The sequence below is a fragment of the Actinoplanes sp. TBRC 11911 genome (assembly GCF_012933445.1).
Lineage (GTDB): Bacteria > Actinomycetota > Actinomycetes > Mycobacteriales > Micromonosporaceae > Actinoplanes.
In genome coordinates this window covers 224,184-281,854 of the sequence record NZ_JABBNC010000007.1, presented here as the reverse complement: position 1 = coordinate 281,854, position 57,671 = coordinate 224,184, and the positions used below count along the sequence as shown (strand labels likewise).

Genomic DNA, 57,671 nt, shown 5'->3' with positions numbered 1-57,671 from the left:
ACCGCCCGGGCGAAGGGTCTGCGGGAGAGATCGGTCATCGGCAAGCACGCACTGCGGTCCGGCCTGACCCCGATCGTCACGATCTTCGGTCTGGACCTGGGTGCGCTGCTCGGCGGCGCGATCCTGACCGAGAACGTCTTCAACCTGCGTGGCCTTGGTTACCAGGCACTCACCGCGATCCGTGGCAACGATCTGCCGGTTATCTTGGGTGTCACGCTGATCGCGGCGTTCTTCATCGTCGCCGCGAACTTCGTCGTCGACCTGGTGTACGGCGTCATCGATCCGCGCGTGCGGCTGGCCTGAGAGGAAGAGTCACGTGTCCATCGGCACCCCGGCCTCACGACCGTTCCTCGAAGTGAAGGATCTGACGATCCGGTTCGAGACCGACGACGGCATCGTCCAGGCGGTCACCGAGTCCTCGTTCACGCTGGAGAAGGGCAAGACCCTCGGCATCGTGGGCGAGTCCGGCTCCGGCAAGAGCGTCACCTCGCTCGGCATCCTCGGCCTGCACCGCACCCGGAGCAACGCCAAGGTCAGCGGCGAGATCTGGCTGGAAGACCAGGAACTCGTCACCGCGACGGACGAGGACGTCCGCAAGCTGCGCGGCGGCAAGATGTCGATGATCTTCCAGGATCCGCTGAGCGCCATGCACCCGTACTTCACGGTCGGTTCGCAGATCGTCGAGGCGTACCGCGTGCACCACCCCGGTGTGAACAAGAAGGTCGCCCGGGAACGGGCGATCGACATGCTCGCCCGGGTCGGCATCCCGCAGCCGGAGCGGCGCTTCAACGACTACGCCCACCAGTTCTCCGGTGGTATGCGGCAGCGCGCGATGATCGCCATGGCGCTGGTCAACGACCCGGCGCTGCTCATCGCGGACGAGCCGACCACGGCGCTGGACGTCACCGTGCAGGCGCAGATCCTCGACCTGATCCGGGACCTGCAGGAGGAGTTCGGCTCCGCGGTCATCATGATCACCCATGACCTGGGCGTGGTGGCCGAGCTGGCCGACGACGTCCTGGTCATGTACGGCGGCAAGATCATTGAGAAGGGTCCCGCCGTCGACCTGTTCCAGGCGCCCGAACACCCGTACACCTGGGGTCTGCTGGGCTCGATGCCGCGCCTCGACCGTGAGGTGCGCGATCGCCTGAACCCGGTCAAGGGCTCACCGCCGAGCCTGATCAACCTGCCGAGCGGGTGCTCCTTCCACCCGCGTTGCCCGTTCGCGGAGCGCAACGGCGACAGGTGCTTCACCGAGATCCCCTTGCTTGGCGGGCCCCGGCACCCGGTTGCCTGCCACCTGCCGGAAGACGACCGTCCGCGGATCTTCCAGCAGGAAGTGCGACCCAACCTGTGAGCGGAAGTGACGGAAAGATGAGCGAGAACCTGCTCGAGGCGACCGGGGTGGAGAAGCACTTCCCGATCACGAAGGGCCTGTTCAAGCGGCAGATCGGCGCGGTGCGCGCGGTCGACGGCATCGACTTGAGCATCCGCACCGGCGAGACCCTGGGTCTGGTCGGTGAGTCCGGCTCCGGCAAGTCGACGGCCGGCCGCCTGTTCACCCGGATTCTGGAACCGACCGCCGGCACGATCACCTTCGAGGGCGAGGACATCTCGCACAAGTCGGTGACGCAGATGCGCCCGCTGCGCCGCGATGTCCAGATGATCTTCCAGGACCCGTACTCGTCGCTGAACCCGCGGCACACGGTCGGCGCGATCATCTCGGCGCCGCTGCAGATCCAGAACATCCCGACCCCGAACGGCGTCAAGAAGGCCGTTCAGGATCTGCTGGCGCTGGTGGGCCTGAACCCGGAGCACTACAACCGGTACCCGCACGAGTTCTCCGGCGGTCAGCGCCAGCGCATCGGGATCGCCCGGGCGCTCGCGCTGCGACCCAAGCTGATCATCGCCGACGAGCCGGTCTCCGCGCTCGACGTGTCGATCCAGGCGCAGGTCGTGAACCTCATGGAGGACCTGCAGCGCGAGTTCAACCTGACGTACCTGTTCATCGCGCACGACCTGTCCGTGGTGCGGCACATCTCGGACCGGGTCGCGGTCATGTACCTCGGCAAGATCGTCGAGGTGGCCGACCGGGACGACCTCTACAAGAACCCGCGTCACCCGTACACGGTGGCCTTGATGTCGGCAGTGCCGGTGCCCGACCCGGTGCGCCGGGACCGTGCCCAGCGTGAGCGGGTGCTGCTCACCGGTGACGTGCCGAGCCCGATCAACCCGCCGTCCGGTTGCCGGTTCCGCACCCGTTGCTGGAAGGCTCAGGAGATCTGCGCGACCGAAGAGCCGCCTCTGATCACCCGGCTGGACGACCCCGAGTCGCACCTGACGGCCTGCCACTTCCCGGTGGTGAACGACGAGACCGTCGCTGGTCGCCGCCCGGCCGCCACTCCCGCCTGATTTCCCGTACGCCTCGACTGCCGTCCCGCCGTGATCAGGGTGGGGCGGCGGCGGCGTTTTGGGGCGGACTGGTAACGCGGGTTGGCGCTGGTTGCACGGCCGGGCGTTTGAACCGGCAACGCGGGCCGGCACCGGTTACGCCGCTGGGCGGGCAAGTCGACAACGCCGTGTGCCGTTCGCGGCGCAAAGCCGGGTTCAACCTACGCTCTAATGTCGCTATAGTGGCTTTTGTAACCTTCGGCCTGGCCGATCTCGATGCCGGCCGCCCAATTTTCGAGACCTTGGAGAGTTAGGGCTCGAATATGGGCGTAAGTATCAAGGTCTCGAACCTGGGCGTCTTCTCGTCCTATGAAATGCTACCAATAGGGGCAAAACGTCCGTCCTGTTCGGACGATCGCTCACCATGTGGCCTTCGCTGACTGCATGGTGAGACATCGGCCAAAGTCGCGAAGCAGCACGCGCGGCGGCACATGTCAGCCATCCGGATTTCGCGAAATCAGCGCTGTAGGACCCGGCCCACCCCCACCCGGTTCTGGGTGGGGCCGAGTTGAGCACGGGGGTGTGACATTTTTGCGGGTTCGTCCACACGGGGCCGCATCGGCTGCGGCGCGGCGGGCGCAAGGACCAGGCGGCGCGCAGCGAACGGGAGCGCTAACCCTCCGGGCGGTTCAGGATGCCCAGGACGATCTGGTGTACGGCGGTGACGTCGCCAGCATCCCGCAATGCCGCCCGGCCGCCGGTCAGCGCGTACCACTCGGCGGCGTCCTTGTACTGAACGTGCAGCGTGACCTGGCCCGAGGCGTACTCGGAACGCAGTGTCAGATCGCCGGTGACGACGCCGACCTCGTCGGTCATCACCCCGCCCGGCCCCGCGGTGAAGTCGCTGATCATGTGCAGGCTCCCAGCATGTCGGAGAGTGCGGATTTCTCGGCGGTCGTGACGGTGAGCTTCCAGTGCGCCTTGACCGCGATCCAGTCCTCCGCATACTCGCACCAACTGGCCTTCGCCGGGGGCTTCCAGGTAGATGGGTCCTGATCGCCCTTCGACCGGTTGGAGCCGGCCGACACCGCCACGAGCTGCGGATCGTCGAGGTCGTTGGCGAAGTCGGAGCGCTTGTCGGTGGTCCACGCGGCGGCGCCGGACCGCCAGGCGTTGGCCAGCGGCACCATGTGGTCGATGTCGACCTTCGTCGGGGAGTCGAGCACCTTGCCGTCGTAGATGCTCTTCCATGTCCCGGCGACCACATTGCACCCGGACAGCTTCACCTTCGTGCCGTCCCGCTTGAGCACCGAGTCGCGGACGTCGCAATTCTCGCCGGTGCTGCGCCAATGCGGGAACTTCTCGCGGGTGTAGCCCTTCATGGACCCGGCCTTGGCCACCTGGAGACTGTCCAGCTGGGATTCCACCGAGGAACCGTCGCCCGGCGCGGGCGGCCCGGTGGCGATCGGGACCTGCTGGCAGGCGGTCAGCGTGAGGACGGCGGCGAGGAGCGGTGCGGCAAATCGGGGGAGGGGCACGCCTTCAGGGTAGGGCCGGCGTGCCCACTCCGCCCGTCGAGCTCAGCGCGCCCGGTTGATGGCGCTGGTCACTGCCTTGATGGAAGCGCTGACGATGTTCGCGTCGACGCCGACACCCCAGACCGTGATGTCTCCAACCTCGACTTCCACGTACGCCGCGGCCTGCGCGTCACCGCCGGAGGTCAGCGCGTGCTCCTGATAGTCCAGCACCCGCGCGTTGATCCCCAGTGGCTCGACGGCCTGCACGAACGCGTCGATCGGGCCGGTACCGACGCCGACCAGCGGACGGCGTACGCCCCGGTGGAAGATCTCGACGTCGATCTCCACCTTTCCGTCCACGGTGGCCGTGCTGTACGCCTCCACCTTGAAGGCCGTGGACATCTGGTGCTCCACCAGGTATTCGCCCGCGAAGATGTCCCACATCTCTTGCGGCGAGACCTCGCCGCCCTCTTCGTCAGTGTGGTGCTGCACCACGCCGGAGAACTCGATCTGCAGCCGGCGCGGCAGGTCGAGCTTGTGCTCCTCCTTCATGATGTACGCCACGCCGCCCTTGCCGGACTGCGAGTTGACCCGGATCACGGCCTCGTAGCTGCGGCCCAGGTCCTTCGGGTCGATCGGCAGGTACGGCACGCCCCAGGCGAACTTGTCGATCTCGACACCGGCGGCGTCCGCGTCGGCCTGCAGCGCGGCGAAGCCCTTCTTGATCGCGTCCTGGTGGGAGCCGGAGAAGGCGGTGTAGACCAGATCGCCCACGTACGGGTGACGCTCATGCACGGGCAGCTGGTTGCAGTACTCGACGGTCCGCTTGACCTCGTCGATGTCGGAGAAGTCGATCATCGGGTCGATGCCCTGCGAGAACAGGTTCATCCCGAGCGTGACCAGGTCGACGTTGCCGGTGCGCTCGCCGTTGCCGAACAGGCAGCCCTCGACCCGGTCGGCGCCGGCCAGCACGCCTAACTCGGCGGCCCCGACGGCGGTGCCCCGGTCGTTGTGCGGGTGCAGCGACAGCACCACGGAGTCGCGCCTAGGCAGATTGCGGTGCATCCACTCGATCGAGTCGGCGTACACGTTGGGGGTGGCCATCTCGACCGTCGCCGGCAGGTTGATGATCAGCGGCCGGTCCGGCGTCGGGTCGATGACGTCGATGACCGCCGAGCAGACCTCGAGCGCGTAGTCCAGCTCGGTTCCCGTGTACGACTCCGGCGAGTACTCGTAGAAGATCTGCGTGTCCGGGGTGTGGATCTCCGCGTACTTCTGGCAGAGCCGGGCCCCGCTGGTCGCGATGTCGGTGATGCCGTCCTTGTCCAGGCCGAACACGACCCGCCGCTGCAGCGTGGACGTCGAGTTGTAGAAGTGCACGATGGCGCGTTTGGCGCCGCGGATCGACTGGAACGTGCGGTCGATCAGGTGCTCCCGGCACTGGGTCAGCACCTGGATCGTCACGTCGTCGGGGATCAGATCGTGCTCGATGAGCTGGCGGATGAAGTCGAAGTCGGTCTGCGAGGCGGACGGGAAGCCGACCTCGATCTCCTTGTAGCCCATCTGCACCAGCAGCATGAACATGCGTTTCTTGCGCTCGGGCGACATCGGATCGATTAACGCCTGGTTGCCGTCGCGCAGGTCGACCGCACACCACCGAGGCGCTTTTTCGGTACGCCTCGCGGGCCATTGACGATCCGGCAGGTCGACCGGGAACTGCTGCTGATAGGGCGTGTAGCGCTGGAACGGCATGGCGCTCGGGCGCTGGCTTTCAAACGGGTTGACGCTAGACATGGGGAACTGCTCCAAGAATGACGAGGCGAAGAGGCGGCGCGCGTCAACTCCGCGACGAGGTGCCGGCCTGGGATGGGGCCTCGTCGCGGCAGCGAAGAAGGAGTACCTGCCACATGTCGGAATCACCCTACGTGATGCAACTGATCTCAGTCACTTTACGCCCGGATCGTGGGACCGCTGCAGCTCAGGCGGGTGACGGGGCGCCGGATCCCGCGCCGGTCGGTGCCGACGGCGGCTCGGGGCTCGCGGTCTCCATCGGGGCCTCGTCCACGACCTGGCCGGGCAACCCCACCGTCTTCGGCCCGGCCACCTGGTTGACCAGCTTCAGCACGCCGAACCCGACCCGGACCCCGGTCAGCACGCCGTCCGCGGCATAGCAGTAGATGCCGACGTCGACCGGGGCGTCCAGCGCCGCCGAGATCGAGTCGATCGAGTAGCAGTCGCCCTTGACCCCGGCCAGCGGCGCCACCTCGGTGACCGCGATGGCGGCCTGCCGATCGGTGAACACGTTCAGCGCGGGCTGAAAGAGCCGCTCGACGCTGGGGTCGTACTTCGCCGGCACCGGTTTGCCCGGGTTTGCCACCCGGACGCAGGCCGGCGTGATCGGGTTCGCCGCGGTTGCGACAGTGCACTGGTAGACGCCGGCCGGGGTGGAGACGATCGACTCGTCGGTGGTGCCGCCGAACGCGCCCTTGGCCACGTCCACCCGCCAGGTGCCGTCCGCGGCGATGGTGGCCACCACGTCACGCGGCGTGCCGGTGCCGTCATCCAGCGAATACAGCGCCGCGTACGACTTGTCCTGGGCTAGCGCGGCACGGGCCACCAGGTCGTTGCGGGCGTTGTCGTCGACCGCCGGTGGCGGGGCGGCGCTCGGTGAAGGTGCCGGCTGCGCCGCGTCGTCGCCGCACGCCGCGAGACCGCCGAGCAGCAGCAGGGCGGTCGCGATCACGAAGTGGGGACGCACCGAGACATTCTCGCCTCCTTCGGCCACAACGCCCGGTTCCGACGCGCTTGCGACGCCGGGCGTGTCGGAAAACCGGAATCTGGGATCGGCTGTCGGAGGGCGTTGCGTACGCGGCTAATGTGGTTCCGATTGTCCTGCCTCAGTAAGGATGGGTTTTCGCCGTGGCACTGGTGGTGCAGAAGTACGGTGGTTCGTCCGTCGCGACCGCCGAACGCATCAAGCGGGTCGCCGAGCGCATCGTCGCCGCTCGCAAGGCCGGGGACGACGTGGTCGTGGTGGTCTCCGCGATGGGCGACACGACCGATGAGCTGCTCGACCTGGCCAACCAGGTGAGCCCGTTGCCGCCCGGCCGCGAGCTGGACATGCTGCTGACCGCCGGCGAGCGCATCTCGATGGCGCTGCTCGCGATGGCGATCCACAACCTGGGGTACGAAGCACGGTCGTACACGGGATCGCAGGCCGGCGTGCTCACCACCTCGGTGCACGGTCGCGCCCGCATCATCGACGTGACCCCGGGCCGGCTGCGTTCCGCGCTGGACGAGGGCGCGATCGCGATCGTGGCCGGTTTCCAGGGCGTCTCGCAGGACACCAAGGACATCACCACGCTGGGCCGGGGCGGATCGGACACCACCGCGGTGGCGCTGGCGGCCGCGCTGCACGCCGACGTCTGCGAGATCTACACCGACGTGGACGGCGTCTTCACCGCCGACCCGCGGATCGTGCCGGACGCCCAGCACATCAAGAAGATCACGTACGAGGAGATGTTGGAGCTCGCCGCCGGCGGGGCGAAGGTGCTGATGTTGCGATGTGTGGAGTATGCGCGCCGCTTCGGGGTGCCGATCCACGTACGCTCGTCCTATTCACAGAAGCCAGGCACGCTGGTCACCGGATCGATGGAGGACCTTTCCGTGGAACAAGCGCTGATCACCGGGGTCGCTCACGACCGGAGCGAAGCCAAGATCACGATCGTCGGGGTCCCCGACGAGCCGGGCGCCGCGGGCAAGATCTTCAACACGGTCGCCACCGCCGAGATCAACATCGACATGATCGTGCAGAACGTGTCGACCGAGGGCACCGGCCGCACCGACATCTCCTTCACCTTGCCGAAGTCCGACGGCGCCACCGCGATGGCCGCCCTCGACAAGATCAAGGATCAGATCAAGTTCAAGAGCCTGCTCTTCGACGACCACGTCGGCAAGGTGTCGCTGATCGGCGCCGGCATGCGCTCGCACCCGGGGGTCGCCGCGTCCTTCTTCGCCTGCATCGGCGAGGCCGGCGTCAACATCGAGATGATCTCCACGTCCGAGATCCGGGTCTCGGTGGTCTGCCGCGACAGCGACCTCGACACCGCGGTCCGGGCGGTGCACGACCAGTTCGAGCTGGGTGGCGGCGAGCAGGCCGTGGTGTACGCGGGCACCGGCCGGTAACACATGGCCGAGCCCACGCTCGCCGTCGTCGGAGCCACCGGCTCCGTCGGCACCGTCATGCTCGAGCTGCTCTCGTCCCGGCGCAACGTCTGGGGCGAGATCCGGCTGATCGCCTCCGCGCGCTCGGCCGGCAAGCGGCTGAGCTGCCGGGGCGAGCAGCTCACCGTCCAGGAGATCACGCCGGAAGCGTTCGACGGCGTGGACGTGGCCATGTTCGACGTGCCCGACGACGTCTCGCTGGAGTGGGCGCCGGTCGCCACCGCGCACGGCGCCACCGTGGTGGACAATTCGGCCGCGTTCCGGATGGAGCCGGACGTGCCGCTGGTGGTGCCCGAGGTCAACCCGTCGGTGCTGAAGCACCGCCCGCGCGACATCGTCTCCAACGCCAACTGCACCACGATGGCGATGATCATGGCGATCGCGCCGCTGCACCACGAGTACGGGCTGCGCGAACTGGTCCTCGCGTCCTACCAGTCGGCCTCCGGCGCCGGTCAGCTGGGCGTGGACACGCTGCACGACCAGCTCACCAAGGTGGCCGGCGACCGGCTGCTCGGCTCCCGGCCCGGTAATGTGCGGCAGGCCGTCGGCGACGATCTCGGCCCGTTCAGCGCGCCGCTTGCCCTCAACGTGGTGCCCTGGTCCGGTGACCTGGAGCCGCTCGGCTGGTCCTCCGAAGAGCTCAAACTGCGCAACGAATCCCGCAAGATCCTCGGCCTTCCGGCGCTCAAGGTCTCCGCCACCTGCGTACGCGTCCCGGTCGTGACCGGCCACTCCATCGCCGTGCACGCGGTGTTCGGCTCCGAGGTGGACGCCGAGGGCGCCCGTCAGGTGCTGCGCAACGCGCCCGGGGTGATCCTGGTCGACGACCCGGAGTCGGGCGAGTTCCCGATGCCGATCGACGCGGTCGGCACCGATCCGTCCTGGGTGGGCCGCATCCGCCGGGCCATGGACGACCCGCGGGCGCTCGACCTGTTCGTCACCGGCGACAACCGGCGCAAGGGCGCCGCGCTGAACACGGTGCAGATCGCCGAGCTGATCGCGGCCGAGGGCTTGCCGGGCCGATGAGCGACACCGGCATCTGCGAATTGGTGATTACTGCGGGTGACCCGGAGTGGCTCGCCGAGTTCACCCGCCGCCTGGTCGAGGACCGGCTCGCCGCGTGCGGTCAGGAGATCGCGACGATCCGCTCGATCTACCGCTGGGACGGCGGTGTGCAGGACGATCCCGAGGCGCGGGTCGCCCTGCACACCCGACTGTCCCTGGTCGACCGGATCATCGAGCGGGCCAACGCCGAGCACGCGTACGAGGTGCCGTGCGTGATCGCTCTGCCGATCTTGGCAGGCAATCCGGCGTACGTGGAATGGGTGCTTGACCAAACCGCCTAGGCTGCCGCGTCGAGGTCGGCGCGCGTCAGCAGCGCCCGCAGCGTGATGCCCTCGGCGGCCAGCGCCTGGGCGCCGCCCTCCTGGCGGTCGATCACGCAGAGCGCGTGGTCCACGTGAGCACCCAGATTGCGCAGCTCGCCGGTGGAGATGACCACCTGGCCGCCCGAGGTGACCACGTCCTCGATCACCAGCACCCGCCGGCCGGCCACCTCGGCGCCCTCGGCCAGACGCGCGGTGCCGTACTGCTTGGCCTGCTTGCGGACGAACGCGGTGGGCAGCTTGGCGTGCCGGGCCAGCGCGGTCACCACCGCGATGCCGCCCATCTCCAGACCGGCCAGCACCTCGGTGCCCTCCGGGATCAGCACGGCCATCTGCTCGGCGAGCTGGTCGAGCAGCTCCGGGTCCGCCTCGAACTGGTACTTGTCGAAGTATTCGTTGGCGATCCGGCCGGAACGCAGGACGAACTCGCCGGTCAGGCGGCTCACGGCGCGGACCTGCCGCGCGAGGTCAGAGTCTGTCACAAGAAGCAAGCCTGACAGGCGCTGTTCGCGCACCCGACGGCACCCTCTCAGCAACCGGCTCACCATGCCGATCAGAGGATCATGCAGACCAACCCGCACCGATGGTTCGGCGGAGGTCGCAGCCGCGTGCCGGACTCCGCGAAGGCGGGTGCCGAGGCCGCGGCGGAGGCGATCGGCGGCCGTACGCCCAAGGCGGTCTTCGTGTTCTGCTCGGTGGCCCACGACCTTCCGGTGCTGCTCGCGGCCGTGCGCGCCGAGGCCGGCCGGGACGCGGTCATCGTCGGCACCACCACGATCGGTGAGCTGGCCGGCGACGGAGCCGGTGACGGCGGGGTGGTCATCTCGGCGCTCGGCGGGGACGGCTTCACCGTGCAGGCGCGCGCGGCCCACGTCGATCCGCACGATCCGCGCGCCGCCGGGGCCGCGGCAGCTTCCGCGCTGCACGGGATGCATGACGACAACCGGGTGCTGATCCTGCTCTGCGACGGGCTCGCGCCACGGCCGCACGAGATCGTTCGGGGCGCGTCCTCGTCGGTGGGAGCGACGATTCCGCTGGTCGGCGGCCTGAGCGGGGATGACCGCCAATTTGCGGAGACGTTTCAGTTCTACGGCGACGAGGTGCTCACCGGGTCGGTCGTGGGGGTCGCGCTCGGCTCGGACGGGCCGATCGGTGTGGGGGTCGCGCACGGCTGGAGTCGCGTCGAGCCCCCGATGACGGTTACCCGGGGCGAGGGTACGCACATCTACGAGCTGGACGGTGAACCGGCGCTCGACGTCCTGCGGCGGCGCTTCGACGGGCGGCTTCCGCCGTTGGGGCTGCCCCGGCGCGGCGGTGCGGACATCCGGGTGATCCACGCCGGGTCCGACGAGGAACGTTCGGTGTGGGGCACGGCGGACCTCCCGCAGGGGGCGGTGGTCTGGCCGATGGAGGCGGATCGGCCGGCGCTGCTGGCCGGCGCGTCTTCGTCGTGCATGGAGGCGGTGTCCCAGCTCGACGGGCTTCCCCCGCTCGGGGCGATTCTGTTCGACTGCGGAGGACGGCGGGCCGGGCTTGCTAAGGACGGCGGCGACCTCGATGACGAGATCGCGGTGATCCGGGAGGCGCTGGACGATGCGCCGTTCGTCGGTCTCTATACGCTCGGCGAGATCGCTCGGGTTCGGGGGGCACTGGGGATGCACGCGCTCACGCTGGTGACGCTCGCCCTGGCGTGATCGCCTGGTCGACCCGGCCCGGGCTCGGTCGTTCCGGTGCGGTTGGCGTCCCGACCCGCCGGCGCATGGGTGGTGTCGCCGGTCGACTTCGTGCCGGTCGCCGAGGAATTCGGTCTGATCGTCGACATCGGGCAGTGGATGCTTGCCGGTATCCCCCGTCGGCTCGGCGTTCAGCTGTCCATTGAGAATTTCGGCTTTCGTTCTCATTTCGCATTGGCGAAGACCATCGTGGAGCTGGCGCAGATCTTCGGGATGCGGGGGGATCGAGAACGCACAGCTCGCCGCGCTCGGCCCCCTTCTACTGGCCGCTCGACCCGTCGTCGGTGCTGGATTGGCTCGGGCCGGCCGGAGTGCGCTGAGCGTCACCCGAACGCGTACTTGATGCCGGTCTGACTTTATGACGGCGTGTCCGACGGTACTTTTTGGATGATGTGAACATATTGCTCGGAAGGAACTTTCCGTGACACCCTTCGCCTTGTTTTTCCTGCTTGCCCTGGCCGGGTCGACGTGTTTCGCGTTAGGTCGCGCTCTCGGCCGTGGTGAACGCTATGAGAAGGGCTATCGAGAGGGTTTCCGGGACGGTGAAACCGGATCCCTGGCCCGGGCCGCGCGGTTGATCCAGCTCAATGATCGCCCAGCGGCGGCGCCGTCGGTGGAGACCATGCTCGGGCCCTATTCGGTGCCGCAGCAGCAGTTGCCCGTGCGTAGTGCCGGGCCGACGGTTACCGCGGTGCCGGTGCGGCCGCAGCTCGCGCTCTGATACTCCTCAGATCTTCGCGCTCGGCCTCCGGCTGAAAAGGTCGCGTAGGGAGCCCGGCATGCTGTTAGCGTACTAAGTGGATGGTCTGGATGCAGCCGCTCGCTCGCGCCTGTGGATAACCCGGAAAATTTGTCAGACCCACCCGCTTGACTCGACCCCACCCAGGACCGGGGTGGGGTAGCAGTAGCGGTTGGCGGGCTGATCCCTCCTTATTGGAGGGACCAGCCTGGAAAGGGTTGATGGCCGCTTAGAGCAGCGCGTAGGCCAGGACGTTGAGGGCCAGGATTCCCAGGGCGTAGACGGTGGCGACGATGCCCAGGATCAGGGCCAGCTTGGCGAGGCGTTCGCGGCGTCGCAGGCCGATGGAGGCGCAGACCACGGCGCCGGCGGCGGGGACCAGTGGGCTCACGAAGAAGCTGATGGCTACGGCGAAGGCCGCCAGGACGATGGCGACGACGCTGAGGACGCTGGCGGCCGGGACCGCTGAGGTTTGGTCGGGGAAATACGGAAGGCCGTAGGGGGATGGCGCGCCGTATGCCCCTGGGGCGTAGGGCGCTGTGTATTGCGGTGCGGGTGCGGTGGGGAACTGCTGAGCGGTGGCCGGTGGGGCGTATTGCGGTGGTGGGGCTGCGTATTGGCCCGTCGTGGCATCGGTGGGTGCAACGGGTGCGGTGGCGTAGTGGCCGGGCATCCGGGCGGTGGGTGTGACGGGTGAGGCGATGTGCTCGCCGCCCTGGGGGGTGTATGGCACCTGGGCGGAGGCGGAAATGCTTGCGCTGTACGGGGCTGCCACGGGAGCTGTGGCTGCGAGGGGGGCGGTGCTGTACGGGGCTGCCACGGGTGCCGTGGCTGCGAGGGGGGCGGTGCTGTACGGGGCTGCCACTGGAGCTGTGGCTGCGAAGGGGGCGGCGCCGTAGTGCGGGGCGGCGGGTGGGGCTGCCACGGAGGCCGCGGACGGGATGGGGACGGTGTCCTCGTTGCTGCCTGGCGCGTAGACGGGGGCGTTTGTCGCGGGCAGGGTGGCGCTGTACTCGGAGACCAGATGCGGGTCGGCTGGGGTTGGTGGGGCGAACGTCGGTAGCTGCTCAAGCGGTGCGTCGGGGTACTGCTCGACGTTCGAGGGCGGCGCGGGTGGTGCGCCCCCGCCCAGGTGCGGCAGGCCGCTCGGAGGCTCCTCCAGGTCGGGGGTGGCCGCGCTGGCGCTGTACGTGGGTGGGGCGACCAGGCCGCTCGGGGCGTCGGTGTCGGGCTGCGGCCAAGCGGTCGGTGGGGCGCAGGTGGCGCAGGGGCCGCTTGGCTGGGTACTCGGTGCTCCGCAATGCGTGCAAGTCATCCGTTTCTCCCCGCTCTGGATTCGTTGCGGGGAGAAATCGGTTGGCTAGCCGCGGACTTGAGCGGATCTGGGCCCATCCGGGGCCGGGTGCGAGCCTGGTGTGGTTGTCGGGCTGTGCCGTCGCGTACGAGAAAAATGAATCACCCAAGCTGGCGCCGGACCTCGGCGGCCACACGACCGCCTTCCGCCCGGCCCGCCACCGCGGCCTGCGCCGCCTTCATCGCCGGGCCCATCTGGGCCTTGCCGGTGAAACCGCCCGCCGCGAGCGCGTCGGTGACCAGACCGGCGATTTCCTCGTCGGTGAGCTGTTTCGGCAGGTAGCGCTCGATGACCTCGCCCTCGGAGCGCTCCTTGGCCGCCTGATCGGCCCGGCCCGCGTCGGCGAACGCTGTCGCGGCCTCACGACGCTTCTTCGCCTCCTTGGCCAGGACGGCGGTGACCTCGTCGTCGGAGAGGTCGCGGGCCTCGGCGCCGGCCACCTCGGCGTTACGCACCGCGGCCAGCGTCATCCGCAGCGTCGACGTGGTCAGCTCGTCGCGGCCCTTCATCGCGGAGTGCAGGTCATCGTTCAGGCGGTCTTTCAGCGTCCCCATGGACGGAGAAACTACTCTTGCCTGCATGCGGAAGCGCTCCCTTATTGCCCTGAGTGCCGGTGTTGCGGCTGCCGGCGGCCTGACCCTCGCCTACGCGAGCCTTATTGAACGCAACCTCTTCACGCTGCGGCGCTTTGACGTGCCGATTCTCGAGCCGGATGCCGAGCCGCTGCGCATTCTGCATATTTCGGATTTGCATATGATGCCCGACCAGCGACGCAAGCAGGACTGGGTGAACGCGCTGATCGGCGCCGACCCCGACCTGGTCGTGGTGACCGGCGACAACATGGCCAACCCGAACTCGGTGCCGGGAGTGCTGCGCGCGCTTGATCCGTTGCTGTCGGTGCCGGGGGTGTTCGTGTTCGGCTCCAACGACTACCGGGGGCCGATCTTCAAGAACCCGCTGCGGTACCTGATGCGGGACCGGGAGTACCGGCAGGGCGCCGAGCTGCCGGCCGACGATCTGCGGGCGGCGTTCGTGGATGCGGGCTGGGCCGACCTGAACAACGCCCGGACGGTCCTGAAGGCGGGCGGGCGGTCGGTGGAGCTCGTCGGCGTGGATGATCCGCATATCGACCTGGATGACTACGCGTCGGTCGGGGGGCCGATCTCGTCCGGGGCCGACCTGCACATCGGGGTGACGCACACGCCGGCGGCGCGGGTGCTGAACCCGATGGCGGCGGACGGGTTCTCGCTGCTGCTGGCCGGGCATACGCATGGCGGGCAGGTGTGCGTCCCCGGGTACGGGGCGCTGACGACGAACTGTGACCTGCCGCATCGGATGGCTCGCGGGTTGCACCGGTGGCCGGGCTCGGACGCGTGGCTGCACGTTTCCGCTGGTCTCGGGACGCACCCGACGGCACCGGTCCGCTTCGCTTGTCGCCCGGAGGCCTCGGTTTTGACGCTGATACCGCGCTGACCTGGGGTTTTGCGGGTGGGGGGATACCGATTTCGCGTGCGTCCGGGCGTCGGATAGTATTTCGGAGCAGCTCGGGGTGTGGCGCAGCTTGGTAGCGCGCTTCGTTCGGGACGAAGAGGCCGTGGGTTCAAATCCCGCCACCCCGACAGAGTTGATGCAGGTCAGGCCGGTTCCCCGAGGGGAACTGGCCTGACTGCTTTATGGGGTCGTCAGCGGGGCGGTGTCTTCCGCGCCCAGCCAACCCTGGTTCAGCATGCTGGTCGCCATCCAAGGCCCAATACGGGCAGCTCTGGGACCCGCCGCCGAGATTTTTGGAGACCTTGGAGAGTTAGGGCTCGCATGTGGGCGCAACTCTCCAAGGTCTCGAAATCAGGTCTCGACCGAGGGTTGCAAAAGGGCGCTTAAGCTGAAAAAACGATCGTCCTGTATGGATGGTCGTCCACAATATGAGAAATTTCGTCCGGTAAGTGGGACCCCGCCCGGGCGTGACCTGGCCGCGGTAATCGCCAGCCGCACGCCGGGCAAAGCCGGCCACGCGGACCGATCAGCCGCTGGCGAAGTCGTCCGGACGCTGAGAGGGCGGGACATCGATCGATGTCCCGCCCTCTCAGGTGTGCGTCAGCGCCTTGGTTTGGTCTGGCGCGGGTCTGGCTGGTCCGGCTTGTCCCCGTCCTTGTCGCCGCCGGCCTTGCCCTGGCTTGGCCGGATGACCACGACGCCGCCCTTCGGCGCGCGGCCGCTCGGGTCGGTCTCGGCTGCCGTGCCCTCGGGGCAGTTGGACTCGACCGGGCTGCCGATCGTCGGCTCGAAGCCGGCGTCGCGGATCCGGCTCTGGGCGCCGCCGAGGCTGTCGCAGGTCACGTCGGGGACCGACTTCTGGTCGCCGACGGCCACCTTCTTGTTGTCGGGGACCTTGAACTGGACCTTGGGTTTGCCCTTCATGTAGTCGCCCAGGGTCTTGTAGACGGCCGGGTTGATCTGGTTGTGGGACATGTGGTCCGGGTGGTTCTGGTAGTCGGGGTTCACCATGTAGCCGGCGACCACCATCGACGTCGTGCCGGCGATCAGGGCCGCGGTCTTGTCCTCGTCCGTGGTGCCCGTCTTGCCGTACACCGGGTGGCCGACGTAGTCGCGTACGACCGCGGCCGTGGCGCCGCCGCAGTTGCCCAGCTGGGCCGAGTCGCCGACCGGGCAGCGGGCCGCGTCGAGTGCCGAGCGGGCCACGTCCGTGCTGGTCGCCCGGATGCACTGCGGTTTGCCGATGTCGAGCTTCTCGCCGGTCTGGGTGGCGATCTGCTCGATCGGGGTGGGCTCGCAGTACATGCCGTCGCCGGCCAGCACCGCGTACGCGTTCGCCATGTCGAGCGGGGTGGACGCGGACACGCCCAGCGTGAAGGCGCCCCACTGGCTGGCCGACTGCTGGTCGTTCGCGAACTTGGCGTCCTGCGGTGACCGGAACTGCACGCCGAACCGCTTCGCCACGGCCACCACGTTCTCCGCGCCGGCGCGTTCCTCAAGCGGCACGAAGTACGTGTTCACCGACTTACCGAAGCCGGTCCACATGTTGTAGACGCCGGCCTCGCCGCCGCCCGAGTTCTGCGGGCACCAGAAGTGCGTGCCGGCGCAGGCGGACGGGCTGCCCGGTTCGATGATGTATTTCGACTTGTACTGGCCCTCGGCCTTGATCGTGGTGTTCAGCGACATGCCCTGTTCGAGGGCGGCCACCATGGTGAACATCTTGAAGACCGAGCCGGCCTGGTAGCCGGTGATGTCGCCGCCGCCGGTGAGCAGCGGGTTCGTCGTGTTCGGATACGTGCCGCGGGCGCCCTTGCGCGCCTTGGACGGATCGGACGACTTCGGGTTCTGCGGGTGGTCCTGATCGTCCAGCTTGTACTTCCGGTTGGCCGACAGCATCCGCACCTTGCCGGTGCCGGGCTCGACGCCGGCCAGCAGGATCGCGTTCTTGTTGGTGTCCTTGATCTGCTCGGAGATGCGCTTCCGGGCGTCGTCCATGGCCCTGACGTCCATCGACGTCACGATGCGGTAGCCGCCGCCCTTCAGACGACGTTCCCGGTCGTACGCGTTGGCGCCGAACTCTTCGCGGCTCATCCACCAGCGGTAGAAGTAGTCGCAGAAGTAGCCCCACGCGTTCTTGGCCACCGAGACGCAGCCGTTGCCGACCGGCTTGACCTTGCGCGGGATCGGCTCCTTGATCGCCTTGTCGGCCTGGGCCTGGGTGATCGCGCCCATCTTGACCATGGCGGGGATGACGTAGTTGTTGCGCCGCGCCTCGATCTGCGGGTAGCCCTCGGCGGAGGTCGGGTTGAAGCTGGTCGGCGCCTTGACCATGCCGGCCAGCATCGCGGCCTGCCCGATGGTCAGATCCTTCGGTTTCTTGTTGAAGTAGACCTGGCTGGCGGCGAACACCCCGTAGGTGTTGTTACCGAACGGCGCAATGTTCACGTACCGCTCGAGGATCTGCTCCTTGGATTGCTCCTTCTCAATCTGCAGCGCGTACTTCATCTCGGTGACCTTGCGCTTCGGCGTGTCCTTGGTGGCGTCCACGACCTCTTGCGGGCTGGTCGCGGAATATGCCAAGGACATACGTACGAGCTGCATGGTGATCGTCGAGGCGCCCTGCTTCGCCTTGCCGTTGTTGTTGTTCACGAACGCTCGCGCGACGCCCTTCAGGTCGACGCCGTTGTGGTGGTAGAACTCCTGGTCCTCGGCCGCCACCATGGCGTTCAGCATGAAGGGTGAGATGTCCTTCGATGGGACGTCGCTGCGGAATTCGTCGTAGAACTGCGAGATCTGAGTTTTGCCGTCCGACGCGTAGATCCGGGTGATCTGCGGGGAATTGAAGTCCTTGATCTCGCTGGGCAGGCTCGCGAAGGTCTGCCCGCCCGCCTTTGCGGCGAGTCCGGACATCGCCGCGGCGGGGAAAGCGGCGGCCGCGACAACGACGCCCGCGAGCAACCCGCAGATCGTTAACGAGGTCGCGTTGGCGAATATGTTGTGATCGCGTCTGCGCATCCAGGAGGTCACCCGGGCAGGGTACGCGACGATTGCACGACTGCGCACGCCGAGATCGTCCGGATTCGCCCAGAATGATTCTGCCTCGTACGCCTAGATCATCGTAAGGATTTCGCAAGATCCGCCCCGTGCGGCTCTTGTGGCCTTTGCCACCTTTGCCGGGAACCACCGGGCTGTACGTATTTGAGGGACAACGTTGCGTAATCACCCGACTACAGAGCATGATGGTCCGGCGAGCTATCGCACGACGTCTGCACGGCTTGGGGGGCATGAGCACGCGGGCGTCCGGGGGGTTACGCAAGGGGGGACGTATACAGATGGGGATGATCAGCGACTGGCCCAGCATGGCGGCGTGTCAGAGTGGCGACCCTGACGCGCTTTTCGTGCAGGGCGCCGAGCAGAACGTGGCGAAAAGGATCTGCCGCAGCTGCCCGGTCCGCTACGAATGCCTTGCCGACGCCCTGGACAACCGGATCGAGTTCGGCGTCTGGGGAGGCATGACGGAACGAGAGCGGCGAGCGCTGCTGCGCCGCCACCCGCATGTGGCGAGCTGGCGGAAAATGTTCGAGGCCGCGATGCGGGAGAAGGGCGCCGACAAGGTGCTCGTCCCCACCCGGTAGGGGCGGCCTAGGCGAGAAGTGCGCCGATCGTCCGTAGCCCGTCGACGTCGTGGACGTCGGCGGGCTGCGCCGTGACGGAGACCGCCGGCACCCCCGGGAAGGCGTCGGTGAAGGTGGCGGCGACGGTCATCTCCCGCCGGATCTGGCGGACCAGACTCGCGTGCACTCGTAACGCGTCGGCGGTCATCTCCTGCTCACCGGCCGCGTCCAGCGCGGCCGCGGCGGTCTCACTGCGCTCGGCCGAGAGCGAGTCGGCCTCGGCGCGGTGCATCCGGTTCAGGACCAGCCCGGCGAGCGGCATCCGCTCGGCGACCAGGCGCTCCGCGAAATAAGCCGCTTCCCGTACGGCGTCCCGCTCGGGCGCCGCGACGAGGAGGAACGCGGTTTGCGGGTCCTGCAGGATCCGGTACGTCTCGTCGGCACGGTGCCGGAATCCGCCGAACATCGAGTCGAGCGCCGCGACGAAGCCGGACAGATCGGTCAGTAGCTGGGCGCCCAGAATCTTCTGAACCGTCCGGGAGAACAGCCCGAACGACGCCGTGACCAGGCTGAACATGCTCCGGCCACCGGTCCGCGCGGGCGAGGTCAGCAGCCGCAGCATGCGCCCGTCGAGAAAGCGGGACAGGCGGGCCGGCGCGTCCAGGAAGTCGAGGGCCGACCGCGACGGCGGGGTGTCCACGACGATCAGATCCCACTCGTCGGTGGACCGCAGCTGGCCGAGCTTTTCCATCGCCATATATTCCTGGGTGCCGGAGAAGGTCGAGCTCATGGCCTGGTAGAACGGGTTCGCGAAGATCTCCGAGGCGCGCTGCGGGGTGGTGTGCTGCTGCACCACCTCGTCGAAGGTGCGCTTCATGTCGAGCATCATGGCGTGCAGCTCGCCGCCCGACTCGCCGTCGATGCCCTTGACCTGGCGCGGGGTGTTGTCGAGCTCGCTCAGCCCCATCGACTGCGCGAGCCGGCGCGCCGGGTCGATCGTCAGCACCACGGTGCGACGTCCGTGCTTCTCGGCTGCTCGCAGTCCGAGCGCGGCGGCGGTGGTCGTCTTGCCGACCCCGCCGGCCCCGCAGCAGACGATGATCCGGGTGGCCGGATCGGCGAGCAGATCATCGACATCGAGCCGTTCAGCGGTCAGGTCAGCCACCAGCCCAGAGTAATCCGCCGGAGATCGCACTTCGTGCTCCGTTCTCGTGCCGTACGGCGAAGCCGTTTTAGACAGCTCAGCTCAAGCCTTCACCAGCGCGGCCGCGAGCTCGTCGAGACCGGCCTGGTCCACGCCCTGGGGCAGGAACGGCAGCTCGATCACCTGGTTCCCGGATTCGCCGAGCTCGGTCCGCAGCGACTCCTCGATGCCCTGCCGGGTCAGATAGTCCTTCGCCTCGGTAGCCAGCCCGGCCACGGTTGCCGGGTCGGTCGGCAGCCCGGCCTCGGCCAGCCCACGCTTGAGCTCGGCCTTGGTCACCTTGCCGGCGGTCAGCAAAGCGGGCTTGGCGGCGTTCACGATGATCCGGCCGACCGGGATGCGCAGGGCGGTGAGCTCGGCGATCGCGTCCAGCGTCTCCTGCACCGGCATCTCTTCCAGCAGGGTGACCACGTGCACCGAGGTGATCGGCGAGCGCAGCAGCGACGCCACGCCCTCGCTCTGCGTCTTGATGGGGCCCATCTTGGTCAGCTTCGCGGTCTCCGCGGTGACGTTCAGGAAGCGGCCGATCCGGCCGGTGGGCGGCGCGTCCAGAACCACCGCGTCGTAGACCCGTTTGCCGTTGTGCGACCGGGTGGTGGCCTCTTTGACCTTCCCGGTGAGCAGCACGTCGCGCAGGCCCGGGGCGATGGTGGTGGCGAAGTCGATGGCGCCCACCTTGCGCAGCGCCCGCCCGGCCGCGCCCAGGTGATAGAAGAGGTCCAGATATTCCAGGAGGGCTTCCTCCGGGTCGACCGCGAGCGCGCGCACCTCGCCGCCGCCCGCGACCGTCGCGATCCGCAGCTCCTTGTACGGCAGCTGCTCGGTCTCGAAGAGCTGGGCGATGCCCTGCCGGCCCTCGACCTCGACCAGCAGCGTCCGGTGTCCGCCCGCGGCCAGGCCCAGGGCCAGTGCCGCGGCCACGCTTGTCTTACCGGTGCCGCCCTTGCCGGTCACCACGTGCAGCCGCGCCGGCCACTTGTTGACGTGCTCGCCCATGTCATCAACCGTACGGGCAAGTAGGTAACGGCCCGAGATCAGCCCGTCACGTCACAGACCAACCACCCTGTCTTTCGGATCACGGTGAACTGGAGATCCTGCTCGGCCGACTTCTCATCGGCGGTCGACATGGTGACGTGCACCGCAACCTTGGCGCTGTCCTTCTCGTTGTCGGAGACCGCCGGAGCGTCCCAGCGGTAGACCGCGTTCTGGTAGCCCTGCGAATACGCCTTGATGTCGCGGACCCGGTTGGTGAGCTTCTGCTCGTTACGGGCCTCGCGGCACACCAGGTTGTTCGCGGCGGTCGGGTCCTGCTCCGAGTAGACGGCGGTCAGGAAGCGGTCGACCGCGGTCGCCGGGTCGGGCGCACCCGTCTGGTCGGCGTCACGTAACAGGAAATATGCCGACGTAGCGCCCCCGCCGCAGAGGACCAGGGTGGCGGCCAGCGCGATGGACACCCACACGGCGCCGCGCCGCCGGCGTTTGGGCGGCTGCTGGCCGGCCCAGATCGGGGCCGGCTGCGTCGAGTGCTGCCAGGCCATGTGCGGGGGCGGCGTGGTCTGCCACTGGCCGGGCGCCTCGTGCTGGGCGTGAAACGGCGCGGTCGGGGGCGGCGCCTGCCAGCCGATCGTGGCCGGCGTGATGACCTGGGTGCTCTCGTGGGCGGCGGGCGCGACCGGCATCGGCGCGGTGGCCTGCTCGTCCTCGAATGCGCCGGGCGGCGGCCACGCGTCGACCTCGGGCGGCGGCGCGTCGATGAAGTCGTCGCCGAGCGACGAGTCGGCCGGCGTGGAAGCGGCGGGAGCGGCAGGCGCAGCCGCGACCGGCGCCGCGGACACCGGCGCTGAAGAGAGCGGCGCCGGGGACACCGGCGCGGCATCGATTTCCGCGTGCGGCGGCTCCGGTGCCGGGATCGGCTCCTCCGGCGGGATCGGCTGCGGCGGCTCCGGGTCGGGTGACGGCATCGGCGCCGGCTCCGGGTGCCCCGGTTCAGCGCCCTGCGGGTGCGTCATGTCGCCCTCCGTGATCTTCCGGCCGCGTGCCTGCGAAAGCCCGCTCAGCCTAGCCAAACCGGCAACTCCGCGGGCCCTAAGCTGTGCCGGTACCCGACGATTAGGGAGTATGCAGGCGATGCAGAAGTGGGAGTACGTGACCGTGCCCCTGCTGGTCCACGCGACCAAGCAGATCCTGGACAACTGGGGCGAGGACGGGTGGGAGCTCGTTCAGGTCGTCCCCGGTCCAAACGCGGAGCAGCTGATCGCTTACATGAAGCGGCCGAAATCGTGACGACGCCGGTCGCTGGTGAGGGCGGCGTCGACGCGTACGAAAGGCTGGCTGAACTGGGGTTGACCCTGCCGAACGTGAATCCGCCGCTGGCGGCGTACGTCCCGGCGGTGCAGTCCGGCAATTTCGTGTACGTCTCCGGGCAGCTGCCCATGGTGGAGGGGAAGCTGCTGCGGATCGGCAAGGTCGGCGCCGAGGTGACCGAGGAGGAGGCCGCCGAGCTGGCTCGCACGTGCGCGCTGAACGCCCTGGCCGCCATCGAGGATCTGGTCGGTCTGGGCGAGCTTGTCAAGATCGTGAAGTTGACAGGATTCGTGGCGTCGGCGCCGGGATTCACCGGGCAGCCGGCCGTTATCAACGGAGCGTCGAATCTTTTCGGTGACGTTCTGGGCGAGCAGGGACGGCACGCGCGCAGCGCCGTCGGCGTGGCTGAGCTGCCGCTCAACGCGCCGGTCGAGGTGGAGGTCATCGCCGAGGTTCAGTGATCTTGCGGCCGGCCAGGTTGCGATCGGTAACCGGGCAGGCCAGGCAGATCGCACATCCGGTGCTCGGCCACATCCCCATGCGCGACGTACGATTCGCGCATGGGGGGTGCTGCGCTCAACGGCCTACCGGCCTGGGTGATGCTTCTCCGCGCGCCCAACCCGGGCCCGATGACCCTCGAGGGCACCAACACGTACGTGCTGCGCGCCCCCGGCGAACAGCACGCGGTGGTGATCGACCCGGGACCGCTGCACGAGGAGCACCTCACCCGGGTGGCCGAGCATGGGCCGATTCGGTTCATTCTGGTCACCCACCGGCATCATGACCACGTCGAGGGTGCCGCACGGCTCGCCGAGCTGTGTGGCGGCGTCCCCGTGCTCGCGGCCGATCCCGAGTTCGGTACACCGCCGGGTCGCGACATCAAAACGGATGGTTTGTCCATCGAGGTGCTCGATACACCCGGACACACGATGGACTCCGTGTGTTTTCTCGTCGATTACGGGAATGACCGGGCCATGTTCACCGGCGACACCATTCTCGGCCGGGGTTCCACCGTTGTGGCGGCACCGGACGGCAGCCTCGGGGCGTACCTGGAAAGCCTGGAGAAAATCGCGGCCTATTCCGGCGTCACGATGCTGCCGGGTCATGGGCCGGTGCAGCCGGATGTCGCCGTCCTGGCGGACCTCTATCTGCGGCATCGGCGGGAGCGGCTGGCTCAGGTGCGGGCCGCAATGGACGCCGGGGCCGATACCCCCGAGAAGGTCGTTGATCTCGTATATCCGGACATCGAACCGGGTGTTCGGTTTGCGGCGGAATTCTCGGCCGCGGCGCAACTGGATTATCTCCGTCACAGAAATCGGGAATCAGGAACAAGGGTCGACAGGTTGGATCCGCTGTGACTTGTCTTGTGTGTGGAACCGTCGCCGTACCCGGCGCCCGCTTCTGCCACAACTGCGGAGCCGCCCTTCCGGCCGCGGCGACATTGCCGGCGGCCGAGCGGCGGATCGTCACCGTGCTCTTCGGCGACCTGTCCGATTTCACCTCTTGGTCCGAAGACCTGGATCCGGAACGCGTCGGCGCCGTCACCGACCGGGTGCTGGCGGCACTCGCGGGCGCGGTGAAGACGTTCGGCGGGCACGTCGACAAGCTGACCGGCGACGGGATCATGGCGGTCTTCGGCGCGCCGGTCGCCCATGAGGACGACGCCGAGCGCGCGGTCCGCGCCGCACTGAGCATGCAACGAGCCGTCCGCCGGGTGCTGGACGACGAGCGCGGCGGCGGCGCCCCGATCGGCCTGCGCGTCGGCCTCAACACCGGCGAGGTGGTGGCCGGCATCCAGGCGGCCATCGAATACACGGTCATCGGCGACACGGTGAACACGGCTGCCCGGCTGGCCGACGCCGCCGCGGTGGGCGCGGTCTACGCGGGTTCGCGCACCAGCGGCGGCACCCGGCATGTCGCCTCGTGGCGTCAGCTGCGGCCGCTGCGGCTGAAGGGCAAGCGCGAGCCGGTTCCGGCGTTCGAGCTGCTCGGCCTGCACGACGCGCCCGGTACCCGCTCGGGTCTGGGCGACGAGGCGCCGTTCGTGGGCCGCGAGACCGAGCTGGGCCGGGTCGCCGGGCGGCTGGCCGAGGCGATCGACGCGGGCACCCCGCGCGTGATGGTGATGACCGCCGAGGCCGGCATCGGTAAGTCCCGGTTCGCCGGCGAGGTCAAGCGGCTCGCGGCCGGCTACGACGTGGGTAACGGACGGTATGCGTCGCACACCGGTGCCCGGGTGCTGCGGGTGCGGTGCCGCGCGTTCGGTGAGCGCCGCCGGTTCGCGCCCCTCGCCGACCTGGTGCGTAAGTCGGTCGGCCTGCCCAAGGACGTCGTCACCACGGTCGGCCGCGGCGTGGTCGAGGAGCGGCTGCGCAAGCTCGCGAACCGGCTGAGCCGCGATGGCGAGACCGCTGACATCGATGTCGACCGGCTGCTGGCGATCCTCGGCTACGGCGAGCCGCCGGGCAGCCAGCCGTCGCCGGCGGCGGTCTCGGACTGGCAGCCGACCGCGAACAAGGGGCTGGACGCCGACACCGTCTCGCGCGCGGTCGCCAACCTGCTGAGCGCGCTCGCCGCCGAGGCGCCGCTGGTGGTGATCGTCGACGACCTGCACGACGCCACCGCGTCGACCGTGGACGCGCTCGGGCGTACGCTCTCGCTGCTCGACGGCCCGGTGGTGGTGCTGCTGCTCGGCCGGCCCGAGCTGGTGCGCACGGCCGGCGCGTTGACCCGGCTCGCCGACGCCGAGGTGCACACCCTGCCGCCGCTGCGGGGCGCGGACGCGTCCCGGCTGCTCACGTCGTATCTGAACGGCGGCAAGCTGCCGCAGGCGGACACCGACCGGCTGCTCGCGACCGCCCAGGGCAACCCGTTCTACCTGGCCGAGATGATCACCCTGCTGATGGAGCGGGGGGCGCTGACCCCGGCCGTGGGCGCCAACGCGGCCGACAAGTGGCAGCTGGCCAACGGCTCGCTCGGCAGTCAGCTGCTCTCCCGTGACCTGGCCGCGGTGCTGGCGGCGCGGATCGACGCGCTCCCGCCGGAGCCACGCTCGGTGCTGCGCGACGCGGCGGTGGTCGGTGACACCGTGCCGACCGGCGTGATCGAGGCACTGCGCGAGCGGCGGGCGGTCAGTGACGCCCGGCCCGGCGCGGTCGCCGCGGTCGAGCTGGAGCGCTCGGTGGACGAGCTGCTTCAGCGGCGCATGCTGCACCGGGTGCGCGGCGGTTACGCGTTCACCACGCCGCTGATGCGCGAGGCGGCGTACACCGGGATCGGCAAGGCGGACCTGGCCGACCGGCACGCATACCTGGCGAACTGGGCGGCGCCGGAGACGATCGACCGGATCGGCTACGACGGCGCGAGCCGGCTGAGCCTCACCGAGAACGAACGCGACATGTTCGTCGCCACGCACGCCGAGTGCGCGGTCGAGCTGGCCGACGCCGTACGCCTGCGCCCCGACGCCGCCGTGCGTGAGGTCGCCCCGCTCGGGGTCGCCGCGCTGGGCCGTCTCGCCCGCCGGGCACTGGCCAACATCGAACCGGCCGCCTCGATCGAGTACGCGGAACGCGCCGCGATCCTGGCCCACGACGACCTGCCGCTGCCCGACCAGTTGGTGCACGCCCGTGCGCTGCTGCGCCTGGGCCGCGCCGAGGAGGCCCTCGAGTTCGGCGAGAAGATCTCCGCCAGCGCCGTCGACGAACCGGTCAGCAAGGCCGAGGCGCTGCTGGTGGTGGGCCGGGCGCACGAGGCGCTGGGCGACATCGGCCGCGCGGTGAGCGCCTGGCAGGACGCCCTCGACGTGGCGACCGAGGCCGAGCTGCTGCCGGAGCGAGCCAACGCGATGCGCCGGCTCGGCATGGCCGACTTCCTGGGCGGCCGGTTGAGCCAGGCGAGCAGCCGGTTCGCCGCGGCGTACCAGGTGACCCTGGCGGCCGGCGACCGGCACGGCCAGGCCTGGGCGCTGCAGAACCTGGCGTGGGTGACCACGACGCGCGGCGACTTCGCCGGCACTGACGCGGTGCTGGGCCGGGCCGCCCGCCTGTTCGCCGAGCTCGGCGACCCGACCGGCCGGTCCTGGCTGCGCGGCACCACGGCGTTCGCCCGGCTGCTGGCCGGCCGGCTGCACGAGTCGCGTCGCCTGGCCCGGATCTTCCTGCCGTTCGGTGACCGGGTCGGCGAGCCCTGGGCGGTCGGCACGCTGCGTGCGGTCGAGGCGTTCGCGGCGAGTGAGCTGGGCGAGCTGGGCGAGGCGGACGGTGAGGCCCGCCGGGCGTACCGGGACTTCTCGGCGGTCGGCGACGACTGGGGCCGCGGTCTCGCGCTGGTGGTCCGCGGTGCGGTGGCGCGCGGGCTGGGCGAGTACGACCAGGCCTACGACCTGCTCACCGACGCTCTCGGGTATGCCGACAAGACCGGCCATCCGCTGCTGCTGGGCATGGCCGGCACGCTGCGCGGGTTCATCGCCCTGCAGCGCGGTGACCTGGCCGGCGCCGAGGCCGACGCGCGCCGGGTGATGACCGCTGTCGAGCCGCACAACCCGCTCGCCCCGGCGCAGGTGGGCCCGCGGGTGCTGCTGGCCGAGGCCCGGATGCGGGCCGGCGACGGGGAGGCGGCGATCGCACTGCTCGCGCCGATCGCCACCGACACCGCGGCGCCGGCATTGTTCTTCTCCCGGCGTCAGGCCCTTTCCTCGTACGCCTCGGCCCTGCTCACCGAGAACCGGGTGGACGCGGCGCTGACCTGGATCAAGCGCGCCCGCGAGGTACCGGCCGAGGACATCCGCAGCGGGGTGACGGCCGCGATGGTCGAGGCCCGGGTGCTGGCGGCCGCCGGTCGGTGCGAGGAGTCGCAGGCGGCCGCCGACGAAGCCGTTCTGCTGGCGTATTCGACCGAGCAGGTCAGCGAGCGGGCGGCCGCCGAAGCGCTGCGCCAGGCGCTGTCGATCGAGCCGGTCGCGGAGAACACTCCGGAAAGTGTCGCCTTCGCGTCCGACGTGCCGGGATGACCACGCGCCGTCTTGGCGTATTTTCTGTGGCATGACGGAGACTCCGCCCGGCGCGTTACCTGTCCCGTACGTGCCAGGTATGTCCGGTTTGTCCGTCATGGCGCGCGGCGGATACGCCACGGTCTTTCGCGCCACGCAGGACTCGGTCGGCCGCGAGGTCGCCATCAAGGTCGAGAACCGTCGCCTGGAAAGCTCCCGCGACCAGGCACGATTCCTGCGTGAGGCGCGCGCGGCCGGTCGCATGTCGTCGCATCCGTACGTGGTCGACCTGTTCGACGTCGGCGTCACTGTCGACCAGCATCCGTACTTCATCATGGAGCTCTGCGACGGGTCCTACCTGGACCGGATGCGCCGCTCGCCGCTCGGCGCCGCCGAGGCCCGCGACCTCGGCGCCAAGATCGCCGACGCGCTGGTGCACTCGCACGCCAACGGGGTGCTGCACCGCGACGTGAAGCCGGCGAACATCCTCTACTCGCAGTTCAGCTCGGCCCTGCTCGCCGACTTCGGCCTGGCCGTGCTGGGCGAGATGCGCGACTCGTCGGTCACGCTGGAGGTGCTCACCCCGGCGTACGCCGCGCCCGAGATGTTCCGGCACGACGAGCCCACCGGCGCGGTCGACGTGTACGCGTTGTGTGCCACCCTCTACGCGCTGATGCGTGGCCGCCCGCCCCGCTGGGAGAGCGACCGCAGCCCCAGCCTCATCACCCTGATGAACTCGTTCGACGCCCCGATCCCGGACATCCCGGGGGTGCCGCGCCAGCTCGTCGACCTGGTCCGGCACGGCATGGCGAACGATCCGGCCGCGCGGCCGAGCGCCGAGGAGCTGCGCCGCCTGCTAACCGACCTGCGGCTGGACGAGCCGGCGCCGCCACCCTCGTTCGTCCCGCCCCCGCGCTACAACACCGGGGACGAGACGCCGACCGTGCGCACACCGATGAAGCCGTCGATGCGCAAGCGCTTCTTCGGTCTACTCGGGATCGAGGACCGCTAGCAGCTCACCGGTGTCCACCTCGGCTCCCGGGCGGACCGGCAGCGAGGCCACCACGCCCGCGCTCGGTGCGTGCACCGGGTGCTCGAGTTTCATCGCCTCCAGGGTCAGCAGCAGCTCGCCGGCCCGGACCCGCTGGCCCGGCACCACCAGCACCCGGCGGACCGCCCCGGGCAGCGGAGCGATCAGCGACCCCTCGGCGACCTCCATCTCGGGCAGCGGGAACCGGGTGAGCCGGCGCAACGCCACCGAGCCTTCCGGACTGTCCACGTACGAGACCTCGCCAACCCGGTGCACGTTGAAGGTCAGCCGGATGCCGTTGACGTCCAGGATGACCCGCTCGTCGGTCGCGGTGACCACCACCGTCTCCGGGTAGTCGTCCACCTCGGGGGCCTGGCCCAGCCCCGCCAGATCCAGCTCCTCCGGGTCGATCGTGCGCACCCACCAGCCGGCCAGCTCGCCGTGCCGGTTCATCCGGTAGCCGACCTCGACCGGGCCGGCCGGGCCGTCGTACACGGCGGTCTGCGACCCGGACGGCACGTTGCGCCACCCGGACGGGAGCGAGGCCAGCACGGCCGCCCCGGCGCGACGGGCCGCGGCCCCGGCGAGCGCGGCCGCCAGGCACGAGATCCGCACGGCGTCCACCGCGGACAACAGCGGCGCGAACACCTCGGGCCGCCGGTCCAGGAAGCCGGTGTCCATGTCCCCGGTGCGGAACGCGTGGTGCCGCAACACCCGTACCAGCAGGTCCCGGTTGGTGGCGACGCCGTGCAGCTGGGCCCGGGTCAGCGCGGACGCCAGCATCCGGGCCGCCTCCTGCCGGGTGGGCGCCCAGGCGACCAGTTTGGCCAGCGTGGGGTCCTGGTGCACGCCGACCACGGAACCGTTCTCCACCCCGGCGTCCAGGCGCAGGCCGGGCTGGGCCAGCGGGCGGAACGTGGCGGCGATGTCGGGCACGTGGAAACGGTGCAGGGTGCCGGTGGCGGGGAGCCAGGCGTACGCGGGATCCTCGGCGCACAGACGCACCTCGATGGCATGACCGCGGATCGGCGGTGGTCCCGGCATCGGCAGGCTGCCGCCCTCGGCCACCAGCAACTGCAGCCGGACCAGGTCGTAGCCGGACACGCACTCGGTGACCGCGTGCTCGGCCTGCAGCGTCGGGGTCATCTCGAGGAACCAGAAATCGCCCTCGGTGTCGAGCAGGAACTCGACCGCCCCCGCGCCCACGTAACCCAGCGCGCGGACCGTCACGATCGCCGCCCGGCAGAGCTCCTCACGCAGCCCCGGATCGACCGCCGGGGACGGTGTCTCCTCGATGATCTTCTGGTAGCGGCGCTGTATCGAGGACTCGCGCTCGCCGAACGGGACGACCGCGCCGTGCTCGTCGGCCACGATCGGGATCTCGATGTGGCGTACGTCCTCGACGAACGGCTCGCAGTAGACCTCGCGGCCCACCTCGCGCCGGGTCGAGGCGATCGCCTCGGTGAGCGCCGCCGCGTCCCGCACCACCCGCATGCCGGTGCCGCCGGAACCGGAGTCCGGCTTGATCAGCACCGGGAAGCCGGGCACCGCCTCCGCGTCGGTGAAGGTCGGCAGCACCGGCACCTTCGCCTCGGCCACGATCGCCTTGGTCTCGCTCTTGCTGCGCAGCACGCCGAGCGTCTTGGCCGGCGCGCCCACCCAGATCATCCCGGCGTCGGCCACCGCGGCCGCGAATTCCGGGTCCTCGGCCAGCTCGCCGTCGCCGGGGTGGATCGCGTTCGCGCCGGTCCGCTGCGCCGCCGTGATGATCAAATCACCGTGCAGGTACGCCGCCCCGGGCGGCCCGCCGTTGAGCCGGACCGCGTAGTCGGCCTCGCCGACGTGCGGCGCGTCGGAATCGGCGTCCGAGTAGACGGCGACCGTCTCGATGCCCACCAGGCGGCAAGTGGCGAACACCCGGCGGGCGATCTCACCGCGATCGGCCACCAGAAGCCGTCGGATCACTGGTCTCCCTTTCCGGGTCGGAACACGCCGAGATGGCCGGCACCCTCGACGACCGCGCTGTGCACGGCGGAGAGGCAGAGGCCGAGAACCGTGCGGGTGTCGCGCGGGTCGATGACGCCGTCGTCGTCGCTGGCCGCCGGGCCGTCGCCGGGCCAGCCGAAGGCGAAACGGGGATCGCCGGTGCGGCCCGTATTGAGCGCGAGGTGCGGCACCGTGGAGTGGGCGAGGGCGTCGATCACGCCGGCGCCGAACAGGCCGGGGGTGCGGTCGCGCTGGATCAGCAGCAGCGACGTGTCGGTGGCGTTGGCGAGCTGGATGAAGTGGACCGCCTTCTGCGTCTCCGCGGCGGCGTGCCGCGCGCCCACGGCGGCCAGCACCCCCACCGGGTAGCCGTGCAGCTCACCCCAGCCGGCGACCAGAGCTGTCCCGTAGCCGGGCTTGAACTCGTCGAAGTCGCTGCCGTCCAGAATCCGGGCGAGGACCTCGCGCGGGTCGGACAACGTGGCCGCGGCGGCGCCGGAGAGCGACAGCAGGTCCTCGCCGGCGTACTTGGGCTCCTCCGGCGGGAACGTGCGCGGCGCCGGCCCGCGCTTGCGCCAGTTCAGCCGGCGGATGCACTGGCGGGCCAGCCGCAGCCCGTCGCGCTCGTCCTCGGCGAGCTGGTCGGCGGCGCCGGTCGGCACGTGGCCGTTGACGCCGCGCAGCGGCGGCGCGTTCAGCGTGAGCATCTTGGTGTGCCCGCGCACCATGATCGTGTAGTCGGCGAGCGCCGGTAGGTAGGCGACCTCGCCGCTGGTGGCGCCGAAGACCACGCAGACCGTCGGGACGCGCTGGGCGGCCAGCCGGCCCAGGTCCCGCGCGACGCCACCGCCCGGCGGCGGGCCCGCCGCCGCGGTGTCGGCAGCCGATTCGGCGAGGTTGACCAGGGGCAGCCGGTTGCGGGCGGCGATCCGCGCGGCACGGCGGATCTTCTCACTCGCGTACGGCCCGGTGCCGCCCTCGACCGTCGGATCGGTCGCGATGACCGTGCACTCGACGCCCTCGATCACCCCGACCCCGGTGACCATGCCCGCGCCGACCGGATAGTTCGATCCCCAGCCCGCCACCGGGGCCAGCTCGAGGAACGGGCTGTCCTGGTCGAGCAGCATCTCGACGCGTTCCCGGGGCAGCAGCTTGCCCCGCGCGTGGTGCCGGGTGACCGCCTTCTCGCCGCCGCCCGCGCGGGCCGCCTCCAGCGCCGCCTCGAGTTGGGAGAGCCGTTCCAGGGCGACCCCCCGGCCCTCCAGGTAGGCGGGCGTGCGCGGGTCGATGGCCGTGTCCAGCACGGTCACGTCGGAACCCCGTAGCGCCCGTCGGCCCCCACCATGTTCAAAGCCGCGCCCTCTCGTCCGCCGGTGCCTCTCGACCACCTCCGTAACGAGCGGCTGAGCTGGTGCGACACGGATCCGAAAGGGGCGGCTTTGCCGCCGTTTAGGGCGTATTAAACGCCTTTACGCGGCCGTCCGAATGGACGACCGCGTAAGAGGGCTCAGCGGGTCAGACCCGGGCGCGGCGGGCGAGCCGCTCCGGGTCCAGGATGATCACACTCTTGCCGTCCAGCCGCAGCCACGCACGCGAGGCGAAGTCGGCAAGCGCCTTGTTCACCGTCTCGCGTGACGCGCCGACCAGCTGGGCCAGCTCTTCCTGGGTCAGATCATGCGTGACGCGCAGCACACCGCCGTCACGGGTGCCGAAGCGTCCCGCCATCTGCAGGAGGTTCTTGGCCACCCGGCCGGGAACATCCGTGAAGATGAGATCGGCGAGCGCGTCGTTGGTGCGGCGCAGGCGGCGCGCCAGCACCCGCAGAAGCTGCTCGGCGATCTCCGGCCGATTGTTCAGCCAGGGGCGCAGCGACGTCTTCTTCAACCGGGCGAGCCGGGCGTCGGTCACCGCGGTCGCGGTGGCCGTGCGCGGGCCCGGGTCGAACAGGGAGAGCTCGCCGACCATGTCGGACGGGCCCATGATCGAGACCAGATTCTGCCGGCCGTCGGCAGCCCGGCGACCGAGCTTGATCTTTCCGGACAGCACGATGTACAGGCTGTCACCGGCCTCGCCCTCGTTGAACAGGACGTCGCCCTTACGGACCTCGACCGTGTCCATCTCCTTGGCGAGCGCCTCGGCCGCCTCCGGGTCCACGCCCTGGAAGATCCCGCTGCGCGCCAGTACCTCATCCATCGCGACACCTCCGAACACGCGCAACGCCTGCGCTCGATCAGTCTAGGCGCACGCGGACGGGAATCGGGCGGCCACCCCTTGATCCAAATACCGCAGGGTAATCGTTCCGACCGTGACAGGCGGTGTTTATTGCCGCTCTCGGTTGGCGACAACCAGCCTTTCGACGGGTCGTCCGCGTCGCACTCCGAAGGTATCGTCGCGATCGATGAATTCCCAGCCTCGACCACAGAAGCCGGGTATTTTCGGACGTCCTGTACTAACTATCACGATTCTTGTTGCCGTATCGATCGGCGCAGGTGTCGGAAGTGTCGCATTTGCGAATCGGGACTCGGGGACACCCCGGAGCACGTGGGTGGCGCCTGAACACTCCGTGACCACGCCGCCGGCCACCGCTACGTCACCCGATCTCGAGTCGGAACCGTCGGCCGCAAATGTGGTAGGAGACACGGTAGCGGTGTCCGCGACCGGCGACATCATCATGGGCAATGCGCCGTCCCGGATGCCGCCGGACAACGGCGACGGATTCTTCGACTCGGTGAAATCCGGACTCCAATCCGATCTCGTGATGGGCAATCTCGAGCAGCCGCTCACCGAGGACACCGGGACATCGAAGTGCGGCACGCCGCCACGCCCCAACTGTTTCGCCTTTCGGTCACCGCCGGGTTACGCGCGGCATCTGCGCGAGGCCGGATTCGATCTCGTGAACACCGCGAACAATCACGCCAAGGACTTCGGTACGGCGGGGGCGGGGAACACGCGTACGGCGCTGGGGAATGTGGGGATCCTGGCCACCGGCAACCTGGACGAGATCACCGTGCGCGAGGTCCACGGCATCAAGATCGCCGTGGTGGGTTTCTCCTCGTACGCCGGTGCGAACAACCTCAACGACCTCGGGCACTCACGCTCCGTGGTGCAGCGCGCGGCGCAGCGGGCCGACCTGGTCGTGGTGCAGGTGCACATGGGTGCCGAGGGCAGCGGGATGCAGCATGTGCAGCCGGGGCACGAGATCTTCCACGGCGAGGACCGCGGCGACCCGATCCGGTTCGGCCACGCGGTGATCGACGCCGGGGCCGACCTGGTCGTCGGGCACGGGCCGCACGTGCTGCGCGGCATGGAGTTCTACCGGGGGCGGCTGATCGCCTACAGCCTCGGGAACTTCGCCGGCGGCGGGCACACGCTCTCCGGCAGCGGGGTGCTCAAGTACGGCGGGATTTTGCACGTCACGCTCACCCGGGACGGAACGTATGCGGGCGGGAAGTTCCTCTCGACATACATGAACGCGTCCGGCAAGCCCGTCCGGGACGCGGCGAACGAGCGCGGCCGGCAGCTGATCGCCCAGCTCACGGCCGCCGACTTCGGCCCGACGGGTGCCCGGTTCGGACCGGACGGATCGATCAGCCGACCGGCGTGACGGATGCCCCGCCGGTGACGCGACGTACTCTTTACCGGTGACTCTGGTGGCGCGGTCGATCAAGCGGTTCGCGGGGGAGACGCCTATCGGGCGCAAGCGTCGCGCCCGCAAGATGGCGAGGATCCTCGCCGAGACGCACCCCGACGCGCACATCGAGCTCGACTTCACCACGCCGCTGGAACTGGCCGTCGCCACCATCCTCTCGGCGCAGACCACCGACGTCCGGGTCAACACGGTGACGCCGATCCTCTTCCGGCGGTATTCGTCGGCGGCCGACTACGCGGCGGCCGACCGTGCGGCGCTCGAGGAACTGCTGCGGCCGACCGGCTTCTTCCGGGCCAAGACCGACTCGCTGATCAAGCTGGGGCAGGCGCTGGTCGAACGCTACGACGGACGACTCCCGGCCAAGATGGACGATCTGGTCTCCCTGCCCGGTATCGGGCGGAAGACCGCGAACGTGATCCTCGGCAACGCGTTCGACGTGCCCGGCCTCGTGGTCGACACGCACGTGCGCCGGCTGACGAACCGCTTCGGCTGGGTGCACGAGGAAGACCCGGTGAAGATCGAGACCCAGGTCGGCGAGCTCATCGAGAAACGCGACTGGACGATGCTGTCGCACCGGGTGATCTTCCACGGGCGGCGCGTGTGTCACGCACGCAAGCCGGCCTGCGGCGCGTGCACGCTGGCCGCGCTCTGTCCCTCCTACGGCACCGGCCCGACCGAGGCCGCCCCGGCGGCGAAGCTGCTCAAGGGCCCGCGCGCCCGGGAGCTGGCGGTGGCCGCCGGCATCGACCCGTCGCTGGTCCCGGCCGCCGCGATCACCGAGCCGGAGGCGCCGTGAGGCGGGGGCGCTGGTGGCTGTGGTCGCCGCTGGTCTTCTTGCTGATCGCGGCGTGTAGTTCCCCGTCCCCCCGGTCCGGCTCCGACGTCTCGCAGACCCCGTCGCCGTTCGTCAGCTGCGCCGCGTTAGCCGGGTCCGGCGCCACCAGCGTCCCGGACGTGAGCCTGCCCTGCTTCACCGGCGGCGAGCAGGTCCCGGTGCGGCAGATCAACGGGCCGTTGGTCATCAATCTCTGGGCGTCCTGGTGTGGTCCGTGCCGGACCGAGCTGCCCCTGATGCAGCAGCTCGCCGACGCCGGCGCCGGCAAGTTGCGGGTGATCGGCGTGGACACCGGCGACGAGCGCGACGCCGGGGCCTCGTTCGCGGCCGACAAAAAGATCGACATGCCGACCCTCTTCGACGGGGACAGCAAGCTGCAGAAGGCCATCGCCAGTACCACCCTGCCGGTCACGATCTTCGTGGACGCGAGTGGCGGCACCCACGTCTACCGCGGCATTCCGTTCACCGCGAAGACGCTGGCGGACCAGGTCCAGGCGCAGGCCGGCGTACGGGTGAAGCTGTGAGCCGCGGACGGGTGCTGTCCCGGCCCGCCGACCTTCCGTCGTGGTTCGAGCCGCTGCTGACCCGGGCCGGCACCTGCCGCACGGAGGACTTCACCACGCAGCGGCCGCCGGTCGGCGGGGGCCGGGCCAGTGCCGTGCTGGTCCTTCTGGGGGACGGCCCGGACCTGCTCGTCCTGCAGCGCGCCGCGACCATGCGCAACCACGCCGGACAGCCCGCCTTCCCCGGCGGCGCCACCGACCCGGAGGACGCCGACGCGGTCGCGACCGCGCTGCGCGAGGCCGAGGAGGAGGTGGGCCTCGACCCGGCGAGCACCGAGCCGCTGGCCCTGCTGCCCGACCTCTACATCCCGGTCAGCTCGTTCGTGGTGACGCCGGTGCTGGCCTGGTGGCGGCACCCGCATCCGGTCAGCCCGCGGGAGCCCGCCGAGGTCGCGCACGTGGCGAGATTGCCGATCAGTGAACTCGTCGACCCGGGGAACCGTATCCGGGTGCGTCATCCGAGTGGCTGGATCGGACCGGCGTTCCAGGTCCGTGGTCTGCTCGTCTGGGGCTTCACGGCAGGAGTGATCTCGACTTTGCTCGACATGGGTGGCTGGGAACGGCCGTGGCAGCCCGGACAACTCGTCGATCTGCCGGATGCCTCGGCCCCGGTACCGGCCGCTCGCGGCGGTGCCCCCGACGAGGTGCTGCCTTGATCTTGGGGTGGCAAACCGCTTCTACGCTGGGTGAGTGTCCGTGGTCGATGGCATTTTGATTGTCCTCATGCTGGTCTTCGCGATCAGCGGCTACCGCCAGGGCTTCGTCATCGGGGCGCTGTCGTTCGGCGGGTTCTTCAGCGGCGTTCTGATCGGCCTGCAGGTGGGTCCGCTGATCGCGGACAGGTTCAGCGGCAGCACCGCCCGGCTGGTGGCCTCCCTCGTGACGATCTTCGCGCTGGCGGTGCTCGGGCAGACGCTGGCCGGGTGGCTGGGCACGCACGTGCGCCGGGCGATCTCGAGCCGGCCGCTGCAGCGCGCCGACGACGCCGGGGGCGCCGTGATCTCGGTGGTCGCCGTCCTGGTAGTGGCCTGGCTCATCGCGGTGCCGCTCGGGTCGACGCCGTTCGTCGGCCTCAACAAAGAGGTGCGCAGCAGCGCGATCCTCGGCGGCATCAACAAGGTGATGCCGCAGGAGGCGCAGGATCTGTCCTCGGCGCTGCGCGACACCCTCGACACCAGCGGCTTCCCGGACGTGCTCGGCGGCCTGTCCCCGACCACGGCGCGTGAGGTGGCCGCGCCCGACCCGGCGCTGGCCGGTTCGGCGGTCGTGCAGCGCTCGAAAAAGTCGGTGCTGAAGGTGCTGGGCACGGCGCCGAGCTGCTCCCGGCGTATCGAGGGCTCCGGTTTCGTCTACTCGGACGACCGGGTGATGACCAACGCGCACGTCGTGGCCGGCACCCGCGAGGTGTCCGTCGAGGTCGGCGGCCGTCGCGAGCCGGGCACCGTGGTGGTGTACGACCCCGAACGCGATCTGGCCGTGATCCGGGTGCCCGGGTTGTCCGCGCCGGTCATGCCGTTCGTCGGCAAAGCAGGCGCCACCGGGTCGAGCGCGATCGTGCTGGGCTACCCGCAGGACGGGCCGTACGACGCGCAGTCCGCCCGGGTCCGCGACGTCGGCCCGATCACCGGTCCGGACATCTACAACGCCGGCGACGTGACGCGCGAGATCTACACGATCCGGTCGCTGGTCCGCAGCGGTAACTCGGGCGGCCCGCTGATCACCACGGACGGCCATGTGCTGGGCGTCATCTTCGCCGCGGCCGCGGACGACCGGAACACCGGCTTCGCGCTGACCGCCAAGGAGGCCGCGCCGGTCGCCCAGGAGGGGATCGACGCCACGAAGGGCGTGCGCACCGGCGACTGCGCCTAGGTGGTGTGGGAGAAGCGGCGGATCGTCAGCAGGGCCGCCACTATCGAGATCAGGAACAACGTGGCGGCGGCCCACCAGCCCCGGTGATCGGACGCCGGGGTGGTCATCTGCGGAGCGGCGCCGGTGCCGGGCTCGGCGCCCTGCGGAAGCGGCGGATCCACCTTCGCATCCGGCGCCGACTGGGCCTGGCCGGGGGCCGGGGCGCTGCCGAAACGGGCGATGCCCGGCGACGGGGTCGTGTCGAGCGGGTTCTCGAAGACCGGCGCTAACTGGGCGGTCAGTGCGCCGGTGGGGTTGACCTCGCCGAACCCGTACACCGGATCGCGGCCGGCCGGACCGCGGTCCTTCGCCGTCTTGATGATGCGGTTGATGACGTCGCCGGCCGACATCGTGGGCCAGCGCGAGCGGATCAGGGCGGCGGTGGCCGCGACCATCGGCGCCGCGAAGCTGGTGCCCTGCACCTTCCAATACCCGCCGCCGGGCCGGGCGCCGACCAGTTGGGTCGCCGGCGCGGTGACCACGGTCTGCTTACCGGTGATCGAGCCGGACCAGAGGGTGTCGCCGTCCTTCTCCATGCCGGCCACCGCGATCACGCCCGGCTCGCGCGCCGGATACCACACGCCGTAGTCGTCGCCGGTGCCCGTCTGGTTGCCGGTGCAGGCCACCACGACCACGTCCTTGGCGAACGCGTAGTCGAGCGCGGCGGCCAGCGTCGAACTGCTGCCGTTGCCACCCAGCGACAGGTTGATCACCCTGGCGCCGTGGTCGACCGCCCAGCGCACGCCCTTCGCCACGATGATCGCGTCGTCGTACCGATTGCGCTCGTCCAGCACGCGTACCGGAAGAATTTTGGCTTTCGGCGCGATACCGACCACGCCGTCGGCGTCATCGCTGCGACCCGCGATGATCGCGGCGACCGTGGTGCCGTGCCCGACCAGGTCGTTGTCGCCGTTGTCCTTGGGATCGACCAGGTCGAGGCCGGGTAACACCTGGCCCTGCAGATCGGGATGGTTGGCGTCGACACCGGAGTCGATGACCGCGACCGTGACCCCGGCACCGTTCGCGTAGGTCCAGGCGTCCGGCACGTCGAGCACCTTCAGGAAGGTTTCGTCCTGGCGAACTGAATCGCCGACCAGCGGGACCGCCGGTGGCGCGGCGGCGACGGGTGCGCCCGGAATGCCCAGCGCGATCGCGGCGGCCAGCGCGGCACCGGCCAGAGTGCGTCCACTCAGCACGGGGCACCGTCGCCGGGTGTGCGGCATCGCGCCCTGGCGGGCCGGGGAACAGCCGTTGCAGCAATCACGGTGGCATCGCCATTTCTGATCCTGGACGGTCGATGCAGATTACTCCGAAGCGAAGCGGTTTCGCCCCGTCACGAGCGCGCTTATCGCACTAGGAGTCTGCTGAGAGTTTCACGTTCCGGACGCGGCCGGCAGATGTGCAAGTTGCACCAGGCGAATGCCCTCACGTCGGGTGACCAGACGGCCACGACCAGCAGGCATCAAAGTGGGCCGGACGGCACCCACGAGCGGGCCCTCCTCGGCCGGCCCGGACATCACCATGCCGGGCGCCGACAGCTCGCGCAGACGCTGGATGACCGGCTCGTACAGGGCCCGGCTCGCACCCCCGGCCCGTCGCGTGAGAATCAGGTGCAGGCCCACGTCACGCGCCTGCGCGAGGTATTCGAGCAGTGGCGTCAACGGGTTGGCCGGTCCGGCCACCACCAGGTCGTAATCGTCGACGAGCACGAAGAGTTCCGGTCCGGTCCACCAACTGCGTTCGCGTAGTTGCTGAGCCGTCACATCCGGTCCCGGCAGGCGTCGCTGCATGTAACCGGCGACCGACTGCATCAGCTCCAGTGTCTTCGGTGCCTGGATGCCGTAGCCGATCCGGTGTTCCGACTCGGGCAGGTCCATCAGGCTGCGGCGATAGTCGACCAGGATGATCCGCGCCTGCTCCGGGGAGAATCGCCGGGTCACGGTCGTCGCCAGCGCGCGCAGGAACGAGGACTTGCCGCACTCCGCGTCGCCGAACAGCAGGAAATGCGGATCGGTTGCGAAGTCGATCTCGACGGGCTGCAAGTCGGCCTCGGCGATCCCGATCGGCAGCCGCAGCCCGGTGCTGCGCCCCACATCCATTTCCCGGTACGCGATGGAGGCCGGCAACAGACGCACCCGCGGCGCGACCGGACCGTGCCAGTTGGTCGCGATCTCCTTCACCAGCTCGGCGGTGTCACCCATCGAGCTCAGCTCCGGTCGCACGGTGAGCAGGTGCATGAACTTGTTCTTGTCGGTCGGGTGCTCGACGATGCCGCGGCCCGGCTGCTCCGGCACGCTGGCCGCCGCCCGCCGGTTGACCGTCGAGTCGCTCGGATCGCCGAGCCGCAGCTCCACCCGGGAGCCGAACAGATCGCGGATCGCCGGACGGAAGTCCATCCACCGGGAACTCGCCGCCACCACGTGAATCCCGTACGAAAGGCCCCGGGTGGCGATGTCGGTGATCACCGCTTCCAGTTCCTCGTACTCCTTGCGGAGCGTGGCCCAGCCGTCCACCACCAGGAACACGTCGCCGAACGGGTCGTCGTCCGGGCGACGGCGCCGGTAGGACGCCATCGAGTCGATGCCCAGCGCCGCGAACCGCGACTCTCGCTCACCGAGCAATGTGGAGATCTCCCCGACCGTACGGCGTACGCCCACCGCATCCAGCCGGCTCGAGATGCCACCGACGTGCGGCAGGTCCTTGAGCGTGCCGAGCGCGCCGCCACCGAAGTCGAGGCAGTAGAGCTGCACCTCGGCCGGCGTGTGGGTCAGCGCGAGCCCGCAGATCATCGAGCGCAGCGCCGTCGACTTGCCGCTCAGCGTGGACCCGACCACCGCCACGTGCCCGGCGGCGCCGGCGAGCTGGAGCCACATCACGTCGCGCACCTGCTCGCGGGGCTTGTCGACGAGCGCGATCGGCACCTGCAACGCGCCGTGCAGTTCCGGGTTGGCGAAGGCCAGGCCGCGGACCGGGTCGGCGGCCACCGGGCCGAGCAGCTCGTCGAGCGCCGCGGACTTGTTCAGCGGCGGCAGCCACACCTGATGCGCCGGCGGGCCCTGGCCGTTGAGCCGGTCGACCAGCACGTCCAGCACGCTCGCGCCGGAGGGGGTCTCGGCCGGGCGCACCGGTTCGACCGGTTTCGGCGCCGGCACAAACTTGGTCGAATACGCCAGGACCTGCGGGACAGAGCCGGCGCCACCCGCCGACGTACCGGAGCCGGTGCGGCGCAACGGGCCGGAGACGTACGCGGCCTTGAATCGCAGCAGCGGCTCGGTGCCGAATTTCAGATAGCCGTGACCGGGCGAGCGGGGCAGCTCGTACGCGTCCGGCACGCCGAGCACCGCGCGCGACTCCAGCGCCGAGAACGTGCGCAGGCCGATCCGGTACGACAGGTGCGTGTCCAGGCCGCGCAGCCGGCCCTCCTCGAGCCGCTGGCTGGCCAGCAGCAGGTGCACGCCGAGCGACCGGCCCAGCCGTCCGATCTGGACGAACAGGTCGATGAAGTCGGGCTTGGCGCTGAGCAGCTCGGAGAACTCGTCACACACGACCAGCAGCGACGGCAGCGGGGGCAGCGGCGCACCGCCGGCCCGGGCCTTCTCGTAGTCGCGGACACTCGCGTAGTTGCCGGCCTTTCGCAGCAACTCCTGACGGCGTACGAGCTCGCCGTCGATCGCGTCGACCATGCGATCGACCAGGACCAGCTCGTCGGCCAGGTTGGTGATCACGGCGGCGGTGTGCGGCAGCCGGTCGAGCGAGGCGAAGGTCGCGCCGCCCTTGAAGTCGACCAGCACAAAGTTGAGCGTCTCGGACGAATGCGTCGCGGCCAGCGCCATCACCAGCGTGCGCAGCAGCTCCGACTTGCCGGAACCGGTGGCGCCGATGAGCAGGCCGTGCGGGCCCATGCCGTCCTGGGCGGACTCCTTGAGGTCCAGCTCGATCGGGCTGCCGTCGCTGCCGACACCGATCGGCACGCGGAGTTTGTCGCGGTTCGGCCGTGGCGTCCACGCCTGCGCGACACCGAACGACTCCGGATCGCCCAGCCCGAGCAGATCGGCCAGGCCCATCTCGGCGGCCAGCGGAGTATCGGACGATTTGGACATCACGGCCAACCGCAGCGGCGACAGGCGGCGGGCGACCGCCTCCGCCTCCTCCTCGGACAGCCCGTCCGCGACGCCCACCTCGGCCTCGTGGTCCATCGAATACGTGTTCAGGGCCCGGCCGCCGGTCACCTCGAGGACCAGCAACGAGCGGTCCAGCAGGCGCGGCGGCTGCTCGTCGAGGTCGAGCACGGTGACCCCGTCGATGCCGTCGTCGAGCTGGGCGGCGCCGGCCCCGTCCCGCACGATCACCACGTGCGGCCCGTCGGTGTTCGCCGTCGCCGCCGGATGGAACCGCGACCGGTTGCCGATCACGTCCTCGAGCAGGCTTTCCAGGTCGGCGCCGGTGCTCGCGACCAGGCGCACGTGCCCCAGCGCGTCGGTGCGCACCGGGTGCAGATTGTGCGGCAGCCACTTGACCCACTCCCACGACGGGCGGCGCTCCGGCCCGGCGCAGATCGCGATCAGCATGTCGTCGGGCGCGTGGAACGTCGCGAGCTGGGCGATCACCGCGCGGGTGAGATCGTGGACGTCGCGCTCGGGGCCGCGCACGAAAACCCGCGCGAAACCGCGCAGCGAGGCGGCGACCGGAAGATCCGGGACCACCGAGTACGCGTCGAGGAAGCGCCGCAGCGCGCCGGCGGTCATCGGCTCCAGCTCGTCGAGCGGGCGGGTCACCGGCGCGATCAACGGCGTGGCCAGCGTCTGGGGGCCGACCGCGACGCGGACGACGCCGAAGTCCGGGTCGGCCGGACGCCGCTCCCAAACCCGGTGGCTGGCCGCGGTGGACCACAGCTTGGCCGGATCCGGATGCCGGTAGAGCAGGCCTTTGCGCTGCTTGTCCACCGTCTCCCGGACCCGGCGGCGCAGGCCGGCGAGATGGCGCAGGTATTCGCGGCGGGCGGCCATCATCTCGGCCTTCTTCGGTGAGCCGCCGGAGCCGAAGCTGGTGGCGAGCATGGCGATCGAGGAGATGCCGAAGAGGCCGCCGATCACATAGGAGTACGCACCGCCGACGCCCCGGCCCATCATCATCGCCATGGCCACCGAGCCGCCCAGCATCGGAAGCGCCATCATCGCCTGCTGCCAGCGGGCGCCGGTGCTCTGCGGGATCTCCGGCGGCGGCTCGACAGCGATCTCCCCGGTCGGGATCTCCGGCGCCGGGCGCCGTGCCGACCGCTTGATCACCACCGTGCTCATGCCGGAAGTCCCCTCTGTGCTCGGTTACGCCCCGTGCGTGCGGCGGTTACCGTACATCACGACGCGCCCATGCTAAGTAGAGTGCGCCAGTCGTCGCACAATCGTCGTCATCGATCGGAAAAGGGTCTTGACATGCTGATCGACTTTTCTGCGGGCCGGTCGTGAGCGTCGGGCTGGCCCGGGTCACGATCAGCGCGCCGCAGCGTCGCGTCGATGTCGCGCTGCCCGAGCACGTGCCGCTCGCCGAGCTGCTGCCCGAGGTGCTGCGGCACGCCGGCGAGGGCCTCGCCGACGACGGCGAGAAACACGGCGGGTGGGTGCTGCGGCGCACCGACGGGGTTCCGCTGGCCGGCACTCAAGGTCTTTTCCCGCAGGGCGTACGCGACGGGGAAGTGCTCTATCTCGTCCCGGCGCACGATTCCTGGCCCGAGCTCGAGTACGACGACGTGGTCGAGGCGATCGCCGAGGGTGCTCGTCGCCGCGGAAGTGTGTGGAGTGCGTCCGCGACCCGAACCGCCACGCTGGTCGCGGCCGGTGCGCTGCTGGCCGTCGCGTTGATCGCGATTCTCTGGGCCGGGCCCGCGTGGGCCGGATCCGCCGTCGCCGGGCTCGCGTTGTCCCTGGTGCTCGCGCTGGCCGGGATCACGGCCTCCCGGGCGTACGGCGACGCGCGTGCCGGGGCGGCGCTCGGCGCGTACTCGATGCCGTTCGCCTTCGCCGGCGGCGCCGCCCTGGTGGCGACCGGTGACCGGGTCAGCGTGCTGGCGCCGCTGCCCTGGCTGGGCGGATCCGAACTGCTCGTCGGCTCGATGGCGTTGCTGCTGGCGGCCGCGCTGGGCGGGATCGGCGTGGCCGGAGCGGTGCGGTTGTTCACCGCCGGTGCCTTCGTCGGCGTGTTCGGATCGCTGGCCGCGCTGGTCACCGTCGTCACCGACTCGGCGGGCGCGGCGGCGGTGCTTTTGTCCGCATTGGTCGGTGGGATCGGGGTGTTGCCGCTGTTGGCGATCCGGTTCGGCAAGGTGCCGACACCGCCGGTCACGTTGCCGACCGGGAGTGCGGCGGCCGAGGGGTTCACCCGGGGTCCTTCGCTCGACGCGGCCCGGGAAAGGCCGGATCGGGCGACCGTTTTCGCCGCGGTGACCCGCACCGAGGAGTTGCTGGCCGGCATGCTGCTCGGGCACGTGCTGCTGGCCGCGGGCGCGTTTCTGGTGCTGGCCGCGGCCGGGACGCTGTCGGCGCGACTGCTGATCGCGGTGTCCGCGGCGGCGCTGCTGTTACGGTCCCGGCTCTTCGTGACGCTGCGGCAGCGGGTGCCGTTGGTGGTCGGCGGGCTCATCGGGGTGGGCGCGCTCGGCGTCAACCTGGTGCGTACCGGCAGCCCGGCGCTGCTGCTGGCGGTGACCGCGGGCGCGCTGGTGCTCGCCGTGATCACCGTGGTGGCCGGGGCGACCTACTCCCAGCGGCCGCCCTCGCCGTATTTAGGACGGGCCGCCGACCTGCTCGACACGGTTGTCGTCGTGTCGGTGATTCCGGTTGCCTGCGCGGTCGTCGGTCTCTACGACGCGGTCGGCAACATCAGCTTTTAGCCGTTTTGTCGTGGTCTTTCGTGGTCTTTCGTGGTCTTTTGTGGGCGGCTCTCGTCGGCCGCCCACGCTGCATCAGGCCTCGGGTCAGTGCTCGCCCTCGGCCTCGGCCCGCTTGAACGACGCCCGGATCTCTTCCTCGGCCTCGACACGGCCGACCCAGGTCGCGCCCTCGACCGACTTGCCCGGCTCCAGGTCCTTGTAGACCGTGAAGAAGTGCTGGATCTCCATCCGGTCGAACTCGCCCAGGTGGTGAATGTCGCGCAGGTGCTCCTGACGCGGGTCCTCGAACGGAACGCACAGGACCTTGTCGTCGCGGCCCTTCTCGTCCGACATGCGGAACATGCCGATCGCCCGGGCCCGGATCAGGCAGCCCGGGAAGGTCGGCTCCTGCACCAGGACCAGCGCGTCCAGGGGGTCGCCGTCCTGGCCGAGGGTGCCCTCGATGAAGCCGTAGTCGGCCGGGTACTGCGTCGCGGTGAAGAGCGTCCGGTCCAGCCGGATGCGACCCGTCTTGTGGTCGACTTCGTACTTGTTCCGCTGGCCCTTGGGGATCTCAACCGTAACGTCGAAATCCATCATTAGCTCCCTTGTTCGCCCGCTTGAAAAGACCGGCTACAAAAGCGGGGATCACGACCGGGGATGCCAGGCCGTCAGGATCCGCGCGCAACGATGTGCCGGATGTCGCTAGTCTCCCCTAAGTCTTCGGCCGCCTACTAGGAGGGGCTCGTGGGGAGGCAAGATTCACACAACGGCCCGGGGTACGACGGCGTGTCCGAGTCGCAGGTCGGCTCCGCAAACGGTAACCCGGTCGCGGGCCGGACGACGGCGCCTTCGCCTGATCGGCCGGGTGGGACGGCGGTGAACGGCGGTGATTCCACCGATCGGACGTCACCGATCCCGGCGAATCCGACATCCGGTGGTGGCTCCGGCGGGCCGGCGGGCCCAGAATCGGCGGACGATGTGGTGATGCAGCCGGGTGCCGACGGTTCGCCTGCGCCTTCCCCCGAGCGGGCGCAAGGGGCTTGGGCGAGTCCGCCCGGGGCGGTTTCGCCTGCTCAACCCGACGACGAGGAGACGCTGCGGCAGCCAAAGCCGTCGTTCGTTTCGTCGACCGCTACGTCGCCGAACAGCGCCGTGTCGTCGTCGCCCGTCGCCGCGCCGCCGCCGGTCACCTCGCCAAACCCGCCGCCTGTCACCTCGCCAAACCCGCCGCCTGTCACCTCGCCAAACCCGCCGCCTGTCACCTCGCCAAACCCGCCGCCTGTCACCTCGCCAAACCCGCCGCCTGTCACCTCGCCAAACCCGTCGGCGCCGGGAGCATCGACCTCGGCTACGTCTTCGGATCCGTCGCCCACCGCTTCTGTGCCTTCCCCTCCGCTGTCAACGCCAGTTCCGGCAAATCAGACTTTGCGCCCCGCGGTGCCCGGGATGTCGCAGTCAACAGCATCTGCCAGCCAGCCCACCCCGGCGGACGCTTCGACCGAACAACGCCAGCCGACCCATCCTGAGCCGGTGCCGCAGTCTTCCTCGGACTTGGCGGCTGCCGCGCCCGCGAACGGCCCCTCGGCGGCGGCGATGGTTTCTACGGTCCAGGGGTCTGTCTCAGCGGTTGCTCAACCGGCGAGTCCGCAGGCGATGTCACCAAATCCGCCAAGCGCGCCGGACGCCGAGCATGGTCCGGCCGCGGGCCAGGAGCCGTTAACCGAGGGTGGACCGGCCCCGACGAGCCCCGCCCGGCCCGCGCCAATATCGGTGACCTGGCAACCGGCAGCGTCCGCGCAGCCCACCGCATCTCCGAACCCGTCGGCGCCCCACCAGGCGCCGCGTCTGCCGAGCGACCAAGATTCCCCGGCCTCCTCAGCTTCGGAGACGGCGCGGCCCCCGATACCGGGGCGTGCCGCCGTGCAACCTCCGGGTCCGTCGGTGGCTCAGCCTCCGACGCCGGGTACCAATCCGCCGCAGACGGCGCCGGCGACGCCACCGCCGGCACGGCAGCAGAGGTGGCCTGGGCTGCAACCGTCGGTCGCTGTGCCGACTGCCACGTCATCGTCTTCGTCGGCTCCGCCGCAGCAGGGACCACCAGTGGCTGGGCCGTCAGCGTCCGCGCCTGCCCAGACGCCGGACCGATCGGAGACGCCACCACCCGCATCCCGTCCCACTCGGCCGGCGGCTCCGACCGTTGTGCCGCCTTCGTCAGGTTCGTCCCCGGAGGTGGGTTCGGCCGGAGCGCAGGCGCCAGCTCGCCCGGTGGCCTCGCGGGGTCCGTGGGCGGAACCACCGTCGACGTCATCATCGGCGCGCGCGGCTGTTCCGGGGGATATGCAGCAGCCCGCCCCGCCTTTGTCGCAACCTGCCGATTCGCGCCACACGCAACCTTCAACTTCGCCCGGCCCGCAACCACCAGCTTCCGGGTCCGTTCACGTCCCGCGTGCCGACTTATCCGGCCCCGACCAGGGTCAACGGCCGTCTAGTCGTGCCGTTGCTCAGCCCCCGCATGCCGAGGCGTCGGGTCGCGCGGTTACTCCGCCGTCGCGCGGGGAGGCGTCAGGCGGTCGTGCCGCTATCCAGCCCCCGCATGCTGAGGCGTCCGGTCGTGCCGCCACCCAGCCCCCGCACGCGGAGGCGTCCGGTCGTGCCGCCACCCAGCCCCCGCACGCGGAGGCGTCGGGTCGTGCCGCTCCCCAGCCCGCGCAGGCGGAGGTGCCAAGGAGCGCCGCCGTTCAGCCGCCTCAGGTGGGGACGGCGGGTCGGGCGACTGCTCAGTCTGCCCAGGTGGGGGCCTCGGGAAGCGCTGCGGCTGAGTCGTCGCAGGTGTCGGCGTCGGGTAGTGCTGCGGTTGAGCCGTCGCGGGCTTCGGCCTTGGGTAGTGCCGCGGTTCAGCCGTCGCAGGTGTCGGCGTTGGGTAGTGCCGCGGTTCAGTCACCGCGGGCTTCGGCGGCAGGAAGTGCTCCGGTTACGCCGTCGCAGGTGTCGGCGTCGGGAAGTGCGGCGGTGCAGCCGTCGCAGGCGTTGGCGTCGGGCGGCGCAGCCGTTCAATCACCGCGAGTAGACGGGTCGGGAAGCGCCACAGCTCAGGCGACGCACGCGGAGGGGTCGGTGGCTGAGGCGCCACAGCCTCAGGCGTCCGGGTCGGCCGTGGTCGGGCCGGCGCTGCCGCCGCCGGGTTCGGGGGCGGGCGGTGTCAGCCTCGGGCGTGCCGCGGTGCCCACGACTAAACCGCGAGCCGGGCAACTCCCCGGTGCGGGTGCGGCCGACGAGGCTTCGCGTGGGCAGGCAACCGCCAGCCCGGTCGAAGCGGCCGCGTCCCCCCGTGCTGTCTCTCCTCCAGCGGCGGGTTCGGTCCGGCCGCACGTTCCTCCTGCGGCTGGTGACGGGCGGACGGCTGCGCCCGCGACGCCGCAAGTCGCGGGGGCTCCTTCCGCGCCGGCGACTTCTGCTCAGACTCGCGCCGCAACGGTAGCGGCTTCGGCAGGGGTTGGGCACACGGCTGACGTGCGGCCTGTGGATGACGAGAACACCGCTGTCATCAGGGCTGTGGATAACGCCGAAACCGCTGTCATCGGGGTAGTGCGCGACAGGGACACGGCGGCCGCCAGAGCTGCCGACGCGGCGGAGGTTGGGGGCGACCGAGCCACAGGCGTCGTCGGGACTGTGGGTGGGGCGAAGGGCGCCGGGGCGGTGGGCGACGGAGCCGCGGGTGTCGTCGGGACTGTGGGTGGGGCGAAGACGGCCGGGGCTGTCGGCGACGGGGGCACGGCCGTTGTCGGGGGTGTCGGTGGGGCGAAGGCCGCGCGGGCTCTGGGTGACGCGGAGACGGCCGTCATCGGGGCTGTGCGTGACGGGGACAGTGCCGTTCTTGGGGCCGGGCGTCACCCGGGGACATCGGCGGCTGTTGCTTCGGGCGTGGGGCGTGCGGGGGTTGGCGAAGGTGTTGGGATTGAGGGTGACCCGGCGGGTCCGCCCGGCGCGGGCGCTATGGCCCGGACCACCGATGGACAGCAGCCTGTCGAGGCGGTCGGTGTTCGAAAATCCCGTATTAAATGGATTTATGCCCTTTCGGGGTTAGTGGTGGTGATCCTGGTCGTCGCCACGATCGGGCTGGTCAAGCCGGGGCCCGTCAAAGGCTGGCTCGACGCCGAGCGGGAGACGGCGGCGCCCTATGTGCCCGCGCCGGATCCGCTGCCCACGCCCGTGCTGGCGGCGGCCGAAGGTGGCGGGCAGGCGCCCACCGAGGCGGGGGTCAAAGCGGCGCTGGACGCACTGGTGACGTCGGCGGCGATGGGGACGAAAGTCAATGTCGCGGTGCTGGATGTGGCGTCTGACCAGGTGTTATATGAGCGCAACGCGGAGGACATGGCTACCCCGGCGTCTACCACGAAGCTGCTCGCGGCGGCGGCGATCCTCAAGGCTCGTGGGCCGGCCTATCGGCTGAGCACGCGGGCCGTCGCGGGGCCGGAACCGGGGGATGTGGTGCTGGTCGGCGGTGGGGATCCGACGCTGTCGGTGGGGGCGAAGCAGTACTTTCCGGGCGCGGCTCGGCTGGATCGGCTCGCGGCGCAGGTCAAGACCGCGCTGGGTGGGACGAAGCCGGCGCGGGTGCTGGTGGATACGTCGCTGTTCAGCGGGCCGGAGACCGGGCAGGGGTGGGACTCGGACAACATCACGCCCGGTGGCCAGGTGTCACGGATCCAGCCGCTGATGACCGACGGCGGGCGGGCCAAGCCGACGCACCACGAGTTCGGTGGGGATCCGCGGTCGCCGGATCCGGCCATCGCGGCGGGGAAGGCGTTCGCGAAGCTGATCGGGGCGCCGACCGGGACGGTGAAGCGGGCTCCGGCCCCGGCGACCGCGGCCCAGCTGGGGGTCGTGCAGTCGCCGCCGTTGGTGCAGCTCACCGACTGGATGCTGGAGCAGAGCGACAACACGCTGGCCGAGGTGCTGGGGCGGCAGGCGGCGCTGGCCGGGGGAGACCCGGCGACCTTCGACGGGACCGCGACCGCGGTGCTCGACCAGCTCAATGCTCTGGGGCTGCCGGTGGACCAGGCGAAACTGTCCGACTCCAGTGGGCTGTCCCGGCGGAACGGGATCAGCCCGACGATGCTGACCCAGCTGCTCGCGCTCGCGGCGAGCGGCAAGGAGCCGGGGCTGAGCTCGATGTTCAGTGGGCTGCCGGTAGCCGGCTGGTCGGGGACCCTGGAAGGGCGGTTCGCGTCGCCGAAGCCGAACCAGATCGCGCACGGGGTGGTGCGGGCCAAGACCGGGACGCTCAGCGGGGTCAACACGATGGCCGGTCAGCTGATCACGCGGGACGGGCGGCTGCTGGTTTTTGCGATCATGGCGAGCGGGTCGACGGATGCCGCCGGTGGCAAGGCGGCGCTGGACAAAGTGGCCGCGAAGCTGGTGGGGTGCGGCTGCTGAAGGTCAGGGTTTCTCCCGAGTTCGGCGTGGAGTTCCGCGGGTACGGTGGGTTCATGGCGCAGTTCGTTGACTGGGATCTGGCCGCCGCGACCGCTGGCGCGCTCTCGAAATCCGGCCCCGCGGTCTCCTACGAGGATGCGATGCGGGTGGTGTCCGAGCTCCGCGCGCTGACCGACGAGGCCGCCGGTCACGTGGCGAGTTACACCGGGCTGGTCTCGCAGGTCGAGGTCCCGCCGGTGCGGGTGGTCGACCGCAAGGACTGGGCCGCGGTCAACATCCAGGGGCTGCGGCAGGTGATCGTTCCGTTGGTCACCCGGCTGTCCGGCGACAAGCCACCGGGTGCGTTCGCCGACGCGATCGGGTCCCGGGTGACCGGGGTGCAGGCCGGGACGATCCTGGCCTACCTGTCCGGCCGGGTCCTCGGGCAGTACGAGGTGTTCTCCGGCAACCCGGGCCAGCTGCTGCTGAACGCGCCGAACATCGTGGAGGTCGAGCGCAAGATCGGCGCCGACCCGCGAGACTTCCGGCTCTGGGTCTGCCTGCACGAGGTCACCCACCGCACCCAGTTCACCGCCGTCCCGTGGATGCGCGGCTACTTCCTGGGCGAGGTGCAGGCGTTCGTGGACGCGTCGCAGAGCGGCGAGCACATCCTGGAACGGATGCGCCGCGGCGTGGCCACGCTGTCCGACGCGCTGCGCGACCCGGAAAGCCGGTCCTCGGTGCTCGACATCGTGCAAACCCCGGCGCAGAAGGCGGTGCTGGACCGGCTGACCGCGCTGATGACGCTGCTGGAGGGGCACGCCGAGTTCGTGATGGACGGCGTCGGACCGGACGTGATCCCCAGCGTGGAGGCGATCCGGGCGAAGTTCAACCGGCGTCGCGAGGGCGGCAACCCGCTGGAGAAGGCGATCCGCCGGCTGCTCGGCATCGAGGTCAAGATGCGGCAGTACGCGGAGGGCCGCAAGTTCGTGCACGGCGTGGTCGAGCGGGTCGGGATGCCCGGCTTCAACAAGATCTTCGACTCGCCGCTGACCCTGCCCCGGCTCGACGAGCTCGGTGACCCGGATGCCTGGGTGACCCGCGTGCACGGGTCGCAGCCGGCGATCGACAACAACTAGTGGCACGGATCCCGGCGGCGGTCGCGGCGGTCCGGCTGGCGGTCCGGCGAGCGCTTCCGCCGGGTGCCGGTCCGGTGCTGGTGGCCTGCTCGGGCGGGGCGGATTCGCTGGCCCTGGCGGCGGCGGCCCGGTTCGTGGGGTCGTCGGTGGGGCTCGTGACGGTGGATCACGGGCTGCAGGCCGGCTCGGATACCAGGGCCGCCGACGTGGCCTCGTGGGCCGAGGGTGAGGGGTTCGCGCCGGTCGTCGTCGAGACGGTGTCGGTGGCGGGCCTGCCCGGCGGGCCGGAGGCGGCCGCCCGGGAAGCCCGGTATGCGGCGCTGTCCGATGCGGCCGAGCGGGTCGGTGCGGCGGCGGTGCTGCTCGGGCACACCCGCGACGACCAGGCGGAGACCGTGTTGCTGGCGCTGGCCCGGGGCTCGGGGCCGCGCGGGCTGGCCGGGATGCCGGTCCGCAAAGGCGTCTTCGTGCGGCCGCTGCTGGAGGTGTCCCGGGCCGAGACGCGGGAGGCGTGCGCGGCGCTCAAGCTCGTGCCCTGGGATGATCCACACAACGTCGATCCCGCGTACGCCCGTGCCCGCGTCCGTGGATCGGTGATGCCGGCGCTGGTCGCGGCGCTGGGTCCGGCCGTGGTGGCGAATCTCGCGCGGTCGGCGGGGCAGATCGGGGCGGACAACGCCGTACTGGAGTCGTTGGCTTTTGCGGCTTTTGCGGCCGCAGCGCGGCCTCCCGATCAGCTGGACATTTCGGATTTGTCGGAAATGATGCCTGGGATCCGGGCGCGCGTCCTGCACCTGTGGTGCCAGCGCCTCGGAGCGGGCGGCGCCGATCTCTCGCATCGACACGTCGTCGCGCTCGACGCCCTGATCACTCAGTGGCACGGTCAGGGCGCGGTCCACCTGCCCGGCGGCATCCTGGTCGCACGCAGGCAGGGCGCACTCGTTCGGGTGCCTTCCTGACTTGTGAGAGTTGTCACGCCCCGTGTCGGATTCTCCGGTTACGGAGGGCGCAACCGGCCCATTTCCTGCGGTTCACCGGTTCTACGGGCGCGCCCCGCGCCGCCGCCCGTAATCTCGATGCGGCAGTCTTAGCCCCATGGCTGATGGCTCCTGGTACGACGCCGACATCGACCGCGTGATCATTTCCGAGGAGCAGATCAAAGAAAAGATCGCCGAACTCGCCCAGAAGGTCGCCGCCGACCACGCCGATGCCGAGGGCGGCATCCTGCTGGTCTGCGTGCTCAAGGGCGCGGTCATGTTCATGGCCGACTTCGCCCGCGCGCTCGGCCACTACGGTCCGTCGACCGAGATGGAGTTCATGGCGGTCTCCTCGTACGGGCAGGGCCGTACGTCCTCGGGTGTCGTGCGCATCCTCAAGGACCTGGACCGGGACATCACCGGCCGGCACGTGGTGATCGTCGAGGACATCGTCGATTCCGGTCTCACGCTGTCCTGGCTGATGAAATACCTCGAATCGCGCTCGCCGGAGACGGTCGACGTGGTCGCGCTGTTCCGCAAGCCGGACGCGGTCAAGGTGCAGGTCCCGGTCAAGTACGTGGGCTTCGACATCCCGAACGAGTTCGTGGTCGGTTACGGACTCGACTTCGCCGAGCGCTACCGCGAGGTGCCGTACGTCGGCGTGCTCAAACCCGAGGTGTACGCCCGTAGCTGAACCGCTTTTCTCAGCGTCCTCTCAGAAAGCTCCGTTATGGGTGTTTTGCCCCCAAAACTGGCTGAACGGGCGGGGGCCTCGGGGTGTCCGGCCCGTAGGCTCACGGGTTCGTGACCGGCACCCACGGTGTACCGTCGAGTGACCGATGGCGCAGTGTCACGCGCGCCGGAGGGGCCGCCGATGGGCGGTGACGAATGAGGTGACCAGGACGCCGATCAGGAGGGTCCGGGCGCTTGGCGCCCGACAACAGTATGGAACGTACGCGTTTCTTCCGCCGCCCGGTGGTCTGGATCATTCTGGTGATCATCGGTGTGATTGCGCTGAGCTCGGTCTTCACCAGTGGTCCGAGCTACCAGCGGGTTGATTACTTCACCGCGACTCAGCGCCTGAACCAGCCGGGCATCGAGAAGGTCGTCCTCAAGGACAAGGAGCAGACGCTCCAGATAGACCTTGCTCAGCCCCAGCGGTTCCAGGGCAAGACGACCGACAAGATCGAGACTCAGTACCCGGCCGACTTCACGAACCAGGTCTGGACCCAGGTCCAGCAGGCCAAAGCCGCCGGCCGGATCACCGGAGAGACCACGACGACGGTCTCCGGCGACAATATTCTGTTCAGCCTGCTGATCAACCTGCTGCCGATCGCGATCCTCGTGGTCCTGCTGCTGCTGTTCATGTCGCAGATGCAGGGCGGCGGCTCGCGGGTGCTCAACTTCGGCAAGTCCAAGGCGAAGATGATCACCAAGGACACGCCGAAGACGACGTTCGCCGACGTGGCGGGCGCCGAGGAGGCGGTGCAGGAGCTCCACGAGATCAAGGACTTCCTGCAGAACCCCGCGAAGTACCAGGCGCTGGGCGCGAAGATCCCGAAGGGCGTGCTGCTCTTCGGCCCGCCCGGAACCGGTAAGACGCTGCTGGCCCGCGCGGTCGCCGGCGAGGCCGGGGTCCCGTTCTACTCGATCTCCGGTTCCGACTTCGTCGAGATGTTCGTCGGTGTCGGCGCGAGCCGCGTCCGTGACCTGTTCGAGCAGGCCAAGTCGAACGCTCCGGCGATCGTCTTCGTCGACGAGATCGACGCGGTCGGCCGGCACCGCGGCGCCGGCATGGGCGGCGGTCACGACGAGCGCGAGCAGACGCTGAACCAGCTGCTCGTCGAGATGGACGGCTTCGACACCAAGGGTGGGGTCATCCTGATCGCGGCCACCAACCGGCCCGACATCCTCGACCCGGCGCTGCTGCGTCCCGGCCGTTTCGACCGCCAGATCCCGGTGGACAACCCGGACATGGAGGGTCGCAAGGCCATCCTGCGGGTGCACGCGAAGGGCAAGCCGTTCACGCCGGACGTCGACCTCGACGCGGTGGCCCGCCGGACGCCCGGGTTCTCCGGCGCCGACCTGGCCAACGTGATCAACGAGTCCGCGCTGCTCACCGCGCGTAACGAGAAGCGGGCGATCTCCAACGAGTTCCTCGAGGAGTCGATCGACCGGGTCATCGCGGGCCCCGAGCGCCGCACCCGGGCGATGAGCGACGGCGAGAAGAAGATCACCGCGTACCACGAGGGCGGGCACGCCCTGGTCGCCTACGCGCTGCCGCACTCCGCGCCGGTGCACAAGGTGACGATCCTGCCGCGTGGCCGCTCGCTCGGTCACACGCTGGTGCTGCCCACCGAAGACAAGTACACGCAGACCCGCGCCGAGATGATCGACACCCTGGCGTACGCGCTGGGTGGCCGGGCCGCCGAGGAGCTCGTCTTCCACGAGCCCACCACCGGCGCCGGCAACGACATCGAGAAGGCGTCGGGCCTGGCCCGGGCCATGGTCACCCAGTACGGCATGAGCTCGAAGCTGGGCGCCGTGAAGTACGGGACCAGCGGCGACGAGCCGTTCCTGGGCCGCAGCATGGGCCACGAGCGCGACTACTCCGACTCGGTCGCCGCCGACATCGACTCCGAGGTGCGCGCTCTCATCGAGCTCGCGCACGACGAGGCGTGGGAGATCCTGGTCGAGTACCGCGACGTCCTCGACACCATGGTCCTGGAGCTGATGGAGAAAGAGACCATCACCCGCGAGGACATGGACCGGATCTGCGCCCGCGTCGTCAAGCGGCCGCCGATGTCGCCGTTCAACGGCTTCGGCAAGCGGCTCCCGTCCGAGGCTCCGCCGGTGCTCACCCCCGCCGAGCGGGAGAAGCTCAAGGCGCAGGCCGAGGCGGACGGACAGATCGCGGTCGGCCCGAACGCCAACGCGAACGGGACGGGCGCCTCGGAAGGCAGTAACTGATCATCGACGACGACGAGCTGGACTATCTCGCCGCTCGACTGGTCGACGGCAAGCTCACCGGCACCCCGGTGGAGCAGGCCGTCGACCTCGGTCGTATCGAGAAGGCCATTCGCGAGATCCTGATCGCCATCGGCGAGAACCCGGACCGGGAAGGGCTCGAACGCACCCCGGCCCGGGTGGCCCGCGCCTACGCCGAGCTGTTCGCCGGCCTGCGGGTCGACGCGGCCAAGGTGCTGACCACGACGTTCGAGGCGAACCACGAAGAGCTCGTGCTCGTGCGGGACATCGAAGTCATGAGCATGTGCGAGCACCACCTGCTGCCGTTCAAGGGCGTGGCGCACATCGGGTACATCCCGGGCACGCACGGCCGGATCACCGGCCTGTCCAAGCTGGCGCGGCTGGTCGAGGTCTACGCCCGCCGGCCGCAGGTGCAGGAGCGGCTCACCTCGCAGATCGCCGACCTGCTGCTGGAACGCCTCGAGGCGCGCGGCGTGATCGTGGTGCTCGAGTGCGAGCACCTATGCATGGAGATGCGTGGCATCCGCAAGGTCGGCGCCCGCACGGTCACCTCCGCGGTCCGGGGCGCCTTCCAGACCGACGGCAAGGTCCGCGCCGAGGCGATGGCCCTGATCAACGCCCGCTAGTTCTTGCCCCTGATCACCCGCCCGCTAGTTCTTGACCAGGCGGTTCGCCAAGGTCGCCATCGTGTACGTGCCGATGCCCAGCACCACTTCGAGCGCGTTGCGGTCGCTATAGCCCGCCGCGCTGAACTCGGCCCGCTCCGCGTCCGGCACGTCGCCGGTGGTGGCGAGCACCCGCAGCGTGAATTGCCGCAGCGCCTCCAATCGAGGGTCCCCGACCGGGTTTCCGGCCCGCAGCGCGGCGATCAGGCCGGTTTCCGCCCCTAATTCGCGCAGCCGGCCGGTGTGCAGCCCGATGCAGAACCGGCAGCCGTTGCGGACCGCCACGACCATCACCACGACCTCGCGCGCGAGCGGGTCGAGCGTGCTCCCCTCGAAGAGAGCGTTCGACTTCAGGAAGCCGTCCAGCATCTCGGGGGACTCGGACAGGCGCTCGAGGGCGCCGCTAATATCGTCAACATGGTTGTCGTTCATGGCAAAACCGTAAACCAGGTTGTCGAGTTTGCCAATGCCCGGATTTGAGCTGCCCCTGCTGCTGTTCGCCGGCTTCCGCTCGTTGATCGACGAACTGCACGCCGAGCTGGCCGAACAGGGACATCCGGACGTGCGGCCGGTCTACGGGTTCGCGCTGCAGGCGATCGGCCCGGCGGGCGCCAGCGCCAGCGACGTCGGGCGGCGGCTCGGGGTCTCCAAACAGGCCGCCGGCAAGACGATCGATCGGCTGGTCGCGCTCGGCTACGTCGAACGCGCCGACGACCCGGCCGACGCGCGGCGCAAACTGGTCCGGCTCACCCCGCGCGGCCTCGACATGCTGACCAGGTCGGCGGAGATCTTCGAGCGGCTGTACGACGGGTGGGCGGCCCGGCTGGGTGCTTCCCGTCTGGCCGAGATGGAGTCCTCGCTGCGTACGGTCGTGCCCGAGGCCCGCTTCCCTATTGACGTGCCCGGATGGTTCGGATAGCCGATAATTGCGCGGTGCTGCAGAAATTCAACCCGCCGACCGTCCACGCCCCGTCCGGATACAGCCACGTCACGATCTCGCCGGCCGGCCGCCTCGCGCACTTCGCCGGCCAATGCCCGCTCGACCTCGACGAGAACGTGGTCGGCGAGCCCGGCGACTTCGGCGCCCAGACCGACCAGGTGATCGCTAACTGCCTGGCCGTGCTCGCGTCGGCCGGGGTCGAGCCGGACGACGTGGTGCGGTCGATCGTCTACGTGGTCAGCCCGGACAGCTCGGTGCTGTCCGCGGTGTGGCACCGGCTGATGGCGTCGCCGCTGGCTCCGGCATTCACCTCGGCGAGCACGCTGCTCGGGGTCGCGTCGCTGGGCTACCGCGGCCAGCTCATCGAGATCGACCTGACCGCGGCCCTATCGGAATAACGCCACCAGGCCGACACCCATGCAGGTCAGCAGCACCGGGGTCAGGCAGGTGACCGCGCCGACGATCGGGGTGCGGTCGACGCCGCCGCCGGGCTCGCCGCCGTAGACGAAACCGATCGTCACCCAGCCCAGGCCGAACGCCAGCACCGGCATGCTCAAACCGCAGAGTAGCGCGTACGTCGGTACCGAGCCGGCCGGCGCGACCAGGTAGAGGGCGATCTGGACGATGAGGACGGTGGCCGCGAACGGGCCGTAGATGAGCAGGTTGCGTGCCCACGGACGCCATCGGCGAGCCGGTGCGGGGCCGACGAGCAGGGCGTCCGCGGTGTCGGCCGTGCGGTGTGCCTGCTGCAGCGCCGACAGCACGGCGGCCGGCCCACCGGCGACGGCATGGCGTGCCACCTCCAGGTCGGCCGGTTGCGGTCGCAGATCAGCATCCGGTACGCCGGTGTGCGTCAGCTTTGCGGCCTGGGTCACGAGCTGCAGGCGTACGGCGGAAAGCTCTTGATGTGCGGCAGCCTGGTGCTCGCCCGCCGCGGAATTGGCACCCCGCCGGAGCGCGTCGAGCCGTTGCGCGGCGGCCAGATAATCGGCCCACGGGCCCGGCGCCGGCGTCGGCTGCATCGGAATGGTCTGCTGCTCCCGCTGGTCGGCCAAGGCTTCGTGGTAACCGGCCAAGGCTCCGTTGTGGTCGGTCACGGCTCCACGCTCCCCGGACCGTCCTCGTCCTCGGGCTGCACGAATGGCACGATCGTCACCGTGCGGTCGGCGTGCCGGTCGTGCAGGAGGCCACGGTTGGGCCGCGGCTGCCAGTCCACCGGACGGTCGAGCACCGCCGCCACCTGAGCCTGCGGAACGTTCAGGAAGAGCATGCCGGCGACGTCCTCCGGATCCGCGACCCTGGTGAATCGGCGCAGGTCACGCCACCAGGACAGCAGGTGCGCGCCGTGCGCCGGACCGCCGCGCAGGAAACCGGGCAGCGTCTCCGGAGGCGCCGCGTCCATCCCGAACACCACTCGATAGCCCGGCTGCTCGGGGTCGAGCTCGGCGGCCAGCCCGTCGGCGTCGACGACGGTGACCTCCTGCCGATGACCGATCTCCGCGGCCAGCGCCTCGGCGAGCCGGTCACCCTCGGCGACCAGCGAGGCGATCACAAACCTTGCGGTACGCGGCTGGTGGAAGGCGGCGACGCTGCGGGCGGCGGCGTCGAGCACCTCGGACCCGGACGCCTGCGAACCGAAGATCGCCAGATGCCGGCCGGGCGACGCCTCCAGCGGCACCGCGGCGGTGGACAGCGTCACGTCGATCATCCGGCCGACCAGCGCGGCGGGCCGGGTCGCGCGGCCGGACAACGCCAGCCGATACGTCGG

General features: G+C 70.0%; 50 protein-coding genes, 1 tRNA gene and 1 pseudogene (2 of these 52 cut by a window edge). 31 read left to right on the top strand and 21 right to left on the bottom strand.

Features of this window, described 5'->3' with window-relative positions; translation table 11 throughout:
* The 3 genes in view from HH310_RS13620 to HH310_RS13610 are tightly spaced (at most 17 nt apart) and all read left to right on the top strand, a layout consistent with a single transcriptional unit that may run on beyond the window.
* Positions 1 to 303: the end of an ABC transporter permease gene (locus HH310_RS13620; RefSeq protein ID WP_169175870.1), read on the top strand. It extends 699 nt beyond the left edge of the window; the window shows 303 of its 1,002 coding nt (coding positions 700–1,002); its start codon lies off the left edge, out of view; its stop codon occupies positions 301 to 303.
* A 13-nt stretch (positions 304 to 316) separates the two neighbouring features.
* On the top strand, positions 317 to 1,357 hold the full coding sequence (locus tag HH310_RS13615) for an ABC transporter ATP-binding protein (RefSeq protein WP_312034045.1): 1,041 nt from the start codon (positions 317 to 319) through the stop codon (positions 1,355 to 1,357).
* 17 nt (positions 1,358 to 1,374) lie between these two features.
* Positions 1,375 to 2,412, top strand: a complete 1,038-nt coding sequence (locus HH310_RS13610; RefSeq protein WP_169175869.1) for an ABC transporter ATP-binding protein — start codon at positions 1,375 to 1,377, stop codon at positions 2,410 to 2,412.
* A 651-nt stretch (positions 2,413 to 3,063) separates the two neighbouring features.
* Here the strand turns inward: HH310_RS13610 and HH310_RS13605 are convergent.
* The 4 genes and pseudogenes from HH310_RS13605 to HH310_RS13590 all read right to left on the bottom strand — a co-directional run.
* Positions 3,064 to 3,297: pseudogene (locus tag HH310_RS13605) on the bottom strand (hypothetical protein); the annotation flags it as partial.
* Positions 3,298 to 3,299: 2 nt separating this feature from the next.
* A complete protein-coding gene (locus HH310_RS13600) occupies positions 3,300 to 3,929 on the bottom strand; it encodes an HNH endonuclease family protein (RefSeq protein WP_169175867.1) in 630 nt (209 codons plus the stop codon).
* A 42-nt stretch (positions 3,930 to 3,971) separates the two neighbouring features.
* On the bottom strand, positions 3,972 to 5,702 hold the full coding sequence (leuA, locus tag HH310_RS13595) for a 2-isopropylmalate synthase (RefSeq protein ID WP_169175866.1): 1,731 nt from the start codon (positions 5,700 to 5,702) through the stop codon (positions 3,972 to 3,974).
* A 184-nt stretch (positions 5,703 to 5,886) separates the two neighbouring features.
* Positions 5,887 to 6,666 carry a hypothetical protein gene (locus tag HH310_RS13590; RefSeq protein ID WP_169175865.1) on the bottom strand — a complete coding sequence of 260 codons (780 nt, stop codon included), beginning with the start codon at positions 6,664 to 6,666 and terminating at the stop codon, positions 5,887 to 5,889.
* Between the two features lie 161 nt (positions 6,667 to 6,827).
* On the opposite strand from HH310_RS13590, the gene HH310_RS13585 reads away from it, so the two are divergent.
* From HH310_RS13585 to cutA, 3 genes are read left to right on the top strand one after another with little or no spacing between them, the layout of a single operon-like run.
* Positions 6,828 to 8,093, top strand: a complete 1,266-nt coding sequence (locus HH310_RS13585) for an aspartate kinase (protein ID WP_169175864.1) — start codon at positions 6,828 to 6,830, stop codon at positions 8,091 to 8,093.
* 3 nt (positions 8,094 to 8,096) lie between these two features.
* Positions 8,097 to 9,158: an aspartate-semialdehyde dehydrogenase gene (locus tag HH310_RS13580; protein WP_169175863.1), complete on the top strand. Its 1,062-nt coding sequence runs from the start codon at positions 8,097 to 8,099 to the stop codon at positions 9,156 to 9,158.
* A complete protein-coding gene (gene cutA, locus HH310_RS13575; RefSeq protein ID WP_169175862.1) occupies positions 9,155 to 9,478 on the top strand; it encodes a divalent-cation tolerance protein CutA in 324 nt (107 codons plus the stop codon). The genes HH310_RS13580 and cutA overlap by 4 nt, the downstream gene beginning before the upstream one ends.
* Here cutA and pyrE read toward each other — a convergent pair.
* Positions 9,475 to 9,999, bottom strand: a complete 525-nt coding sequence (pyrE, locus tag HH310_RS13570; RefSeq protein ID WP_169175861.1) for an orotate phosphoribosyltransferase — start codon at positions 9,997 to 9,999, stop codon at positions 9,475 to 9,477. The two genes, cutA and pyrE, sit on opposite strands and share 4 nt — an antisense overlap.
* Positions 10,000 to 10,125: 126 nt before the next feature.
* On the opposite strand from pyrE, the gene HH310_RS13565 reads away from it, so the two are divergent.
* The 3 genes from HH310_RS13565 to HH310_RS13555 all read left to right on the top strand — a co-directional run bounded on the left by HH310_RS13565 (position 10,126) and on the right by HH310_RS13555 (position 11,971).
* Positions 10,126 to 11,211, top strand: coding sequence for an FIST N-terminal domain-containing protein (locus tag HH310_RS13565; protein ID WP_312034044.1), 1,086 nt, complete (start codon positions 10,126 to 10,128; stop codon positions 11,209 to 11,211).
* Between the two features lie 72 nt (positions 11,212 to 11,283).
* Entirely contained in the window at positions 11,284 to 11,604 is a 321-nt protein-coding gene (locus HH310_RS13560; RefSeq protein ID WP_169175859.1) for a hypothetical protein, read from the top strand.
* A 67-nt stretch (positions 11,605 to 11,671) separates the two neighbouring features.
* Positions 11,672 to 11,971 (top strand): hypothetical protein, encoded by a 300-nt coding sequence (locus tag HH310_RS13555; protein WP_169175858.1) that lies wholly within the window; start codon positions 11,672 to 11,674, stop codon positions 11,969 to 11,971.
* Positions 11,972 to 12,218: 247 nt separating this feature from the next.
* Here HH310_RS13555 and HH310_RS13550 read toward each other — a convergent pair whose 3' ends face one another.
* Entirely contained in the window at positions 12,219 to 12,722 is a 504-nt protein-coding gene (locus HH310_RS13550) for a hypothetical protein (protein WP_169175857.1), read from the bottom strand.
* A 722-nt stretch (positions 12,723 to 13,444) separates the two neighbouring features.
* Entirely contained in the window at positions 13,445 to 13,897 is a 453-nt protein-coding gene (locus HH310_RS13545) for a GatB/YqeY domain-containing protein (RefSeq protein ID WP_169175856.1), read from the bottom strand.
* Positions 13,898 to 13,922: 25 nt separating this feature from the next.
* Between HH310_RS13545 and HH310_RS13540 the strand changes: the two genes are divergently transcribed.
* Positions 13,923 to 14,816, top strand: coding sequence for a metallophosphoesterase (locus tag HH310_RS13540; RefSeq protein ID WP_169175855.1), 894 nt, complete (start codon positions 13,923 to 13,925; stop codon positions 14,814 to 14,816).
* A 72-nt stretch (positions 14,817 to 14,888) separates the two neighbouring features.
* A tRNA-Pro gene (locus HH310_RS13535) sits at positions 14,889 to 14,962 on the top strand.
* A 472-nt stretch (positions 14,963 to 15,434) separates the two neighbouring features.
* Here HH310_RS13535 and HH310_RS13530 read toward each other — a convergent pair.
* Positions 15,435 to 17,849: a transglycosylase domain-containing protein gene (locus tag HH310_RS13530; RefSeq protein ID WP_169175900.1), complete on the bottom strand. Its 2,415-nt coding sequence runs from the start codon at positions 17,847 to 17,849 to the stop codon at positions 15,435 to 15,437.
* 317 nt (positions 17,850 to 18,166) lie between these two features.
* On the opposite strand from HH310_RS13530, the gene HH310_RS13525 reads away from it, so the two are divergent.
* Complete coding sequence (locus HH310_RS13525; RefSeq protein WP_127498770.1) at positions 18,167 to 18,469, top strand: WhiB family transcriptional regulator; 303 nt, start codon at positions 18,167 to 18,169, stop codon at positions 18,467 to 18,469.
* Positions 18,470 to 18,476: 7 nt separating this feature from the next.
* Here HH310_RS13525 and HH310_RS13520 read toward each other — a convergent pair whose 3' ends face one another.
* From HH310_RS13520 to HH310_RS13510, 3 genes are all read right to left on the bottom strand, one after another.
* On the bottom strand, positions 18,477 to 19,604 hold the full coding sequence (locus HH310_RS13520; protein ID WP_211192111.1) for an ArsA family ATPase: 1,128 nt from the start codon (positions 19,602 to 19,604) through the stop codon (positions 18,477 to 18,479).
* A gap of 90 nt (positions 19,605 to 19,694) precedes the next feature.
* Positions 19,695 to 20,648 carry an ArsA family ATPase gene (locus HH310_RS13515; protein WP_169175854.1) on the bottom strand — a complete coding sequence of 318 codons (954 nt, stop codon included), beginning with the start codon at positions 20,646 to 20,648 and terminating at the stop codon, positions 19,695 to 19,697.
* A gap of 38 nt (positions 20,649 to 20,686) precedes the next feature.
* On the bottom strand, positions 20,687 to 21,661 hold the full coding sequence (locus HH310_RS13510; protein ID WP_169175853.1) for a hypothetical protein: 975 nt from the start codon (positions 21,659 to 21,661) through the stop codon (positions 20,687 to 20,689).
* A 118-nt stretch (positions 21,662 to 21,779) separates the two neighbouring features.
* Here HH310_RS13510 and HH310_RS13505 point away from each other — a divergent pair, with 118 nt between their 5' ends.
* The 5 genes from HH310_RS13505 (at position 21,780) to HH310_RS13485 (ending at position 27,955) form a co-directional block, all read left to right on the top strand.
* The gene (locus HH310_RS13505) at positions 21,780 to 21,935 is read left to right on the top strand and encodes a DUF4177 domain-containing protein (protein ID WP_169175852.1); all 156 of its coding nucleotides are present in this window, start codon (positions 21,780 to 21,782) and stop codon (positions 21,933 to 21,935) included.
* A complete protein-coding gene (locus HH310_RS13500; protein WP_169175851.1) occupies positions 21,932 to 22,417 on the top strand; it encodes a RidA family protein in 486 nt (161 codons plus the stop codon). Before HH310_RS13505 ends, HH310_RS13500 begins: the two co-directional genes overlap by 4 nt.
* Before the next feature lie 99 nt (positions 22,418 to 22,516).
* Positions 22,517 to 23,314 (top strand): MBL fold metallo-hydrolase, encoded by a 798-nt coding sequence (locus HH310_RS13495; RefSeq protein WP_169175850.1) that lies wholly within the window; start codon positions 22,517 to 22,519, stop codon positions 23,312 to 23,314.
* On the top strand, positions 23,311 to 26,964 hold the full coding sequence (locus HH310_RS13490) for an adenylate/guanylate cyclase domain-containing protein (RefSeq protein ID WP_169175849.1): 3,654 nt from the start codon (positions 23,311 to 23,313) through the stop codon (positions 26,962 to 26,964). The genes HH310_RS13495 and HH310_RS13490 overlap by 4 nt, the downstream gene beginning before the upstream one ends.
* Before the next feature lie 31 nt (positions 26,965 to 26,995).
* A complete protein-coding gene (locus HH310_RS13485; protein WP_169175848.1) occupies positions 26,996 to 27,955 on the top strand; it encodes a serine/threonine-protein kinase in 960 nt (319 codons plus the stop codon).
* Here HH310_RS13485 and HH310_RS13480 read toward each other — a convergent pair.
* The 3 genes from HH310_RS13480 to HH310_RS13470 all read right to left on the bottom strand — a co-directional run bounded on the left by HH310_RS13480 (position 27,932) and on the right by HH310_RS13470 (position 32,152).
* Entirely contained in the window at positions 27,932 to 29,938 is a 2,007-nt protein-coding gene (locus HH310_RS13480; protein WP_169175847.1) for a biotin carboxylase N-terminal domain-containing protein, read from the bottom strand. The two genes, HH310_RS13485 and HH310_RS13480, sit on opposite strands and share 24 nt — an antisense overlap.
* Positions 29,935 to 31,269, bottom strand: coding sequence for a carboxyl transferase domain-containing protein (locus HH310_RS13475; protein WP_169175846.1), 1,335 nt, complete (start codon positions 31,267 to 31,269; stop codon positions 29,935 to 29,937). Before HH310_RS13475 ends, HH310_RS13480 begins: the two co-directional genes overlap by 4 nt.
* Before the next feature lie 205 nt (positions 31,270 to 31,474).
* The gene (locus tag HH310_RS13470; protein WP_020515203.1) at positions 31,475 to 32,152 is read right to left on the bottom strand and encodes a Crp/Fnr family transcriptional regulator; all 678 of its coding nucleotides are present in this window, start codon (positions 32,150 to 32,152) and stop codon (positions 31,475 to 31,477) included.
* A 454-nt stretch (positions 32,153 to 32,606) separates the two neighbouring features.
* On the opposite strand from HH310_RS13470, the gene HH310_RS13465 reads away from it, so the two are divergent.
* The 5 genes from HH310_RS13465 to HH310_RS13445 are packed head-to-tail and all read left to right on the top strand — an operon-like array spanning position 32,607 to position 36,875.
* The gene (locus tag HH310_RS13465; protein ID WP_396027512.1) at positions 32,607 to 33,563 is read left to right on the top strand and encodes a CapA family protein; all 957 of its coding nucleotides are present in this window, start codon (positions 32,607 to 32,609) and stop codon (positions 33,561 to 33,563) included.
* Between the two features lie 43 nt (positions 33,564 to 33,606).
* Entirely contained in the window at positions 33,607 to 34,404 is a 798-nt protein-coding gene (gene nth / locus HH310_RS13460) for an endonuclease III (protein WP_282438459.1), read from the top strand.
* Positions 34,401 to 34,967 carry a TlpA disulfide reductase family protein gene (locus tag HH310_RS13455; protein WP_312034041.1) on the top strand — a complete coding sequence of 189 codons (567 nt, stop codon included), beginning with the start codon at positions 34,401 to 34,403 and terminating at the stop codon, positions 34,965 to 34,967. Before nth ends, HH310_RS13455 begins: the two co-directional genes overlap by 4 nt.
* Positions 34,964 to 35,662, top strand: a complete 699-nt coding sequence (locus HH310_RS13450; RefSeq protein WP_169175844.1) for a CoA pyrophosphatase — start codon at positions 34,964 to 34,966, stop codon at positions 35,660 to 35,662. Before HH310_RS13455 ends, HH310_RS13450 begins: the two co-directional genes overlap by 4 nt.
* A gap of 34 nt (positions 35,663 to 35,696) precedes the next feature.
* On the top strand, positions 35,697 to 36,875 hold the full coding sequence (locus HH310_RS13445; protein ID WP_169175843.1) for a MarP family serine protease: 1,179 nt from the start codon (positions 35,697 to 35,699) through the stop codon (positions 36,873 to 36,875).
* Here the strand turns inward: HH310_RS13445 and mycP are convergent.
* Together mycP and eccCa are read right to left on the bottom strand one after the other, a co-directional pair.
* Positions 36,872 to 38,137: a type VII secretion-associated serine protease mycosin gene (mycP, locus tag HH310_RS13440; protein ID WP_169175842.1), complete on the bottom strand. Its 1,266-nt coding sequence runs from the start codon at positions 38,135 to 38,137 to the stop codon at positions 36,872 to 36,874. The two genes, HH310_RS13445 and mycP, sit on opposite strands and share 4 nt — an antisense overlap.
* A 150-nt stretch (positions 38,138 to 38,287) precedes the next feature.
* Positions 38,288 to 42,211: a type VII secretion protein EccCa gene (gene eccCa / locus HH310_RS13435; RefSeq protein WP_169175841.1), complete on the bottom strand. Its 3,924-nt coding sequence runs from the start codon at positions 42,209 to 42,211 to the stop codon at positions 38,288 to 38,290.
* Between the two features lie 161 nt (positions 42,212 to 42,372).
* On the opposite strand from eccCa, the gene eccD reads away from it, so the two are divergent.
* The gene (gene eccD, locus HH310_RS13430; protein ID WP_169175840.1) at positions 42,373 to 43,797 is read left to right on the top strand and encodes a type VII secretion integral membrane protein EccD; all 1,425 of its coding nucleotides are present in this window, start codon (positions 42,373 to 42,375) and stop codon (positions 43,795 to 43,797) included.
* A gap of 84 nt (positions 43,798 to 43,881) precedes the next feature.
* On the opposite strand, the gene HH310_RS13425 is transcribed toward eccD, so the two are convergent.
* On the bottom strand, positions 43,882 to 44,373 hold the full coding sequence (locus HH310_RS13425) for an inorganic diphosphatase (RefSeq protein WP_169175839.1): 492 nt from the start codon (positions 44,371 to 44,373) through the stop codon (positions 43,882 to 43,884).
* 479 nt (positions 44,374 to 44,852) lie between these two features.
* Entirely contained in the window at positions 44,853 to 45,152 is a 300-nt protein-coding gene (locus HH310_RS13420) for a hypothetical protein (protein ID WP_169175620.1), read from the bottom strand.
* Between the two features lie 2,716 nt (positions 45,153 to 47,868).
* On the opposite strand from HH310_RS13420, the gene dacB reads away from it, so the two are divergent.
* The 6 genes from dacB to folE all read left to right on the top strand — a co-directional run bounded on the left by dacB (position 47,869) and on the right by folE (position 54,924).
* A complete protein-coding gene (dacB, locus tag HH310_RS13415) occupies positions 47,869 to 49,215 on the top strand; it encodes a D-alanyl-D-alanine carboxypeptidase/D-alanyl-D-alanine-endopeptidase (protein ID WP_312034038.1) in 1,347 nt (448 codons plus the stop codon).
* A 53-nt stretch (positions 49,216 to 49,268) separates the two neighbouring features.
* The gene (locus tag HH310_RS13410) at positions 49,269 to 50,333 is read left to right on the top strand and encodes a zinc-dependent metalloprotease (protein WP_169175837.1); all 1,065 of its coding nucleotides are present in this window, start codon (positions 49,269 to 49,271) and stop codon (positions 50,331 to 50,333) included.
* Complete coding sequence (gene tilS / locus HH310_RS13405; protein WP_169175836.1) at positions 50,333 to 51,292, top strand: tRNA lysidine(34) synthetase TilS; 960 nt, start codon at positions 50,333 to 50,335, stop codon at positions 51,290 to 51,292. The genes HH310_RS13410 and tilS overlap by 1 nt, the downstream gene beginning before the upstream one ends.
* A gap of 136 nt (positions 51,293 to 51,428) precedes the next feature.
* Positions 51,429 to 52,004 carry a hypoxanthine phosphoribosyltransferase gene (hpt, locus tag HH310_RS13400; protein ID WP_169175835.1) on the top strand — a complete coding sequence of 192 codons (576 nt, stop codon included), beginning with the start codon at positions 51,429 to 51,431 and terminating at the stop codon, positions 52,002 to 52,004.
* A 251-nt stretch (positions 52,005 to 52,255) separates the two neighbouring features.
* Positions 52,256 to 54,280, top strand: coding sequence for an ATP-dependent zinc metalloprotease FtsH (ftsH, locus tag HH310_RS13395; RefSeq protein ID WP_169175834.1), 2,025 nt, complete (start codon positions 52,256 to 52,258; stop codon positions 54,278 to 54,280).
* Complete coding sequence (folE, locus tag HH310_RS13390) at positions 54,277 to 54,924, top strand: GTP cyclohydrolase I FolE (protein ID WP_169175896.1); 648 nt, start codon at positions 54,277 to 54,279, stop codon at positions 54,922 to 54,924. Before ftsH ends, folE begins: the two co-directional genes overlap by 4 nt.
* Positions 54,925 to 54,948: 24 nt before the next feature.
* Here folE and HH310_RS13385 read toward each other — a convergent pair whose 3' ends face one another.
* Entirely contained in the window at positions 54,949 to 55,395 is a 447-nt protein-coding gene (locus HH310_RS13385; protein ID WP_169175833.1) for a carboxymuconolactone decarboxylase family protein, read from the bottom strand.
* A gap of 34 nt (positions 55,396 to 55,429) precedes the next feature.
* On the opposite strand from HH310_RS13385, the gene HH310_RS13380 reads away from it, so the two are divergent.
* Positions 55,430 to 55,882, top strand: coding sequence for a MarR family winged helix-turn-helix transcriptional regulator (locus tag HH310_RS13380; protein ID WP_211192072.1), 453 nt, complete (start codon positions 55,430 to 55,432; stop codon positions 55,880 to 55,882).
* A gap of 14 nt (positions 55,883 to 55,896) precedes the next feature.
* Positions 55,897 to 56,301, top strand: coding sequence for a RidA family protein (locus HH310_RS13375; RefSeq protein WP_312034035.1), 405 nt, complete (start codon positions 55,897 to 55,899; stop codon positions 56,299 to 56,301).
* On the opposite strand, the gene HH310_RS13370 is transcribed toward HH310_RS13375, so the two are convergent.
* Both HH310_RS13370 and HH310_RS13365 read right to left on the bottom strand, forming a co-directional pair.
* Positions 56,290 to 57,000, bottom strand: coding sequence for a hypothetical protein (locus HH310_RS13370; RefSeq protein WP_312034034.1), 711 nt, complete (start codon positions 56,998 to 57,000; stop codon positions 56,290 to 56,292). The two genes, HH310_RS13375 and HH310_RS13370, sit on opposite strands and share 12 nt — an antisense overlap.
* Positions 56,997 to 57,671: the end of an FtsK/SpoIIIE domain-containing protein gene (locus HH310_RS13365; RefSeq protein ID WP_312034032.1), read on the bottom strand. 1,902 nt of this gene lie beyond the right edge of the window; only the last 675 of its 2,577 coding nucleotides appear in the window; its start codon lies beyond the right edge, outside the window; it ends in the stop codon at positions 56,997 to 56,999. Before HH310_RS13365 ends, HH310_RS13370 begins: the two co-directional genes overlap by 4 nt.

Coding starts and splice junctions, on each gene's coding strand:
- HH310_RS13610 (WP_169175869.1), top strand. CDS start 1,375: ATGAGCGAGAACCTGCTCGAGGCGACCGGGGTGGAGAAGCACTTCCCG.
- leuA (WP_169175866.1), bottom strand. CDS start 5,702: ATGTCTAGCGTCAACCCGTTTGAAAGCCAGCGCCCGAGCGCCATGCCG.
- HH310_RS13580 (WP_169175863.1), top strand. CDS start 8,097: ATGGCCGAGCCCACGCTCGCCGTCGTCGGAGCCACCGGCTCCGTCGGC.
- cutA (WP_169175862.1), top strand. CDS start 9,155: ATGAGCGACACCGGCATCTGCGAATTGGTGATTACTGCGGGTGACCCG.
- HH310_RS13545 (WP_169175856.1), bottom strand. CDS start 13,897: ATGGGGACGCTGAAAGACCGCCTGAACGATGACCTGCACTCCGCGATG.
- HH310_RS13540 (WP_169175855.1), top strand. CDS start 13,923: ATGCGGAAGCGCTCCCTTATTGCCCTGAGTGCCGGTGTTGCGGCTGCC.
- HH310_RS13530 (WP_169175900.1), bottom strand. CDS start 17,849: ATGCGCAGACGCGATCACAACATATTCGCCAACGCGACCTCGTTAACG.
- HH310_RS13525 (WP_127498770.1), top strand. CDS start 18,167: ATGGGGATGATCAGCGACTGGCCCAGCATGGCGGCGTGTCAGAGTGGC.
- HH310_RS13515 (WP_169175854.1), bottom strand. CDS start 20,648: ATGGGCGAGCACGTCAACAAGTGGCCGGCGCGGCTGCACGTGGTGACC.
- HH310_RS13510 (WP_169175853.1), bottom strand. CDS start 21,661: ATGACGCACCCGCAGGGCGCTGAACCGGGGCACCCGGAGCCGGCGCCG.
- HH310_RS13505 (WP_169175852.1), top strand. CDS start 21,780: ATGCAGAAGTGGGAGTACGTGACCGTGCCCCTGCTGGTCCACGCGACC.
- HH310_RS13495 (WP_169175850.1), top strand. CDS start 22,517: ATGGGGGGTGCTGCGCTCAACGGCCTACCGGCCTGGGTGATGCTTCTC.
- HH310_RS13485 (WP_169175848.1), top strand. CDS start 26,996: ATGACGGAGACTCCGCCCGGCGCGTTACCTGTCCCGTACGTGCCAGGT.
- HH310_RS13470 (WP_020515203.1), bottom strand. CDS start 32,152: ATGGATGAGGTACTGGCGCGCAGCGGGATCTTCCAGGGCGTGGACCCG.
- mycP (WP_169175842.1), bottom strand. CDS start 38,137: ATGCCGCACACCCGGCGACGGTGCCCCGTGCTGAGTGGACGCACTCTG.
- eccCa (WP_169175841.1), bottom strand. CDS start 42,211: ATGAGCACGGTGGTGATCAAGCGGTCGGCACGGCGCCCGGCGCCGGAG.
- HH310_RS13425 (WP_169175839.1), bottom strand. CDS start 44,373: ATGGATTTCGACGTTACGGTTGAGATCCCCAAGGGCCAGCGGAACAAG.
- HH310_RS13410 (WP_169175837.1), top strand. CDS start 49,269: ATGGCGCAGTTCGTTGACTGGGATCTGGCCGCCGCGACCGCTGGCGCG.
- hpt (WP_169175835.1), top strand. CDS start 51,429: ATGGCTGATGGCTCCTGGTACGACGCCGACATCGACCGCGTGATCATT.
- ftsH (WP_169175834.1), top strand. CDS start 52,256: ATGGAACGTACGCGTTTCTTCCGCCGCCCGGTGGTCTGGATCATTCTG.
- HH310_RS13385 (WP_169175833.1), bottom strand. CDS start 55,395: ATGAACGACAACCATGTTGACGATATTAGCGGCGCCCTCGAGCGCCTG.
- HH310_RS13380 (WP_211192072.1), top strand. CDS start 55,430: ATGCCCGGATTTGAGCTGCCCCTGCTGCTGTTCGCCGGCTTCCGCTCG.